The organism is Bacteroides timonensis, from assembly GCF_000513195.1.
Lineage (GTDB): Bacteria > Bacteroidota > Bacteroidia > Bacteroidales > Bacteroidaceae > Bacteroides > Bacteroides timonensis.
This window is the reverse complement of sequence record NZ_CBVI010000108.1, coordinates 1-57,671: the sequence shown is the minus strand read 5'-3', so window position 1 is coordinate 57,671 and position 57,671 is coordinate 1. Positions and strand designations below refer to the sequence as shown.

34 protein-coding genes and 1 pseudogene (1 of these 35 running past the window's edge) are annotated in these 57,671 nt (G+C 45.0%); 29 read left to right on the top strand and 6 right to left on the bottom strand.

Annotated elements, in window-relative coordinates:
* The 14 genes from BN161_RS20305 to BN161_RS28220 form a co-directional block, all read left to right on the top strand.
* Window positions 1–1,090, top strand: the final stretch of a protein-coding gene (locus BN161_RS20305; RefSeq protein WP_044269735.1) for a thiol protease/hemagglutinin PrtT. The gene continues 1,436 nt to the left of window position 1, outside the view; the window shows 1,090 of its 2,526 coding nt (coding positions 1,437–2,526); its start codon lies off the left edge, out of view; the stop codon is at window positions 1,088–1,090.
* A 186-nt stretch (window positions 1,091–1,276) separates the two neighbouring features.
* Entirely contained in the window at window positions 1,277–3,124 is a 1,848-nt protein-coding gene (locus BN161_RS20300; RefSeq protein ID WP_044269711.1) for a thiol protease/hemagglutinin PrtT, read from the top strand.
* Window positions 3,121–3,663: a hypothetical protein gene (locus BN161_RS20295; RefSeq protein WP_044269710.1), complete on the top strand. Its 543-nt coding sequence runs from the start codon at window positions 3,121–3,123 to the stop codon at window positions 3,661–3,663. The genes BN161_RS20300 and BN161_RS20295 overlap by 4 nt, the downstream gene beginning before the upstream one ends.
* 40 nt (window positions 3,664–3,703) lie before the next feature.
* Window positions 3,704–4,966 (top strand): GTPase HflX, encoded by a 1,263-nt coding sequence (hflX, locus tag BN161_RS20290; RefSeq protein ID WP_044269709.1) that lies wholly within the window; start codon window positions 3,704–3,706, stop codon window positions 4,964–4,966.
* 39 nt (window positions 4,967–5,005) lie between these two features.
* Window positions 5,006–7,003, top strand: a complete 1,998-nt coding sequence (locus tag BN161_RS20285) for a DUF4954 family protein (RefSeq protein ID WP_026367601.1) — start codon at window positions 5,006–5,008, stop codon at window positions 7,001–7,003.
* Between the two features lie 69 nt (window positions 7,004–7,072).
* The gene (locus BN161_RS20280; RefSeq protein WP_044269708.1) at window positions 7,073–8,713 is read left to right on the top strand and encodes a fumarate hydratase; all 1,641 of its coding nucleotides are present in this window, start codon (window positions 7,073–7,075) and stop codon (window positions 8,711–8,713) included.
* A 482-nt stretch (window positions 8,714–9,195) separates the two neighbouring features.
* A complete protein-coding gene (locus tag BN161_RS20275; RefSeq protein ID WP_044269707.1) occupies window positions 9,196–11,370 on the top strand; it encodes a glycoside hydrolase family 3 C-terminal domain-containing protein in 2,175 nt (724 codons plus the stop codon).
* Between the two features lie 219 nt (window positions 11,371–11,589).
* Window positions 11,590–13,143: an ADP-ribosylglycohydrolase family protein gene (locus BN161_RS20270; protein WP_044269706.1), complete on the top strand. Its 1,554-nt coding sequence runs from the start codon at window positions 11,590–11,592 to the stop codon at window positions 13,141–13,143.
* Window positions 13,144–13,272: 129 nt separating this feature from the next.
* Window positions 13,273–15,483 (top strand): glycoside hydrolase family 3 N-terminal domain-containing protein, encoded by a 2,211-nt coding sequence (locus tag BN161_RS20265; protein WP_044269705.1) that lies wholly within the window; start codon window positions 13,273–13,275, stop codon window positions 15,481–15,483.
* 10 nt (window positions 15,484–15,493) lie between these two features.
* Entirely contained in the window at window positions 15,494–17,485 is a 1,992-nt protein-coding gene (locus BN161_RS20260; RefSeq protein ID WP_044269704.1) for a glycoside hydrolase family 97 protein, read from the top strand.
* Between the two features lie 20 nt (window positions 17,486–17,505).
* Window positions 17,506–18,759 (top strand): hypothetical protein, encoded by a 1,254-nt coding sequence (locus BN161_RS20255; RefSeq protein ID WP_125910882.1) that lies wholly within the window; start codon window positions 17,506–17,508, stop codon window positions 18,757–18,759.
* Window positions 18,760–19,216: 457 nt separating this feature from the next.
* Entirely contained in the window at window positions 19,217–21,034 is a 1,818-nt protein-coding gene (locus BN161_RS20250; protein WP_081743760.1) for an endo-1,4-beta-xylanase, read from the top strand.
* A 357-nt stretch (window positions 21,035–21,391) separates the two neighbouring features.
* Window positions 21,392–22,339 (top strand): RraA family protein, encoded by a 948-nt coding sequence (locus BN161_RS20245; RefSeq protein WP_044269702.1) that lies wholly within the window; start codon window positions 21,392–21,394, stop codon window positions 22,337–22,339.
* A 12-nt stretch (window positions 22,340–22,351) separates the two neighbouring features.
* Window positions 22,352–24,349: a DUF4861 family protein gene (locus tag BN161_RS28220; protein WP_081743759.1), complete on the top strand. Its 1,998-nt coding sequence runs from the start codon at window positions 22,352–22,354 to the stop codon at window positions 24,347–24,349.
* Window positions 24,350–24,757: 408 nt separating this feature from the next.
* Here the strand turns inward: BN161_RS28220 and BN161_RS20230 are convergent, their stop codons facing one another.
* Complete coding sequence (locus BN161_RS20230; protein ID WP_044269701.1) at window positions 24,758–25,504, bottom strand: IclR family transcriptional regulator; 747 nt, start codon at window positions 25,502–25,504, stop codon at window positions 24,758–24,760.
* Window positions 25,505–25,826: 322 nt separating this feature from the next.
* Here BN161_RS20230 and BN161_RS20225 point away from each other — a divergent pair, with 322 nt between their 5' ends.
* The 15 genes and pseudogenes from BN161_RS20225 to BN161_RS20160 all read left to right on the top strand — a co-directional run bounded on the left by BN161_RS20225 (window position 25,827) and on the right by BN161_RS20160 (window position 50,434).
* Window positions 25,827–29,006 carry a SusC/RagA family TonB-linked outer membrane protein gene (locus BN161_RS20225; RefSeq protein ID WP_052356352.1) on the top strand — a complete coding sequence of 1,060 codons (3,180 nt, stop codon included), beginning with the start codon at window positions 25,827–25,829 and terminating at the stop codon, window positions 29,004–29,006.
* 21 nt (window positions 29,007–29,027) lie between these two features.
* Window positions 29,028–30,020: pseudogene (locus BN161_RS31090) on the top strand (RagB/SusD family nutrient uptake outer membrane protein); the annotation flags it as partial.
* A 113-nt stretch (window positions 30,021–30,133) separates the two neighbouring features.
* Window positions 30,134–30,895: a RagB/SusD family nutrient uptake outer membrane protein gene (locus BN161_RS31085; RefSeq protein ID WP_052356350.1), complete on the top strand. Its 762-nt coding sequence runs from the start codon at window positions 30,134–30,136 to the stop codon at window positions 30,893–30,895.
* A 46-nt stretch (window positions 30,896–30,941) separates the two neighbouring features.
* On the top strand, window positions 30,942–32,375 hold the full coding sequence (locus BN161_RS20215; RefSeq protein ID WP_052356349.1) for a GH39 family glycosyl hydrolase: 1,434 nt from the start codon (window positions 30,942–30,944) through the stop codon (window positions 32,373–32,375).
* Complete coding sequence (locus tag BN161_RS20210) at window positions 32,375–34,042, top strand: sodium:solute symporter family transporter (RefSeq protein WP_044269700.1); 1,668 nt, start codon at window positions 32,375–32,377, stop codon at window positions 34,040–34,042. The genes BN161_RS20215 and BN161_RS20210 overlap by 1 nt, the downstream gene beginning before the upstream one ends.
* Window positions 34,039–34,992: a mannonate dehydratase gene (locus tag BN161_RS20205; protein ID WP_044269699.1), complete on the top strand. Its 954-nt coding sequence runs from the start codon at window positions 34,039–34,041 to the stop codon at window positions 34,990–34,992. The genes BN161_RS20210 and BN161_RS20205 overlap by 4 nt, the downstream gene beginning before the upstream one ends.
* Window positions 34,993–35,034: 42 nt before the next feature.
* Window positions 35,035–35,760, top strand: a complete 726-nt coding sequence (locus tag BN161_RS20200; RefSeq protein WP_044269698.1) for an RraA family protein — start codon at window positions 35,035–35,037, stop codon at window positions 35,758–35,760.
* A 3-nt stretch (window positions 35,761–35,763) separates the two neighbouring features.
* Window positions 35,764–37,173 (top strand): glucuronate isomerase, encoded by a 1,410-nt coding sequence (gene uxaC, locus BN161_RS20195; RefSeq protein WP_044269697.1) that lies wholly within the window; start codon window positions 35,764–35,766, stop codon window positions 37,171–37,173.
* A gap of 10 nt (window positions 37,174–37,183) precedes the next feature.
* Window positions 37,184–38,023: an SDR family NAD(P)-dependent oxidoreductase gene (locus BN161_RS20190; RefSeq protein ID WP_044269696.1), complete on the top strand. Its 840-nt coding sequence runs from the start codon at window positions 37,184–37,186 to the stop codon at window positions 38,021–38,023.
* Between the two features lie 24 nt (window positions 38,024–38,047).
* Window positions 38,048–40,009 carry a LamG domain-containing protein gene (locus tag BN161_RS20185; RefSeq protein WP_167332559.1) on the top strand — a complete coding sequence of 654 codons (1,962 nt, stop codon included), beginning with the start codon at window positions 38,048–38,050 and terminating at the stop codon, window positions 40,007–40,009.
* A gap of 43 nt (window positions 40,010–40,052) precedes the next feature.
* Entirely contained in the window at window positions 40,053–42,638 is a 2,586-nt protein-coding gene (locus BN161_RS20180) for a glycoside hydrolase family 3 C-terminal domain-containing protein (RefSeq protein WP_044269693.1), read from the top strand.
* A 17-nt stretch (window positions 42,639–42,655) separates the two neighbouring features.
* Entirely contained in the window at window positions 42,656–44,863 is a 2,208-nt protein-coding gene (locus tag BN161_RS20175; RefSeq protein ID WP_052356348.1) for a GH92 family glycosyl hydrolase, read from the top strand.
* A 7-nt stretch (window positions 44,864–44,870) separates the two neighbouring features.
* On the top strand, window positions 44,871–46,883 hold the full coding sequence (locus tag BN161_RS20170) for a type 1 glutamine amidotransferase family protein (RefSeq protein WP_052356347.1): 2,013 nt from the start codon (window positions 44,871–44,873) through the stop codon (window positions 46,881–46,883).
* Between the two features lie 37 nt (window positions 46,884–46,920).
* Window positions 46,921–49,185 (top strand): hypothetical protein, encoded by a 2,265-nt coding sequence (locus BN161_RS20165; RefSeq protein ID WP_044269692.1) that lies wholly within the window; start codon window positions 46,921–46,923, stop codon window positions 49,183–49,185.
* Window positions 49,186–49,276: 91 nt separating this feature from the next.
* Complete coding sequence (locus tag BN161_RS20160; RefSeq protein ID WP_044269691.1) at window positions 49,277–50,434, top strand: acyltransferase; 1,158 nt, start codon at window positions 49,277–49,279, stop codon at window positions 50,432–50,434.
* Window positions 50,435–50,472: 38 nt separating this feature from the next.
* On the opposite strand, the gene pelA is transcribed toward BN161_RS20160, so the two are convergent.
* The 5 genes from pelA to rsgA form a co-directional block, all read right to left on the bottom strand.
* A complete protein-coding gene (gene pelA, locus BN161_RS20155) occupies window positions 50,473–51,567 on the bottom strand; it encodes a pectate lyase (RefSeq protein ID WP_044269689.1) in 1,095 nt (364 codons plus the stop codon).
* 72 nt (window positions 51,568–51,639) lie between these two features.
* The gene (locus tag BN161_RS20150; RefSeq protein ID WP_044269688.1) at window positions 51,640–52,965 is read right to left on the bottom strand and encodes a TolC family protein; all 1,326 of its coding nucleotides are present in this window, start codon (window positions 52,963–52,965) and stop codon (window positions 51,640–51,642) included.
* Window positions 52,962–55,994 carry an efflux RND transporter permease subunit gene (locus tag BN161_RS20145; RefSeq protein ID WP_044269686.1) on the bottom strand — a complete coding sequence of 1,011 codons (3,033 nt, stop codon included), beginning with the start codon at window positions 55,992–55,994 and terminating at the stop codon, window positions 52,962–52,964. Before BN161_RS20145 ends, BN161_RS20150 begins: the two co-directional genes overlap by 4 nt.
* Before the next feature lie 12 nt (window positions 55,995–56,006).
* Window positions 56,007–57,089, bottom strand: a complete 1,083-nt coding sequence (locus BN161_RS20140) for an efflux RND transporter periplasmic adaptor subunit (protein ID WP_044269684.1) — start codon at window positions 57,087–57,089, stop codon at window positions 56,007–56,009.
* A gap of 201 nt (window positions 57,090–57,290) precedes the next feature.
* Window positions 57,291–57,671, bottom strand: a 381-nt coding sequence (rsgA, locus tag BN161_RS20135) for a ribosome small subunit-dependent GTPase A (RefSeq protein WP_044269681.1), incomplete at its 5' end; no start/stop codon positions are given.

Genomic DNA, 57,671 nt, shown 5'->3' with positions numbered 1-57,671 from the left:
TGTAGCTACCAAAGATGAGCGCGAAGCAACATGGAGTCGTGTGCGTAGTTACGTGGGTTCTGAAGCACAACTCATTCTTGTTGTAAGCGGTAATAAATGTACTTTGACTCCGTTCAGTGGTAATCTAAGTCTTGAAGAAGACATAGAAGTTAGTGTGAAATTAGCCCATAGCTTATATAGTGGTCTCAAAGGAGATTACAAAATGTTGGTTTCTAACAAAAGCACATCGGACGAGTATTATGGTTTAGTGGGTGTTGCACTTTTTGATAAAAACGCGGACTTTGTAGCGATAGTCGGAAACGTACAGGTCGAAATGAAACCGGGCACGATTAATAGAGAACTGGCTGTATCCGGAAACTTGACTGTTACTAAGAACTCTGTGACTACCAATATTCCTGCTGGAGAGTATTATATTTGCCCCTGTATAGATTGGGGAGGAGGTACGTATGGCATCGGTGAATTAACTCCGGTCACCATAAAGGAGGCGTATGGAACTGCCGATTTAAAGGTCAGCCAACCACGTCTGGAGAAGGTACAACTTCAAGTAGGTGAGAGTCTGAATTTTCTGGCTGATCTGTCATTGTCTGGTGATGGAAATGTATATACTGGAACATTGGCAGCAGCTGTTTATGAGAATGCCCAAGGTTATCCATACAGTGTACACTATCAAAATGTATTTGTGGAGGCAGACCAAACGGAAAACCTTGTAATGGAAATTCCTCTGAGTCTGGGTGAAGGAAGGCATGCTGTTCGTTTGTATAAATCAGGTACTGATGGAGACCTTGTGACAATTAGCACTCTCTATTTTTCTGTAGGACCGGCCACCGGTATTGAGGATGAAATAGCCGATAAGGGCGGATTAGTTATCTATCAGCAACCAGTAGAAGATATTCTTAATATCCGTACTTCTCATGCCGCCCGAGTGATTTCTGTCTATAACTTGTCCGGACAGCAAATAATACAGCAAAAAGAGTCCGGGGATAAGAAAGAGTATTCTATTCCGGTAGGAGGGTTGGATGCAGGCTGCTATATTGTAGTGTTGCAATCAACTGATGGTAAGATATACCGGAGCAAATTTATGAAACGTTAGATTATATATTTATAATATGTGGAACGAGGCTATTCTATTAACTTAGGATGGCCTTGTTTTTAAAAAAGTATTTAAAATCATTTGCCGAACCATATATTTCAGTAATTTTGTCTTTTCTAATGAACAACAAGATAGTGATTTGTGTCATTCGTTGAGGTGCTACTAAAACAACTAACCCCTAACTATATGAGGTGTACACTACTCTTTCTATTTATTCTTCTTGCAAATCGGCTTCTTGCTGATAATGTCACAGCAGAGCAAGCTCATGCTTTAGCTACCGATTTCTTTAAAACGAATGTTCAAACCCGTAGTACTGCCGCGTCACCACAGTTGCAATTAGTTTGGGATGGAGAAGATGCGAATACCCGTAGTGTAGGGAATCTTCCGGCTTTCTATGTCTTTAATAGTACCGATCGAAAAGGTTTTGTTATTATTGCCGGAGATGATGTGGTTATGCCTGTACTAGGTTATTCTTTCACAAACAGCTTTGTGGTAGATGGGATGCCTTCTAATCTGAAAAGTTGGATGAATGGGCTGAAAGAACAGATCAATGAGGTAAGAGAGACGGGACTGAATACTTCTGATGTTGTATCTGAGGCGTGGAGAGGGGTGTCGGATATGACAACCGGAGATGTGGTAAAGCAGTATAAAACAGCGGAGTGGGATCAAGAGAGTCCTTATAATACGCTTTGTCCAAAAATTGAAGGCACCCAGACTGTTACAGGGTGTGTGGCAACGGCTATATCCATATTGATGCGATATCATCAATGGCCGAATGCAGGAACGGGTACTCTTCCAGCTTATAGTTATGATGCGCTGGTTAGTGGAGCTAAAATTCACCAAAATGTATCGGGGAGAACTTTGGGACATACTTATGCTTGGAACGATATGCCACTTCAATATGATCGGAATTCATCCGAGATTTCTAAAAATGAAGTTGCAACTTTGATGTACGACTGTGGTGTTATGGCTCAATCGCAGTTTAATATCGCTTCTGCCGGTGGAACCGGTGCCGCTACATTGACAGCTATTCATGGATTGGCAGAGTATATGAATTACAATAAAAGCATGTTGTGTCTTCGTCGTGAATGGTATTCGGAGGCAGAGTGGATACAAATGCTGGAAAATGAAATAATGGCAGTAGGCCCTGTGCTTTACGGTGGAGCTACTCTTAGTAATGAAGGACATCAATTTATATTGGATGGATATACAACGAAGGATTATTTTAGAGTAAATTGGGGGTGGAGTGGCTATAGTAATGGTTATTTCCTGATTTCAGCTTTGAATCCGAATAATCAGGGAGCAGGTGGTAGTGCTGGCGGTGGCTTTGTCGCGAATCAAGACGCTTTGTTCGGGCTAAAGCCGGCGGAGGGAAATTCAAGCTATCAAACATTATTGGCCATGCTTGCTGGGAAATCTCAGGATGGAACTTATTATTCCGGTTTGGAAACCTCTGAAACTCAATTTAATGTAAACTCTTCCTTTATTGTGAAGTGCGGCTTCCTCTGGAATTTGGGATTAGACTCGTTCTCGGGAAAAGTAGCTTTGGCTATGGTTGATAAGAATTTGAATATAAGGGAATTTATATCAGGAATCTCGGATATTCCAAGTATGCAGACATATTATACAGTGTCCTTTGCTCCTTCCTGTAGAATCTCATTGACTCCACAACCCGGTGATCGTATTGTTGCAGTCTACAAAGGAACAAATGATGCCGAATGGAAAGTGGTTCATGGTGGTCCTGATACCACGAATGAGATTATTGTTAAGGCTGATCCTACTTCAATTATAGAGACGAAGCAAGAAATACGATTTACTGCTTTCTGTGATAAGCAACAGGAAACCGTGGTTGTTCATTTGCCGGAGAATTCCCGCAGGTTGAATCTATATGATGTAAACGGGCGTCTGTTGAAACAAATATTGTCTGAAGGAAAAGAAACTATAACTTTCTCTTGCCGGGAATATCCTACGGGAGTATATATCTTGCAGGCTGTAACGGACAAGGGAATTCATCAATGTAAGTTTTTAAAATGAAAAAGGAAATTAATATTGTAATAGCAACCTTACTTGTACTATTGGCGGGTTGTCGTTCTGCGAAAAAAGAAACAATGGTCATATCTGATATGCAAAAGATAGAAATGAATTCTGGAGCAATTACTCCACAGTTGACAGGTGGTAATCCGGCCTCCACTTCTCCGGTGGTTTATATCTATAAAACCAAGGCTGATTATTCACACCAGGTACCGGTGATAATGGATGAGGCTCGTACCCGCATTTTGTCCTATCCTGCGCCCGGGGATTTGAAAATGGGGGATGGGTTACGTCTGCCTACTCTTTTGAATAAGGGATACTTGCTGGATAATAAGGGAATAGGTCCTAATGTGGCTTTTCTTACCTATACGTATGAAGAGTATAGCCAGTTGCCCACAGCACCTTCCATGACCGATCTGATGTCACATATTCTTGATAAGTATCCTTTACTGGAAATTCGTGCATGCGGTCGCCGTGCTGATTATAAAGATATTGTTATAGAATTAAATGAAAAAATAGCAGAAGGATTTCTGCAAAAATAATTATATTTGTCGCCCAATATATAATAAATAGGTATAGTAAATGAAAGAATTTGTAATCTCCGAAGTACAGGCAGAAACGGCGGTATTGGTTGGTCTCATCACGAAAACACAGGATGAGCGTAAGACAAACGAATATCTCGATGAGCTGGAATTCTTGGCTGAGACAGCCGGGGCGGAAGTAGTGAAACGATTTACCCAGAAGCTGGATCAGGCACATTCTGTGACCTACGTCGGCAAAGGTAAACTGGAAGAAATTAAAGAATATATCCGGAACGAAGAGGAAGCCGAACGGGAAATCGGTATGGTGATTTTTGACGATGAACTCTCCGCGAAACAGATACGTAACATTGAAGCTGAGTTGAAGATCAAGATATTGGATCGCACCTCGCTTATTCTCGATATTTTTGCCATGCGTGCACAGACAGCCAATGCAAAGACGCAGGTGGAATTGGCACAGTATAAATACATGCTTCCCCGTCTGCAACGTTTGTGGACCCACTTGGAACGCCAGGGTGGCGGTTCCGGTGCCGGTGGCGGTAAAGGTTCAGTGGGACTTCGTGGTCCGGGTGAAACGCAGTTGGAAATGGACCGTCGTATCATCCTGAACCGTATGTCATTACTGAAAGAACGCTTGGCAGAGATCGATAAACAGAAGTCAACACAGCGAAAGAACCGTGGACGTATGATACGTGCGGCATTAGTGGGATATACCAATGTGGGCAAATCCACATTGATGAACCTGCTTGCCAAGAGCGAAGTATTTGCAGAAAATAAACTGTTTGCAACATTGGATACTACAGTGCGCAAGGTGATTATTGATAATCTGCCGTTCCTGCTTTCAGATACGGTTGGTTTCATCCGTAAGTTGCCTACTGACCTGGTAGACTCTTTCAAGTCGACACTGGACGAAGTGCGCGAAGCGGATTTGCTGTTGCACATTGTGGATATTTCACATCCGGATTTTGAAGAACAGATAGAAGTAGTCAATAAAACATTGGCGGATATCGGTGCATCCGGTAAGCCAATCATACTTGTATTCAATAAAATAGACGCTTACACCTATGTGGAGAAAGCGGCTGACGACCTTACCCCCAGAACAAAGGAAAACTTGACACTCGAGGAACTGATGAAGACTTGGATGGCAAAGATGGAGGATAATTGCCTCTTTATCTCTGCCCGCGAGAAGATCAATTTGGAGGAACTGAAGAGTGTGGTTTATGCACGCGTGAAAGAACTGCATGTACAGAAATACCCTTATAACGATTTTCTTTATCAGACCTACGAAGAAGAGGAAGAGGTCTAATCGATGAAGAATTAATTCTTCATTCTTAATTTACTTATTATGAATTACAGACATTTAACCGAAGACGAAGTACTCCGGTTGAAAAGCCAGTCGTGTCTGGCGGATGATTGGGGGAAAGTAATGGTAGCAGAAGACTTTGTTACCGAGTTTGTACATCACACCCGTTTCTCGGGAGATGTACGTTTAGGCGTATTTCAATCAGAGTTCACATTGCCGGGTGGAATTAAAAAACATTCCGGTTTGCGTCATGTAACACTCCACAATGTCACGGTGGGGGATAACTGTTGCATTGAGAACATCCAGAACTACATTGCTAATTATGAGATCGGGCATGACACATTCATTGAGAATGTAGACATCATCCTGGTGGACGGATTGAGTAAATTCGGTAATGGGGTAGAAGTATCCGTACTGAATGAAACCGGTGGGCGTGAAGTACTTATCAATGATAAACTTTCTGCGCATCAGGCTTATATCCTGGCGCTTTATCGCCACCGCCCGGAGTTGATTTGCCGGATGAAGTCTATAACAGACTTCTACTCCAATAAGCATGCCTCTTCGGTAGGTACTATCGGCAATCATGTGATGATACTCAATACAGGTTCTATCAAGAATGTACGTATCGGAGACTATTGTCACATCTGCGGAACTTGTCGTCTTTATAATGGTAGCATTAATAGTAATGCGGAAGCACCGGTACACCTTGGTCATGGAGTTATTTGTGATGATTTTATCATCTCTTCCGGTTCACATATAGACGATGGAGCTATGCTGAGCCGTTGCTTTATAGGTCAGGCCTGTCGTTTGGGACATAATTATTCAGCGTCCGAATCGCTTTTCTTCAGCAATTGCCAGGGAGAGAATGGCGAGGCATGCGCTATCTTTGCCGGACCGTTCACTGTGACGCATCATAAGTCCACTTTACTGATTGCCGGTATGTTTTCATTCATGAATGCCGGTTCGGGTTCCAACCAGAGTAATCACATGTATAAGTTAGGCCCTATCCATCAGGGAACATTGGAACGTGGTGCTAAAACTACTTCCGATTCCTATATTCTTTGGCCCGCTCGTGTAGGTGCTTTTTCATTGGTAATGGGCCGCCATGTGAATCATTCTGATACTTCTAACTTGCCTTTCTCCTATCTGATAGAGCAGAACAATACTACTTATCTTGTACCGGGTGTCAACCTGCGAAGTGTAGGAACCATCCGTGATGCGCAGAAGTGGCCGAAGCGTGATGGACGTACGGATTCCAACAAACTGGATTTCATCAATTACAACTTACTCAGTCCCTATACCGTGCAGAAGATGTTCAAGGGACGGGAAACTTTGCAGAACCTGCGCCATGCTTCGGGTGAACTTTCCGACATCTATTCTTTCCATAGTGCGAAAATCCGTAACTCAGCATTGGTGAAAGGTATCAAGTTCTATGAGATCGCCATCCATAAATTCCTTGGGAACTCTGTCATCAAACGTCTGGAAGGTATTGAATTCAAAAGTAATGAAGAAATACGTGCCCGCCTGAAGCCCGACACCACAGTGGGTAGCGGTGAGTGGGTGGACATTTCCGGCCTGATAGCTCCGAAGAGCGAGATAGATGCCCTGATTAATGATATCGAGTGTGGCAAAGTAGACCGTCTGAAGTACATCAATGCTGAATTTGAGAAGATGCATCAGAACTACTACACTTATGAGTGGACCTGGGCTTATGAAAAGTTGGAGGAATACTACGGAATCAAACCGGACAATATTACGGCTACAGACATCATCCGCATTGTAGAGAAGTGGAAGGAAGCGGTAGTTGGGTTGGACCGTATGGTGTATGATGATGCCAAGAAAGAATTCTCGCTGGCTTCTATGACGGGCTTCGGTGCCGACGGCTCGCGCGCAGAGAAAGAAATGGACTTTGAGCAGGTACGTGGTGACTTTGAAAGTAATCCGTTTGTCACTGCCGTGCTGAAACATATTGAAGATAAGACAGCGTTGGGTGACGAATTGATAGGTCGTATGCAGAGGGTGTCATCATTTTCACTCTAATTAAAGAAATATTTCAATAATAGTTCTTACCTTTGTGCTACGATTCATTAATTTAATTTACGAGTAATTATGGCAACAACACCTCCGTTCAAGTATCAACCTATGTTTGAGCATGGGGAAGATAAGACTGAGTATTATCTGCTTACAAAAGACTATGTATCCGTAAGCGAGTTTGAAGGAAATCCCATTCTGAAGATTGAAAAAGAAGGTCTTACAGCAATGGCTAACACGGCTTTCCGCGATGTGTCATTTATGTTGCGCCGTTCGCACAATGAGCAAGTTGCTAAGATTTTGCGCGACCCCGAAGCAAGTGATAATGATAAATATGTAGCACTGACCTTCCTGCGCAATGCAGAAGTTGCTTCAAAAGGCGTGCTTCCTTTCTGTCAGGATACCGGTACGGCTATCGTTCATGGTGAAAAGGGACAGCAGGTATGGACTGGTTATTGTGATGAAGAAGCTCTTTCGTTGGGTGTCTACAAAACATATACTGAAGAAAACCTGCGTTACTCTCAGAATGCTCCGTTGAATATGTACGACGAGGTGAACACGAAGTGTAACCTGCCTGCACAAATAGATATCGAAGCTACCGAAGGTATGGAATATAAGTTCCTTTGCGTGACCAAAGGTGGCGGTTCGGCCAATAAGACTTACCTGTATCAGGAAACAAAAGCAATCCTGAATCCCAGCACTCTGGTTCCTTTCCTCGTTGAGAAAATGAAGACGCTGGGTACAGCTGCTTGTCCTCCTTACCACATCGCTTTCGTCATTGGCGGTACTTCTGCTGAGAAGAACCTGCTGACGGTGAAACTGGCTTCTACTCATTATTATGATGAGTTGCCCACTACGGGTAACGAATACGGACGTGCCTTCCGTGATGTAGAACTTGAGAAAGAAGTGTTGGAAGAAGCTCATAGGATTGGCCTCGGTGCACAGTTCGGCGGTAAATATCTGGCTCATGATATCCGTATCATCCGTCTGCCTCGTCACGGTGCATCTTGTCCGGTAGGTCTGGGCGTTTCTTGCTCTGCCGACCGTAACATCAAGTGTAAGATCAACAAAGAAGGTATCTGGATTGAAAAACTGGACAGTAATCCGGGCGAACTCATCCCGGAAGAAATGCGTCATGCAGGCGAAGGTGCCGTGATTAAGATAAACCTGAACCAGCCGATGGCAGATATCTTGAAGGAACTGACTAAATATCCGGTGGCTACACGTCTGTCATTGAATGGTACGATTATCGTAGGCCGTGACATTGCACATGCTAAGCTGAAAGAACGTCTGGACCGCGGTGAAGATTTGCCACAGTATATCAAGGATCATCCGATTTACTATGCCGGCCCTGCCAAGACTCCGGTTGGTATGGCTTGTGGCTCTATGGGCCCCACTACTGCGGGACGTATGGACTCGTATGTAGAGTTGTTCCAAAGTCATGGTGGCAGCATGGTTATGCTTGCTAAGGGTAACCGTAGCCAGCAGGTGACGGATGCTTGCAAGAAGTACGGTGGTTTCTATCTCGGTTCTATCGGTGGTCCTGCCGCTATCCTGGCACAGAACAACATCAAGAGTATCGAATGTGTAGAATATCCCGAACTTGGTATGGAAGCTATCTGGAAGATTGAAGTGGAAGACTTCCCTGCATTCATCCTGGTAGATGACAAAGGCAACGATTTCTTTAAACAACTGAAACCTTGGAATTGCAGTAAGTAAGAAAAGAGCCTTTTATAAAGCTGATAATATAAAGAAGCCGTAACGGAGAAATTTTGTTACGGCTTTTTTGTTTCTCGGCATGAGGCTTTTATGATTTGTATATAATGTTGGTCATTAATATCTTATACGACTTTTCTCTTGTCACTTATAGGCCTATAATCTAATCCTTTTGTTCTGGAGATTTTATACCTGTTTTTGCAACTCTTTTCTTTATGAATGAGTTGTATTTACTCTCTGAATTATTCTGATTCCTGTGTCTTGTATTTTATAATATGGAATTGATTGGCTACTGTTTGTGTGCACTTTCTGTTTTGTTTTTCATGCATATATTCTTGTGTATTTTCCAATAATTATGTTGTGCAACATGTCTATACATAGTTTTCTCTTAAATGTTTTGTTGTTTTAATCTTGTTTTGTAGTTTTGTAATATAAATGTGTATTTTATAATATAAAATATTATGATAAAACAATTAATTACATTAATGATGTCAACGTACTTGTCCTTATCGTTTGTTCAAGCACAAGATTCGTTTCTTCCTATTTATCTTGATATGAATAAATCAATGGATGAAAGGATAGATGATGCAATGAAACGGATGACTTTAGAAGAGAAGGTTGCTCTGTGTCATGCCCAGTCTAAATTTAGTTCATCAGGGGTGCCCAGATTGGGCATTCCTGGAATATGGATGAGCGATGGTCCGCATGGAATACGTGAAGAATTACTTTGGGACTTGTGGAAACCTGCTGCATGGACTAATGATTCTTGTTTTGCTTTTCCAGCTCTTACTTGTCTGGCTGCCACGTGGAATCCTGAGCTATCCTTGCTCTATGGTTGTAGTGTGGGAGAGGAGGCCCGTTATCGGAATAAGAACGTGCTATTGGGGCCGGGCGTGAATATTTATCGAACTCCACTAAATGGGCGTAATTTTGAATATTTGGGGGAAGATCCTTATCTTGCTTCGGTGATGGTAGTACCTTATATAAAAGGAGTGCAGAGTAATGGAGTAGCGGCTTGCGTGAAACATTTTGCGGTAAATAATCAAGAGAGTAATCGTCATAAGGTAGACGTGCAAGTGAGCGATCGCGCCCTACATGAAATTTATTTGCCTGCTTTTAAAGCCGCTGTGGAAAAGGGTGGCGTGTGGGCGCTTATGGGTGCCTATAATAAGTATAAGGGTGAGCATTGTTGTCACAACCGTATATTACTAAATGAGATTTTGAAGAAAGATTGGCATTTTGATGGTGTGGTAGTATCTGATTGGGGTGGTACGCATGATACTCGTGAAGCTATCTTGAATGGACTGGATATGGAGTATGGCACATGGACTGATGGACTATCATGGGGCGAAAGTGACTCTTATTCAAGATACCATTTGGCTAGTCCTTACTTGGAGTTGCTACGTAGTGGCGAAGTGGGAGAGGATGAATTGAATGACAAAGTTCGTCGTGTACTTCGTTTGATTTATCGTACCTCAATGGGGAGGCATCAAAATTATGGCTCTTTTGTTTCAGAGGCTCACATGGAAGCGGGACGCAAGATTGCCGAAGAAGGCATTGTGTTGCTTCAGAACAGAGGCAATCTATTACCCATTGATTTGAATCAGGTAAAGACCATTGCTGTTATAGGTGAAAATGCGGTACGTCCGTTAACTTGTGGCGGAGGAAGTTCAGCCCTGAAGGTGAAGTATGAGGTGTCTCCTTTGGATGGCATTCGGAATATGGTAGGTTCTAAGGTTGATATAACTTATGCCCGTGGTTATGCAAGTACAGAATATGCCGCTCAACAAAATCTTGATCAATCGGCCGAACAACTGATACGCGAAGCTGTAGAAGTAGCTCGAAAAGCTGATATAGTGCTTTTTGTAGGTGGACTTAACAAAGATGAACATCAGGATTGTGAAGGAGCCGACCGCGACAATATGGACTTACCTTACAGTCAAAATGAACTGATTGAACAGTTGGTGGCTGTCAACCCTTGTCTGGTGGTGAATATAGTTTCGGGTAATGCTGTGGCGATGCCGTGGATTAAGAAGGTACCTGCTGTGTTGGCATCATGGTTTGGAGGTTCTGAAGCAGGTAACGCATTGGCTGCCATTTTGCTGGGCGAGGTTAATCCCTCGGGAAAGTTACCTTTTACTTTCCCGATGAAATTGACAGACAATGCTGCTCATGCATTCAAAGCCTTTCCTGGCAATGAAGAAACGGTAGAGTATAAAGAGGATATTTTTGTGGGCTATCGTTGGCATGATAAAGAGAAGATTTGTCCCTTGTTTGCATTTGGCCATGGATTGAGCTATACGACATTTGAATATAGCGATATTGAAATCAGCAATGGAGAACTGCTTCCGGATGAATGTCTTACCATTAAGGTGCGTGTCAAGAATGTGGGTCAACATAGTGGTAAAGAGATTGTGCAACTGTATATTCACGATAAGAAATGTTCGCTTCCTCGCCCGGAAAAGGAGTTGAAGGGATTTGCTAAGGTGAAATTGGAACCCGGTGAAGAACAAACTGTTGCTTTTAGGGTGGATAAAGAATCTCTTTCGTTCTATGATGACCGTAGGGGGGACTGGATAGCTGAACCGGGTGTTTTTGAGGCACTGGTAGGTGCTTCTTCCGATGATATTCGTCTGTCAGCAAAATTTAAACTGAAATAGCAGGATTATAAATATGAGTAAAATAGCTGTGATCGGTAGTAGCAATATTGACTTGGCAGTAAATACTGATAGGGCACCCGAAGGCGACGAGACTGTATTGGGCAATGGATTCGCTAAATCATGGTGGTAGAGGAGTTAATCAAGCTGCTGCCGTATCCAGAACTCCGTTTCTTTCAGGAATGAATTGGATAATTTTATTAATATAAATCGTGATAAAGAATGAAAAACAATTTCTTGCAAACTATTGCAGTTGCCATGTTTTGTTTGGCAGCAACTGTGGGGTGTTCTTCCCCCCAATCACAACAGAATTTGCTTCCCGAGGAAGTCACTCTTTCAAAGTCGGTCCTGTTGGACAAAATCAAGGGGGCCTGGGCTGGGCAGACTATCGGCTGTACGTATGGAGGTCCTACCGAATTTAAGTTTCGTGGCACAATGATTCAAGATTATAATCCTATCCGTTGGGATGATGGTTGTATTAAAAATTATTGTTTGAATGATCCCGGGCTGTATGACGATATTTATATGGACCTTACGTTTGTTGAAGTATTCGACCGTTTGGGATTGGATGCCCCGGTCGATTCGTTTGCCATGGAGTTTGCTAATGCCGGTTATGTATTGTGGCATGCCAACCAGGCCGCTCGCTACAATATTCTACAAGGCATTATGCCTCCTGCATCGGGCCATTGGATTAACAACCCTCATGCAAACGATCTGGATTATCAGATTGAGGCAGATTATTCTGGCATTATGTCACCTGGTATGCCTAATTCCGCATCGGAAATCTCAGACAAAATAGGGCATATCATGAATTATGGTGATGGCTGGTATGGTGGTGTTTACGTGGGTGCTATGTATTCGTTGGCTTTTGTATCTAATGACATTGAATTTATAGTGACAGAAGCACTGAAAGTCATTCCAGAAGAGAGTCTTTACTATAAATGTATGAAAGATGTGATAGACTGGTATAGGCAATATCCTGATGACTGGAAGCGCACTTGGTTTGAATGCGAACGTAAATATTCCGAAGACATAGGCTGTCCTGACGGCGTGTTTGTACCCTATAACATTGACGCTACCATTAACAGTGCCTATATCTTGATTGGCTTGCTTTACGGAAGGGGTGATTTTTTCAGGACCATAGATATTGCTACCCGCTGCGGGCAGGATTCCGACTGCAATCCGGCCTCTGCAGCCGGTATTTTGGGCACTATGTTGGGGTATAGTGGTATTCCCGAGTACTGGATGAAGAATCTGCGTGAAGCCGAGGATATTGATTTTGCTTTTACTTCCTCTTCTCTGAACAAGGCTTATCAGATGAGCTACAACCATGCTTTGCAGATGGTAGAACGTAACGGAGGCTGTGTGGGTGACAGCACAGTGACCATTATCTGCCAGAAACCGGTGTCAGTTCGGTTGGAGAAAGCTTTTGAAGGCATGTATCCTATAATGCGCAAGAATTTGAATCGCATGGTTGAGAAGTTTGGCAAATTCGAATTTGAGGGTACCGGCTTTGTCATGCGTGGTAGCGTGAAGTCGAAGAATGATGACTATGTGGCACATGTATCGGTATATGTGGATGGTGAGTTGGTGGAAGAAGCTAAGCTGCCTGTTAATTTCACCAAGCGACGTCAGGAACTTTGCTGGAAATATCAACTGTCTAAAGGTAAGCATGAGCTTATTTTAAAATGGAATAATCCCGAGAAAGATGCCATGCTACATTGCGGTGAAGTGATTATCTATTCGGATGTGCCGGTACAATTAAATCACCAATAAATAAGGGGAAATGGCTTGGGACAAGGAGTAGTACTTGTATCGGCTCTGTGGGGCATTTAATTATAGTAAAAAGGCTCTGGCTACTGAAAATGTTCAGTAACGAGCATAACAAATATAAGAAAAATAAATATGAAAAAACAGAATCTACTGACTTTTTGTACAGTCGTATCCTTTTGTATTCCTTTGTTGGCAGATGGAGTAATATCTAAAGACATCCCGCTTTATAGGCAGCCGGGTGCCTCTATAGATATGCGCGTGGAGGATTTATTGTCGCGTATGACTCTTGAGGAAAAGGTACTCCAATTGAGCCAATATATTGTGGGTTTAAACACTAACGTGAATAATACAGGAGAAGTAAATACCGGATTACCCGATGGAGTAGGTTCCTATATCTACTTTAGCGGAGATGCCAAACTGCGTAACGCATTGCAGCGTAAGGCAGTGGAAAATACTCGTCTTGGAATTCCTATTCTCTTTGGTTTTGATGTAATACATGGTTTCCGTACTATCTATCCTATTCCTTTGGCACAAGGATGTGCCTGGAATCCTGAATTAGTGAGTGAACTTGGTGCTGTGGCTGCACGTGAGTCGAGAATGTCGGGCACTGACTGGACCTTCTCGCCTATGATTGATGTAGCCCGCGACGGACGTTGGGGACGTGTCGCAGAAGGTTATGGTGAAGATCCTTATACAAATGCGGTAATGGGCGTGGCTACAGTCAAAGGTTATCAAGGTAACACCCTATCTAGTAAGGTCAATGTGGCAGCTTGTTTGAAGCATTTCGCAGGTTATGGTCGTTCTGAAGGTGGTCGAGACTATACAGCAACAGATGTGTCACGCCAATCTTTATGGGAAACTTATTTGCCACCTTATGAAGCTTGTATTAAGGCTGGAGCAGCAACAGTAATGAGTGCCTTTAACGACATTAGTGGTGTACCGGCCACAGCCAACCACTATCTGCTCACCGAAGTATTGAAAAATCGTTGGAATTATCAAGGTTTTGTGGTGAGTGACTGGAATGCTGTGGAGCAATTAATTCCGCAAGGCGTGGCTGCAAATCGTAAGGAAGCTGCCCATAAAGCGTTTTCCGCTGGATTGGATATGAATATGAAAGATGATTGCTATCGCGAACACATGGGCACTTTGGTAGCCGAAGGTAAGATAGATGAAAGGAAGATTGACGCATCAGTTGTGCGCGTACTACGTTTGAAATTTCAATTGGGACTTTTTGAACAACCTTATACTCCGATTTATGAGGACAACGAGCGTATCCTCCTTGCTGAGCATAAAGAGGTGGCTGCTCGTATGGCTCAGGAAACTATGGTGTTGTTGAAGAACGACAATAATCTGCTCCCCTTGAAAAAAGGAATGACTATGGCTGTTATCGGACCTATGGCTAAAGATAAGGAAAATTTGCTTGGTTCCTGGAAGGCACATGGGCGAGCTGAAGATGCGGAAAGTATTTATGAGGGATTGGAAAAAGAGTTTGGCAGTCAGGCTCGCTTGCTTTATGCCGAGGGGTGCGACTTCGATGGTGAAAACACTTCTTTGTTTACCGAAGCGTTATCTGTAGCTTCACAAGCTGATGTGATAATACTTTGCTTAGGAGAGAAGGCTGCTTGGAGCGGAGAAAATGCCAGTCGTTCGACTATAGCTTTGCCTCGTATTCAGGAACAATTGGCTGTAGAATTGCATAAAACGGGAATCCCCATAGTTTTACTTCTTTCCAATGGCCGTCCTTTGGAGTTGGCAAACTTGACACAGCAGTGTGATGCCATACTGGAGATGTGGCAGCCGGGTATTGCGGGCGGTACTCCTTTGGCACAGATTCTGTCCGGTAAGGTCAATCCCTCAGGCAAGCTTTGCATAACTTTTCCGCTTACTTCCGGCCAGATACCTATATATTATAATGAAAGACAAAGTTCTCGTCCCGATCAGGGAAAATATCAAGATATTCCCACAACTCCGTTGTACGATTTCGCCTATGGATTGAGCTACACTACATTCTCATACGGAACAATGCGTGCGTCATCAGCTACTGTACAGAGAGGTGGTAAGGTGAAAGTTGAAGTCCCGGTGACCAATACCGGAAATATGGATGGTTATGAAACTGTTCACTGGTTTATCTCCGACCCTTATTGCACTATTTCGCGTCCTCGGAAGGAACTGAAACATTTTGAAAAACGTTTCCTCAAGAAAGGGGAAACCACTGTGTTTACTTTCGAGATAGATCCTCAAAAGGATTTTAGCTATATTGACGAAGCGGGCAATCGCTTTTTAGAGGAGGGCGACTACTATGTTATGGTGAAAGATCAAAAAGTAAAGATTGAAATTAAATAAATGAAAGGTTATGAAGAAAATATATCTGTTTTTTGTACTATTAGTGGTAGCTTCTGTTCTTAGGGCTGCCCAACACAACAAAGTGTTAACTTCACCGAATGGACGTATCGCGGTGACAATTACTATAGGTGAAGACTTGACTTATACTGTAACGCATGATGGAAAGACTTTGATTTCGCCATCGACTCTATCCATGAGCTTGTCCGATGGTGAAGTATGGGGGAGAAATGCCCGATTAGTACATAGCAAGACGGTTATGGTTAACCAAATCATTCCTTCGCCACTCTATAAAAAATCGGAAGTCAAGGATGAGTATAATGGATTGCAAATGATTTTCCGCGGTCAATGGGCATTGGAATTTCGTGCCTATGATGATGGGGTGGCTTACCGTTTTATTAATCAGCGAAAGAAGCCTTTCAATGTAGTGAATGAAGAGGTTAACTATTGCTTTACTGATGATGTACCACTCACTATAGCCTATGTCAATGTCAAAGGTGATTTTGAGAGACAATTCTTTAACTCCTTTGAGAATGTCTACACTACAGCTCCTCTGTCGGAGGTGGATGAAAGCAAGCTTATTCTACTTCCAGCGGTTGCTACATTAGATACATCGACAAAAGTTTGTATTATAGAATCGGATTTGGAATCCTACCCTGGTATTTACTTGAATAGTGCTGCTCAACCTGGCTCCTTGAAAGCCATTTTTGCTCCTTATCCCAAAGAAAGCAGGCAAGGTGGACATAACCAACTGCAAGCTATTGTTACGCAACGTGAAGCATACATAGCGAAGGTGGATGGGAAACGTACGTTTCCATGGAGAGGAATGGTGATTTCGGACAATGATATTGACTTGGCCAATTCGGATATGTCTTATTGTTTGGCTGCTCCTTCGCGTCTTGACGACATTGACTGGATTCGTCCGGGAAAAGTCGCTTGGGAATGGTGGAATGATATGAACCTGGAAGGGGTGGATTTCCAAACCGGAATTAACAACGCTACCTATAAATATTACATCGATTTTGCTTCGGCCAATGGTATCGAATATGTTATATTGGATGAAGGGTGGGCCGTTAACTTGAAAGCTGACCTTATGGAGGTAGTACCTGACATTAACCTTAAAGAACTGGTGGAATATGGCAAAGCAAAAAATGTAGGCATTGTACTATGGGCCGGTTATTTAGCTTTCGAACGCGACATGGAGAATGTGTGCCGTCACTATTCGGAGATGGGAGTGAAAGGCTTCAAGGTGGACTTTATGGATCGTGATGACCAACGAATGGTAGAGTTTGTTCATCGTGCTGCCGAAACAGCTGCCCGTTATCACCTCTTCCTTGATTTACATGGAATGTACAAGCCCGCCGGACTGAACCGCACTTGGCCTAATATTCTTAATTTTGAGGGTGTGTTTGGATTGGAGCAGATGAAATTTTGTCGTCCCATGCCCGATATGGTCACTTATGATGTCACTATCCCTTTTATCCGTCAGGTGGCCGGCCCTCTGGATTACACTCAAGGAGCCATGAAGAATGTTTCGAAAGACAATAGCTACATCTGCTTTTCCGAACCGATGAGTCAAGGTACCCGCTGCCATCAGTTGGCTGCCTATATGGTGTTCGATTCGCCACTCAACATGCTATGCGATTCGCCTACTAACTATCAACGCGAGCCAGAGTCACTTGAATTTATTGCAGGTATTCCTACCGTGTGGGATCAGACACTTGTACTTGATGGTCGTATGGGTGAGTATGTCGTTACGGCACGTCGTCATAATAATACCTGGTATGTGGGTGGCCTGACCGGTTGGACAGCCCGTGAGCTTACATTAGATTGTTCTTTTCTCGGTGATGGACAATTTAAAGTAACACTTTTCAAGGATGGTGTTAACGCACACCGCAAGGGGACTGACTATGTCAAAGAAACATTCTTGATGACTAACAACCAGCAGTTGCAATTGCGTATGGCACCCGGTGGTGGATTTGCTTTAAGAATAGATAAAATGTAATTGACTAAAAACGAACAGAAGTGGCAACATTATATAAATTGATAAATAAATGCTTGGTCATATTGTTTGTCGGTATAGGCTTACCGGCTTGTAGTAACCCAGCTGCCGAGGCTGTTAAATTAGTGGCCGAAGGTGGGTGTATTCACCGCTTTTTCGATACATCTCCCATCAGTCCTTCCGGCAAGTATATAGCTCTTTTTCGTTTCCCTTATGAGAATCATTCTCCTCGTCCGGGTGATTTAGGAGAAGTGTTTGTACAGGATATGGAGAGCGGTGAAGTGCTGTTTTCCACTAAATCTTGTGGTTGGGAAATGCAACTCGGTGCCAATGTGCAGTGGGGCAAGAATGATGAGGAACTTTTTTATAACGATGTGGATACCGCCACTTGGGAAGCCTATGCAGTCCGTCTTAATTTCAAAACCGGGGAGAAGAAGCGCTGTGCGGGTACCGTCTTTATGGTGTCTCCCGATGGAGACAGACTTCTCTCTTATGATTTGTATAAATCACGCTTTGCACAAGTGGGTTATGGAGTTATAGTGCCCGATAGTGTTGCCAGGCGTAATATTGGCCCGGTGGCTAATGATGGGGTGTATGTCACGGATTTGAATACCAATGAATGCCGTATGATAGCTTCGCTGGCTGATATTTATGAGAAATCAGTTCCCTCTATAGCCATTTCTAATCCTAATGATTATGAATATTACTGCTTTCAGGTGAAGTGGAATCTGCAAGGAACACGAGTATTGACTACTGTGCAGTGGACTCCAATTTCGGGTGGCGACCGCCGCAGAGCCGTAATAACCATGAATCCGGATGGAAGTGATATTCGTACGGTTATCACTCCTGAACAATGGGCGCATGGCGGACATCATATAAATTGGATGCCTGACGGTGACCACCTGTCAATGAACCTCAATATTGATGGTAAGGAGGGGGTAGAGATTGTTAGTGTAAAGTATGACGGCGCCGACTTGAAAGAGGTTTATCCCATAGGCTCCGGCCATCCTTCGTATAATGTGGTGGGGTTGCCATACATCGTTACTGACGCCTATTCGGGTGAAGTGACTTCGGGTAAAGGTATGACACCCATTCGTCTGATAAACTATGAACAGCAAACAGAGTGCAACTTGGCTGAAGTGTATCTGCCGCCTATCCGTAATTTTGAGTTCCGTGTGGATGCCCATCCAGCTTGGGACAGGACTGGACGCTATGTCGTGTTCAATGGTGTGAAAGATGAACGTCGTTGTGTGTATGTGGCCAAAATAAATCATTAATAATATAACGTACCATGAGAAAAATCTTATTTTTTTATATCTTTTTTGTTTTTAGTGGGCAACGTTTATCCACATGAATATATATCGCCTATCTCATCACTTGAAGGAGAGGTATGGTGCATATATCCACCAGTGGGACGGACACCTGATATGTTGATGTTCAAGATGCCCCAGTGTAACACTTGGATAGAACTGGGATACAATCAGAACTAGAAAGCTGTAAAATTCCCTAATCCAAAAGCTATGGGAGGGTTGATAGGAGTTTTCAATCAAGGTTCTCAAGAAAAGACAAGAACCGTATTTATCCCTTATTTGGCATCTGATAGAATTTACCAAGTGAGACAAGGATATAAAGGGAACATCGTGATGTCTTTTACTATCTTTAGTATCATAAAATTATCTTATTTTGAATCAGAGTATTTTAAAAGAATCATTGTTAATACAACACGTTTATATTATGAAAAACTTAACAAAACATCTTTTTGTCATGTTGCTAATCGGCGCTACTATGCCGTTGGCTGCGCAACAGCGTGAAACATTGACGCAATCCATTCAGGAGAAAGTGATAACTACAGTCTTTTCTTCGGATGTAAATCCTAAAAGTTACAGTAAGAATGATGGACAGTCAAAAGAGGTGTCCTCTCGCTTTGTTTTAAAGCAGGGTGAGGCTGGCATGCCCGTCTATGAAGTTGAGGTGCCCCGTGCCGCCAAGTCGCAATACGGTGTATCTATGCACTGGAAGACTACTGACGCTGTGCATAAGGGGGATGTGTTACTTGCCCGTATCACCATGCGTACATTATCGGCTCGCCAGGAATCAAGCGAATCGGTCGTATATTACTACTTCCAAGAGGCACAAGGTTCTTTCAACAAGAGCTTCATTACCCAAATAGGTTCTGTAGAAGAGTGGAAAACCTTCAATATCCCTTTTGTAGCTCATAAAAGCATGGCGGCCGGTGAAGCCCAAATAGCCTTGGCTTTCGGTGCGTTGGCACAACATGTGGAGGTGACGGGCATTGAGGTGCTGAACTTCGGCAATTCGATACGTGTAGAGGAATTGCCTGAAACGCGTTTCTCCTATGCCGGTCGTGAAGACGGTGCGGCATGGCGTAAGAAGGCCTTGCAACGCATTGAGGAAATCCGTACATCGCCTCTTCGTGTAAAGGTGGTCGATGCCGGGGGAAAGCCGGTGAAGGGGGCCAAGTTGGAGGTTACTTTGCAGCAGTCGGACTTCATCTGGGGGACTTCTGTGAAGGAGGCACTGCTGGCTAAGGACGATGTGGAGTCGCAAACCTATAAGACCTATCTCAAGGAATTCTTCAATACAGCTGTTATAGAAAACGGATTTAAAACCGGTGGATGGGCGTGGAATGAAGACCGCAAGATGAACACCTTGCTCTCTTTTGACTGGCTCCGCGACAACGGTTTTCGCCAGCGTGGACACAATCTGGTATGGCCGGCTTGGAAGTTCAATTCTCCGCTTACCAAACACATTGCCATGCGTGACAGTGCTTCTTTCGACCGTTACATCAAGGCACAGTTTTACGAACGTATGGCTTATACCAAGGGGCAGGTCATTGCTTGGGATGTGGTAAACGAATATATGCACGAGAAAGAATTTTTCCGTTATTTGCCCCATAGTGCTATGGTAGATTGGTTTAAGTTGGCACACGAACTTGATCCTGATGCGCAGCTGTTCATCAATGAGTATGGCATGCTGAATTGTGTTCAAAGTCCGCAAAACATTCGCGAATATATGGATACCATTCAATCTCTGCGTTCAAAGGGCGCTCCTATTCATGCTATTGGCATTCAGGGGCACGTCGGTCGCCAACCTCGCAATCCAGTCCAAGTAATCACCGACTTAGACCTTTTCACTTCTATGGGATTGCCGGTGCAGATTACCGAGTTTGACATCAATACGCCTGACGAAGAGCTTCAGGCCGACTATATGCGTGATTTTCTGATAGCAGTTTATAGCCATCCTATAGTGACGGGAGTAGTTTTGTGGGGCTTTTGGGAAGAAGCTCATTGGAAACCGGATGCAGGAATGTTTCGCAAGAACTGGACACTCAAAAAGAGTGCTGATGTTTGGCGTGAGTGGGTAGTAGGAAAATGGAAAACGCATGTATTAGGTGAAACAGATAAAAATGGAATGCTAAATATTCGAGGCCATTTGGGACGATATACTATTAACGTAGAATATCATGGCACGCAAAAGGTCGAGTTGTGCCAACTGTCTAAAGATACAGAGGTAATCGAAATAAGATTATAATCAAGTTTTTATATAAAAAAAATTCATCTATATTTCTTGTTTTCCTTCTTCTTTCTTCTACCCCTTCACAGATGCCTTCTGGATGGGGGTACAATGAGTCAGGGACTGAATGGCATTCAGTCAGGGAGTCAAAGGCATTCAGTCCCTGACTGAATCCCGTTCACTCAACGAGTCAGAAAAAAAGGTACGGGAAAGGAGGGGCTTTAATTTTTTTTTTGTAAGTATTGTTTTAAGATTCGTGGAATGTATAAATAAAATGAATCCACTTTACTTGCGTATATAATAACAAAATATTCTAAAGACAGTATAGGGGATTGAAGTGCGTATAAATGAAAAATCTTTAATGAAATAATTGTTATGAATAAAAAAATAATCATCACAAATTTAATGTCAGCATTGTTTACTTTTACTACACTGTCAGCACAGGGGATAGCGGGAACTCCGGAATATATCAAAACTATCACTGCCGAGTGGACGGGAGAAAGGTTCTCTGACGGACGTCCTAAGGTTTCGGATAATCTTTTGGAAAGGCTCAAAAGAATAACTATAGAAGAGGCTTGGGCTGAACTGATGAAGTTGGGTTACCAGAATCAATATGAAGGTGACTGGATGTTACTGCACGAAAGAGAAGATGCGGTTATGACTGGAAGGGCAGTAACCGCCCAATTTATGCCAATGCGACCCGATTTGGAGAACGGAATTATTGAGCAAGGTAAGAGAGAAGGTCGTATGTGGGAACAAAAAAGAACAGTCTCTTGGGTAATTAATTCGCTGGTGAAGGGAGATGTGTATGTAGCTGATACCTATAATAAGGAGTTTCTGGGCACAGTTGTTGGTTCCAACCTTGGAAACGGTGTATTTAATGCCACTGGTAATGGTATTATCACTTATGGCCATATCCGTGATATTGAACGATTACGGAAAATTCCCGGATTTAATGCATGGATTAAGGGCTACGACCCTTCATATATGCGTCAGACAATTCTGACCAACTACAATGTACCGATTCGCATAGGGAAGGCGATAGTCCTCCCGGGTGATGCCGTTTTAGCCAAACCAGGAGCTGTGCTTTTCATTCCTCCTCATCTTGTGGAGCATATCGTGCTTACTTCTGAGTTTACCAAATTGACTGATGAATTTGGGGAGGAAATGATTAGAACAGGGGTATATACCGCAGGGCAGATAGATAGTGCTTGGAGCAAGGAAATGAACGGACGCTTTAAAATGTGGATTAATAGCTATAAAGGTAAGCTTCCTATGACAAGGGAAGAACTTGCAAAATATCTTGAGGAACGGAACTTCTAATAACGTATAAATATGAAAAGGGCATTTAATCTATCAATAGCCTTGATGTTTGCTGTACTCACATACAGTCAGAACACACTTGTCAACATTCACGATGTCGCAGTAAAGGTAGCGGATAAAGGACTCTCTGAGGTTGATTGGGGAGACTATAAGGGAAGTTGTCTGCTTCATTCCTTGGCAGATTTGGCTCTTGCCTCGGGTGACAGTGCTGACATGGCACGGATTGAAAGTATTCTTCTTGGATTCTCTGACGGACGTGTAAAGCCATACTCGGGAAATAGTTTTTATAGTTACAATGTCGGTGGGAGTGGTGCTGCTTGGTTGGCATTCAAAGGTGTGAAGTCTCTTCTACCACAAGTTTGTGAGGGAGCTAAGCATACTTGGAGTAATCAGCTTAGGAACCTTGATAATGTGATGCTTCCCTTCTATTATAGCCTTGATAAAAATCCGGTATTTGTAGATGTAGCTTTTGCAGTTACGCCTTTCTTTCTTTATGCCGGACTTTGTGAAGAGAATGATGATTATATTGATTATTCTGTATATCAGATAATGCAGGTTTATAACGACCTTAAAGATGATGAATCAGGACTGCTACAACAAGCTCGTGGTGTTGCCCAACTGAAAAAGGAAGAGAAATCTACTGATAACTGGAGCCGTGGAAATGGTTGGGGGTCAATGGCTTTTACATCTCTTATGAGGGATCTTCCTAAAAATCATCCGCAACGTAAGGCTGTGCTTGAGGCCGCTAAAGGGTTCTATCTTTCTTGCTTGAAATATCAGGATGAGAATGGGCTTTGGCATCAGGAAATGACAGATTTTACTTCTTATATTGAAACTTCAGGCAGTGCTCTTGTGCTTGCAGGAATCGGAGCTGCCATAGAGAACAAAGTTCTCAGTAAGAAATATCTTCCCCTGTTTGAAAAAGGACTCAAAGCTCTTTTGTCCTACATTGATGTAGATGGTTCGGTTGGACATACCTGCATGAGTAATCTTGCTCCTGGCAATGGGTCTAAGGAAGCATATAAATTACGCCATTATTATTTTAATGAGCCGCACGCATTCGGTCCAGTTGTATTTGCCCTTGCTCAGGCAATCCGGTTGGGTTTTAAGGAAGTCATTCTTGATTTTCCACTCGGTAGCGCCAATGAAGTTGATAGGCCAAAGACCTATGTGCGTTTCGTAAAAGAGCGTAAGGAAGATATAGCTTGGGAGAATGACAGAGTGGCATTTCGTGTATACTCTCGGCTCATTGGTGATAAAAGTATGAGTGGTGTAGATTATTGGGCAAAGTCTGTTGATTATTCCATCATTGACAGTTGGTATGGAAATGATTCCGAAGGTCGTTCATACCATCGTGACTATGGTGAAGGATGTGATTTTTATACCGTTGGCAAGAATTGTGGCTTGGGCGGAAGTGCCATTTATGCTGATGGCAGGCTTATTCCATCTCAAACATATGCAAACTATCGCATTAATCGTAACGATAATGATCGCATAGACTTCGTGTTGCAATATCAACCATTTGAAGCTGGTGGTGTGACTGTTTACGACACTAAACGCATAGAAATGGTATTAGGGACAAATTACTACAAAGTTACACAAACCGTTGAAAGTAGCAATGGAGAGGATTTGGTGCTTGCTGTCGGTCTGTCGACTTTTGGAAATGAAGAAGCCAAAGTGCAGAAAGATAAGGGACTTGTCAGTGTGGTTGAGGAAATTGCTGTACCCGAAGGTTCTGTGGCTTATAATCTGGATAACGAAAAAATGACTTCTCTTACGCTTCATTCTGCTATAGTAGCCAATCCGTCGGCGGTTATGGATATTAGAAAGATTGGCTCTAATGAGGTTGTGCTTCTTAAGGTTCGTAGTAATGAATCGGTGGTTTATTATGTTGGAGCAGGCTGGTCCGGACAGATGTATGACAGTCGTTTTAGAGGCACTACGGCTTATTGGAACAGTGTCGTTACAAATACGTCATGGGCTGAGTTGAATAAATTATATGCAAGATAGACTATTTGGTGGCTTGCTGGAAAAGACAAGTGAATTTCTTTACAGAAAGCAAGCGACCCATCCTCGGTCCTATAGTTAGGGTATTTCAGTCGTATACTGAATGCATTTCACTATACGACTGAAATGCATTCAGTATACGACTGAAACGCCCTAATCTATATCTATTGATAATTAGGCAGTTACCTCTCGTTGACCAATTGGTATGAAATTTAAACAAATCTCTGAGCCATGCCCGCTCCACTATTTCCCTGTTTACAGTCCCCCTTCCCCAAGCATGAAACGGAGTAGTAGCGGAGCGGGTATAGTTCAGACTGCCCTTGACTGAATCCGGCTCACTTAATGAGTCAGAAGAAAAGGTACGTGGAAGGAAGAGTTCTGTGAATCTGCAAGGTATAATGTCGTTGGTACTTAGGGTTGATTGCTATTTATTTTATTATTAATTAGTTCAGTTGTTTGAAGCATTTCTTTTACTATAAAATTACGCTCTGCTTTGGAGAAACGGATATCCGGTAAATAGACCCCTAAGCTGGCTATAATTTTATTCTTTTTGAATATGGGTGTGGCTAAGCCTACTACATGATTACTGTTCCAGGTAATCTCGATATTCTTTTTTCGGGTCTCATTGAGAGACTGTATCAATTCTGCTTCGTTCGTTATTTCCGGCCAATCTTCTTTAGCCGGTAATCCGACCAGACTGATGAAATCTTTTAGTTCTTTTGGAGAATAGTGAGCCAGAATCATTCTTCCTGTAGTAGCCCGGTAAGCAGTTGATTCGGATGTCGTACGTATTTGAATTTCCTGGTTACATAATGCTTCGTACACAATGATTCGTTTCCCGTTTTTGATGTGTGAGAGAATAACCGTTTCGTTGAGTCTGTTTGCCAGGCTATCAATAAGTATCTTGGTGGCATTGATTAATTGCACGTTGTATTCATTGGAAGCTGTGAGTTGATAGGCCATGTAGCCCAGCTTGTATCCTTTCTTCAACCCCATCTGTTCTACATAGCCCCGTTGCACAAGTGTCTTGAGAATGTTGGCACAGGTACCGTGGTTCAGCTCTAATTCGTCAGCTATCTCGGATAATCCCCACTCTTTGTTGTGATCATGGGCTATGACTTCTAAAATGTTAAAGGCTCTGTTTATTACTTGTATCATATTGATAAATTATATTTTTATATTTGGTATATACGAATGAAACACATGACTTGTTAAGCCTGAATTTTATAATGCAAAATTAGTGTATAAAATCTAATTTTCCAATTTTTGGAATGAAAAGAATACAGGAATTGGATAAAAAACTTTTTTAGACTCCTTTATAGCTCTATTTTATGTTTTAGAACATAATAGATATAATCTTTTGAAAAATAGTTTTGTTGTTAATAATATCTTATTTATTTTTGCAATGTAAAATTATGGCGCTATAATGTAAAATTGAAATTTGCTAATTAATTTAATTACTATGTTGAAACATGTTTGTATGACATTTCTGATTCTGTTTTTGTTGCCGGTGGTAATAAGTGCGCAGAATGTTTTGACGGGGCATGTAAAAGATGCCCGGACAAATGAACCTTTAATTGGTGTAAGCGTGGTTTTGAAAGGAAATACTACGGTGGGAACTATTTCCGACATCGATGGAAACTTCAAGTTGGATATTCCCGCTTCTTCTACATTAATCTTTTCTTATATAGGCTATGCTACTCAAGAGGTAGCTGTTGGGGAACGTAAAACTCTGCAAATAGCTTTGTCCGAAGACTCCAAAACACTTGATGAAGTGGTGGTTGTGGGGTATGGTACCCAGAAAAAGGTGAATCTAACCGGTTCTGTCAGCCAAGTAAAGATGGATGACATAGCTGCTAACCGTCCGGTAAATTCTATTGCCGATGCTTTGATGGGTAACGTGCCGGGATTGACACTTTCGGGTAATTCGGGTGAACCGGGTTCGGGTTATGATTTTCAGATTCGTGGTACTTCCAGTATTAATGGTGGTGAGCCTCTGATTCTGGTGGATGGTATTGCCATTGATATTTCTTCGTTAAACCCTAATGACATTGAGTCTGTATCCGTACTGAAAGACGCTTCGTCTGCTGCTATTTATGGTGCGCGTGCCGCATTCGGTGTTGTTTTGATTACGACTAAGAAATCAACCAAGGAAAAGAAACCCAGTATCACTTTCTCTGCAAAGCTGTCTTTGTCCAATCCACAGAGTATGGCCAAGCGTGCCACTCCTTTGCAGACAGTGCAGGCTTTGTTGGCTGCCAACTACACGACATTTGTCGGTGGTCAGTCTTTTGCCGAATGGGAGAAGCTATTGAAGCAGTATGAAGCCAATCCGTCACAGTATCCTGACGGTTATATAGATATAGATGATGTTCGTTATCAGTTGGCTGCTACTGATCCAACTGATGATTTGATGTCTACCGGTTTCCAGCAAATTTATGATGTGGCTGTTTCCGGTGGCTCAAAAAAAACGAAGTACCGTCTTTCTGCCAGTTACCTTGATCAGGATGGTGTACTTGTTACCAGCAAAGACAGCTATAAACGCTATAACATCACTTCCTTCATCAGTTCCGATATCACTTCGTGGTTGACTACAGAATTGACGACTCTTTACACGCACAGTGATAAGCAGGACCCTTACCGGCTACAGTTTAACAGCCGTGATGTGTGGGCACAAGCTGTACATCTGCCTTCGTTCTATCCCACGGGCGGAGTTACTATTGACGACAAGTATTACCGTTATGCTACGGCGGCTCATATGATGGATAGCGCAGTTCCTACGGAATCGAATTATAACCGTCTCAACATGTTGGGCCGTTTGATTCTAAAACCATTGAAAGGATTGACGGTGACTGGTGAATATTCCATTAACAAGACATTTTATTCTCAAAAGGAATTCAACAAACGCATAGATGACTTTGCTGATGGGCGTAACAATACAGTGTTGCCAGCTAATGAGCCCTATTCTACTTACCGCTTTCAGAAGTCCAATACGGACTATGATGCTTTGAATTTATTTGCTACATACAATAAGAAGATTAGCGACCACGAATTTACGGTAATGGCTGGTATGAATATGGAGAGATATAATAATGAGAATCTTACAGCCTCGCGTGGAAATATGATCAATGATGAAATACCTGCTTTGGGCTTAGCCACCAATGTGCCCAGTGTCAGTGACGGTTATAACGAGAATGCCATCTTCGGCACTTTCTATCGTGTGAATTACTCTTTCAGGGATCGCTACTTGTTTGAGGCTTCGGGGCGTTATGACGGCTCTTCCAAGTTTCCCGAAGAGAACCGTTTCGGCTTCTTCCCCTCTTTTTCAGCCGGTTGGCGTATTAACCAAGAGGCATTCCTTAGAGATGTGAAATTCCTTTCCAACCTGAAGCTGAGAGCCTCTTGGGGTAGCATCGGCAATCAGAACATTAAAGACTATCAGTTCCTTCCTACCATGACATCGGTGAAAGCCGAATGGGGGATTGATGAAGACAAACCTCTTACTCTCAACACGCCTTCATTAGTTCGTGCTAACTTCACTTGGGAAGAAGTGCGTACCACCAACATCGGCCTTGATTGGGGATTTTTCAACGATCGTTTAACTGGTAGTTTCGATCTTTTCCGCCGTGAGACCTTGGATATGCTGGGACCGGGTGCCGACTATCCGTTGACATTGGGTGCTGCTTCTCCCTTACAAAACGCTGCTAATATGCGCACTGACGGTTGGGAACTCCAGTTGAACTGGCGTGACAAGATAGGGGAGGTTTCTTACGGCATCGGTTTTAATCTCAGTGATGCCAAGTCTAAAATTACGAAGTATAACAATCCGACCAAGAGCTTGGATGCTATAGACCGCATAGATAATAGGGGTTATTACGAAGGCCAAGAATTGGGTGAAATCTGGGGCTATGTGAGTGACCGCCTCTACACGGTGGATGACTTTGTAGAAGGTACCCTAAAGACCACTGCCGATGGTGAGCTGTCCGGTGGTACGCTGAAAGACGGTATACCGCGTTTTGACGGTTGTAATCCTAATCCGGGTGACATGCTTTTCAAGTATGCTGATGAGAACGGTCTGATTTGGAAGTCGGATAACACGGCTGACAATCCGGGATCTCGCCGTATTATTGGTAATTCCACTCCTCGCTATACGTATGGTATTAGTGGTAATGTTTCCTGGAAAGGTTTTGACCTCTCGTTCCTATTGCAGGGTGTTGGCAAACGTGACCTTTGGCTTTGGAATAACTTTACGGCTCCTTTTGCCAGTGGTGGCACAGAATATTCATTCTATACAAATCTGCTGAATTATTGGACTCCGGAACATCAGAATGCTTATTTTGCCCGCAGATATGAAGGCAACTATGGTGCCAATTCTGATGCCAACTCTCAGGTACAAACCCGTTATTTGTTTGATGCCTCTTATCTGGACCTTAAGAGTGTGGTTCTTTCTTACAGTATTCCCAGAACGTTGCTGCAGAAGGCAGGCATTGGTTCTATGTCGGTATTTGTCAGTGGCGAGAACCTCCTTTCGTTTAATCATATGCCCGATGGTATTCACCCCGACAGTAAGTCTCGTGGATATGCAGAAGGGGTGTCCCAGGGTGGTATGACTTATCCGATGATGCGTAAGTTTACGTTTGGAGTCAATGTATCATTTTAATCCATTTAATTCATTAAGAACATGAAAAAGAATACTTATATATTACTCTTGTTGTGGAGTGTCATGCTGATTTCTTGTGATGACCTTTTGAATATAGAGCCGAAGGATAAGTTGACCACCACCACCTCCTTTAAGACCTACTCTAATTTCAAGACTTACAGTTGGGGGCTTTATAATATTTTTAATGCAGATGCGATGAGTGCTTGGGACAAAGACAAGGAGTCTCATCTGATGGTGAACAACAACTCTTCCAATAATAACGTGTGGGCCTATCAGAATGTGACCGAGGCCACCGGAAACTCAGAGTGGAATTTTGAGTATATTCGCCGTGTCAATACCATGCTCGACAATATTGACGGTTCTGAGATGAGCGAGAGCGACAAAGCGCATTGGCGCAGTGTAGGACTCTTCTTTCGTTCTTTCCGCTACTTCCAGTTGCTGTCAAAATATGGTGGTGTACCTTGGATAGAACATGTGATTGGTGAGGATGATACGGAAGTGCTCTATGGCCCACGTGCTACTCGCGACGAAGTGGCTGCCAATATTTTGCGCGATCTGAAAGATGCCGAGAAAAATATTAAACCTGCCGGTGACGGTAACAATACTATTAATCAGAAAGTGGTGCAAGCACTGATTTCCCGTTTCGCCATCTTTGAAGGAACTTGGCGTAAATATCACGGTTTGGGCGATGCTGAGAAATACCTGCAGGTTTGTGCTGATTATTCCAGAAAGCTGATTGATGCAGTTCCCAACGTGGCAGATAGCTATGAACTGCTCTTTACTTCTGAAAGTCTGGCTGGAATGCCCGGTGTGTTACTCTATTTTGAGTATTCTGACAAAGCCGGACTGACCCATCAGGGCGGACGCCAGTCAGGTTCTTCTGGTAACGTGTATGAAGGGACAAAAGAGTTGGTGAACCTCTACTTGTGCAGCGACGGCAAGCCAATTGGCAGCAGCGAACTGTATAAAGGAGATGTTACGGCATTTGATGAGTTCCGTAACAGAGACTATCGCTTGTATTTCACTATTGTGCCTCCTTTCCGTGTGAAAGTAAACGGGAATAATGATACGAACTGGAAACGCTCCAACCGGGCGAAGCCGTAACTTTTGGTACTAATACGTATGTCTTGACAGAAGAAGACTGCCAGAAGTTTACCGAAAACATTGACCTGCTGGAAAGAATTTCTGACCCCGGTCATAAACGTTTGCCCAGTCATGCTTGGAACAATTCGACTACTAATGGCTCTGCACCGCGTTTCAGATCTTATTCCCAAGGAGGGGGTACTCCGTTTACTGGACGTTTTGGCTATTGGTTCTGGAAATATTATAATGAAACAGACTGCATCACCAAACATGCACAGAACACTACTGATATGGCTCGCTTCCGCATTGAGGAGACTATGTTGAACTATGCCGAAGCCATGTGCGAACTGGGCCGATTTGACCAGGAGGTAGCCGATTTAACCATCAATAAGTTGCGCCCACGTGCCAACGTCGCTTCCATGAAGGTGGCTGAAATCAATGACAGCTTTGACCCCAACAGAGACCAGACAGTTCCGGCTTTGCTGTGGGAAATCCGTCGCGAACGTTCTGTGGAGCTATTGGGCGAGAACTTTGCCTTTGATGACATCCGACGCTGGAAGAAGGGCAATTATTTAGATAAGGAGTTGACGGGATGTCGCGTGAAGAACGCCGACTATGACAACACTTTGGAAATTCAAGGTTGCGGTGGTGTGGCAGGCAGTGCCAATAAGGAGGGATACGTTGTTTTCCGCCAGCAACCGAAGGGCTTCTTGGATCACTATTATCTCTATCCTGTACCTATTAAGGAATTGGTACTAAATCCACAGTTGAAACAAAATCCCGGCTATAAAGAGACAGCAGATTAATGAAAAATGTATATTTGAGGTAAAAACTTGATGGGATAACAGAATTATGAAAAGTAAATTTTTACTTGTTGTTGGAACACTTTGCCTTGCAGCCTCGCAGCTGCAAGGGCAAGTTTCCTATCTTCCACTAAAGATGGAAGGCAACTACTGCCCTATGGGGCAATTAATTCCGAAAACAGTAAAGGAAATCAAGGCCGATAACCTTACTGTGGGATGTGAAGTCTTAGACAGAGACTATACTGACTATGACGAATATAAAACTTATCTTCCGGCATTGGGCATGAAGAAAATACGCCTGCAAGCCGGATGGGCAAAAACTGAAAAACAAAAGGGGGTGTATGACTTTGCCTGGTTGGACCACATCATAGATGATGCTTTGTCACGCGGGTTGCAGATATGGTTGCAAACCTCTTATGGTAATCCTATTTATCAAGGTGGTGGTACCACAAACTTGGGCGGTGGTATGCCTAAGTCCGAGGAAGCCAAGCAGGCTTGGAACAAATGGGTGGAGGCCATGGCTACACGTTATCTGGGCAAAGTGCACGAATGGGAGATATGGAATGAACCGGATTTGAGTGAGAAAATTCCTGCTGAAGATATTGTGGATATGAATGTTCGCACAGCTGAGATTATCAAAAAGGTAGATCCGAAAGCGCGTATTGCCGGATTTGCATTCTGTACGCTGAATGGTAAATTGCTGGAAGATTGTCTCAAACTGGTGAAAAGAGAAGGAAAACAGAACTTGTTCCATTGGATTTCTTACCATGGTTACGAATATCGTCCGGAGAATTCCTACAAGGCAGTCATGAATTTCCGTCAAATAATCGACAAATATGCTCCCGGTATCCAATTACGGCAGGGTGAAAACGGCGCTCCCTCGAAAGGACACATGGGCGGTGCGCTCGACAACTATGACTGGACTGAAATTTCACAGGCCAAATGGAATTTGCGCCGGTTATTGGGCGATCATGCTCATGGGGTAGAAACAAGCATTTTCTCTATTATTGATATGGCCTATCCTACGGGAGTGAACAAATATGTAGCTAAACTCAATGTAAAGGGCTTGATTCAGTCCAATGGAGAGAAAAAAGCTCTCCGCACGAAACTTGCTTATAAGGCCGTGCAGCATTTTGCTACGTTGTTCGATAACTTTTCCAATCCAATCACTTCATATCAGATGAGTTGTGGCGGTGGCGAAGAAGCTTTTACCCATAATCTCTATCAGAATGCAGAGGGGGCTTATAGTTTCCTGATATGGAATCAGAGCGAAGCTCCGCGTAACGATAATGAGTTGCAATATAAAGATATGATACTCACTGGGTGTAATTTCGCACAACCGGTGTGGGTTGATTTGCTCACTGGATGGATTTTTGAGATACCGGTTTCCGCCTATTCCAAGCAAGGAGATAATTTTATTTTGCGCGGTGTGCCGGTATATGATTCTCCGATAGTAATCATTGAAAAAAGTGCTTTGAACTGATGGACACTCTGATGCATCTTCAACAACTGGATTACATCGCTGTGGGCATTTACATTTTGCTCATGGGGGTGATAGGACTTTCCTTCGGATGGCTTGTCAAGGATGTTGGCTCCTACTTTAAGGGTGGGGGAACTATTCCTTGGTTAATGGCCACCATTACAAACTTTATGGGATTGTTCAGTACCTTCGTGTTTGTGGCATATGCCGGTATAGCCTATGAATATGGATTGGTTTCCATCACTGTGTTTTGGACAACCGTACCTGCTTGTATAATAGCTGGAGTGTGCTTTGGCAAGCGGTGGAGACGGACGGGACATACTACTCCGGTAGAGTATCTGGAACAGCGCTACGGCTATTCCGTACGTAAGTTGGTGACGTGGATGGGACTGGTGATGCGTTTTCTGGACAATATGGTGAGACTCTATGCTATCGGTGTGTTTATCACTGTAGTCACACCCTTGTCGCTGGAATGGGCTATCGTAATTTCAGGTATTATCGTAACAGCTTTCAATATCATTGGCGGTATTTGGACGGTAACCATTATGAGCACTGTGCAATTTGTTATCTTGATATTGGTAACTGGCATTCTCTTGCCTCTTTCTATGGGGCATATAGGGGGAATAGACGTTCTGCAAGATAAGTTGCCTGCAAATATGACCTGGTTTAACGGGCCGAAAGGTGCTCCGCTGTGGCTGATTGTATATGCTATTATGACGGTTATAAAATACAATGAGAATTGGACGTTTATCCAGAAGTTCTATTGTGTACGCGATGAATCGGCGGCAAAAAAAGTGGGGCTGGTTAGCGGTCTGCTGTTTCTGGTATTCACTCCTATATTTTTGTTACCGGCTGTTGCCTCGCCACTTATAGTACCTGCCATTCCTGATCCGGAAATGTCTTATGTAGCCGTTTCTTCCATGCTGCTTCCGGTGGGAATTATGGGTATCATGTTTTCTTCCATGTTTGCCGCTACCATGTCATCGCTTAACGCTGAGTATAACGTGATGGCAGGTGTGCTGACCAACGATGTGTATTTTCGCATGATGAATCCCAAGGCGACTCCCAAACAATTACTTTCTGTAGCTCGCATTTCAACTTTGGGTGTGGGTGTCATTATGATTTTAGGAGCTATCGGCATCCGTAATTTTGGAGGAGCTTTTGAGGCCAATAAACTATTTACGGGTATTCTGGCTATTCCGGTAGGGATTCCTTTAGTGCTGGGCATTGTGTCACGCTATCCCAATAAGGCTTCGGCCATTAACACTATTCTGGTAGGTATCATTGCCGGTATTGTACTCAACATGTTGCCTTCGGTGTCTTGGGAAATGGCTACATTGATAGAGACGGCTCTGTGTTTACTCATTTATTATTATCCTTCACTGGCGCGTAAAAAAAGAATAATATCGGATAATGAAAAGGCTTTCTTCAAATTAGTGGAAACACCTATTCGTGAAGAAGAAAAGCCTGTTATTTCACCGCAGTATACTCGGGTTTTATTCTATCTCTTCGTATTTTCCATGGTGGTGTCGGGAATATTGTTCAGTGCTATCAGTATTCCTTCGATAAGTACAACGGGTGGACGTTACGGTTTCTTAGCAGGGATTCTTTGCTTGTTGGCAGCGGTAGTGATATTCATAATATATAAACTAAAAAGAAATAAGAAATGAAGATAGCATGGTATTTACCTACACTTCCCAGCGTGAAATGGCAGGTTGCCAAACAATTGGGAGTGGATTATGCGGTAGCGGCATTGCCTCCCGAACGTTACTATATGAAACCTTGGGATTTCAAGGCATTGCTTTATGCTAAGCAGAGTCTGGCTGATGCAGGCTTGAAATTGGAAGTCATTGAGCCGGCGCCTCCCCATTATCACATCAAGCTCGGTTTGCCGGGGCGTGATCAGGAGATAGAAGTTTTTAAGAATGTACTGCGCAATATGGCAGCTTTGGATATTCCTATTCTTTGTTACAATTTCATGCCGCAGTCCGGTTGGTATCGCACCAGCTTTTCCAAGAAAGGGCGTGGAGGCGCCTTGGTAACTTGTTTCGATAATTCTTTGGTAGAGAAAGCGCCGTTGCTCACCGAAGCAGGACATTTGGGCGACGAGCGAATTTGGGATAATTATAAATATTTTATGGAGCAAATACTGCCTGTGGCCGAGGAATGCAAGGTAAAGTTAGCCCTCCATCCGGATGACCCTCCCGTACCTTCGCTGCAAGGGGTAGCCCGTATTTTCCGCAGTGCAGAAAACATGGACAAAGCAATGCGGCTTTTTCCGAGCGACTACAACGGCATAACCCTTTGTCAGGGAACCTTTGCCGCCATGGGTGAGAATATACCGCAAGTCATAGAGCACTTTGGCAGTCGTGGCAAAATTTTCTTTGTCCATTTCCGTGATATCCGTGGTACGGCTTCTTGTTTTGAGGAGACTTTTCATGACGAAGGCATGACGGATATGAAGGCTTGCATTGAGGCTTATCGAAAAGTGGGTTTCGATGGAGTGGTACGTACTGACCATGCACCTATTATGGCTGGTGAAGGAGGGGATAATCCTGCTTATGAGATGTTGGGGCATATTTTTGCAACCGGCTATTTAAAGGGATTATTGGAAGAATAATACAGATAAAAAAAACAATTATATAAATAAATATTTTAGTTTATGGCTGAAAAACAATTGATGAAGCTTGATAAGCTTCGCGAAAAATTGGACAAGATAGAGACCGCTGAGTTTCCCATTTCCGAGGCTGAACTTTGTGATCGTTATGAGAAACTGTATACTGGAGCAGTGAATGATGTGCTGCGTGAGGCTACCTTTATGGACCAGGCTTTACCTGTAAATATTCTACCGCTTAAGTTCGAGATGGTATCTTGCGGCATTGCATTCACTGTACGCAGTAATCCCGACCCGACAGTGGGAGGAGAGATGGAAATTCGTGCCAAGATGCTCGACGATATGCCTCGCGATTGTTGTGTGGTGTGGGATGCTGGTGAAGAAACCGAAGCAGCTCATTGGGGCGAGGTGATGACAGCATCGGCTATTGCCCGTGGTGCACGTTGTGCGGTGGTAAATGGTGGTTTACGCGACACCCGTAAAGTTTTGGTGCAGAATTTCCCTGTCTTCTACCGTTACCGAAGTTCTAACGGTTCGCTGGGGCGTACCAAGATTACGGGCTATAACACTCCCGTGCGTATAGGAAAGGTTTATATCAAGCCGGGTGATGTTATCTTTGGCGATATTGACGGCGTTGTTGTTATTCCTCGTGCCATTGCTTACGATGTGTTGGTACGTGCAGAGGAAATCAATACGAATGAGAGAGAGATGCGTGGTTGGGTACATCCGGGATTCTCGGCTGTAGAGATGGTTAATAACGGAGGATATTTCTAAACAATGAAGGCTACATTCTTGACAAAAGATTTCTTGTTGCATACGGATGCTGCCCGTGAACTGTATCATGTGTATGCTGAGAATCTTCCCATAATAGACTATCACAACCATTTGGACCCTAAAGCATTGGCCACTGACCAATGCTACGGTGATTTGGCCGAGTTGTGGGTGGCACACGACCCTTACAAGCACCGTGCTATGCGCATCGACGGTGTTCCCGAAAATCGCATCACGGGCAAGGTTTCATCCAAGGAGAAGTACGAAGCATGGGCTCGTACTTGTCCTGATGTGATAGGAAATCCGCTTTACCATTGGACAGCTTTGGAATTGAAACGTATTTTCCATGTGGACGACCTGCTGGCGCCCGATACGGCAGAGAGGATTTATCAGCATTGCAATTCGTTATTGCAGCAGAAAGAGTACAGCACTGTGGGCATTCTTCGCAAATGGAATACAGAAATTGTTTGTACCTCTGACGATTTGCTGGATGATGTGTCGCTGCATCGCACGGCTTCTGAATGTGCTACATACTTAAAAGTGTTGCCTTCGTTGCGTGCCGATTCCATGCTGGCTTTTGGAACTCCGAACTTCAAATCATGGATGGAGCGCCTGGAGCAGGTGGCTCCCATCAACTCGTTGGAAGATTATTTGTATGCTCTGCATCTGCGCCTTGATGCGTTTGAGGAAGCTGGTTGCCGACTGTCCGACCATGCTCTCGACAGCGGATTTGCTTTTCTCTTGCCCGATGTTGATGAAGCTTCACGTATTTTCGCTGTTTATTTGCAGAGCGGTCATATGACGGCTGCCGATAAGGTAAAGCTGAGCTCTTTTGTACTGCTAAAGTTGGCGCAAGAGTATGCTGCCCGTGGTTGGGTGATGCAACTGCATATAGGTGCCGAACGTTTTACGACCAGCCGTTTGCGCCGTTTGTGTGGTCCGGCCGGTGGATATGCTACGATAGGCAATGTGTGCGACATTCGTAGTTTATGCGACTTTTTGGATAGTGCCGAGTCAGCCGAGGGCATGCCTAAAACCATACTCTATACGCTCAATCCGGCAGATAATGCCGCTTTTGCCACCCTTACAGGCTCTTTTACGGGTGATGGAGTGGTAGGAAAACTGCAATTTGGTCCGGCTTGGTGGTATAACGACCACAAAGAAGGCATTGAAAATCATTTTCGTGCTTTGTCCAGTTATGGCTTATTGAGCCGCTTTATCGGCATGACTACAGACTCACGTAGCATCCTCTCCTTCTCGCGTCACGAATATTTCCGTCGTATACTTTGCGGATATATTGGCGAACAGGTGGAAAAGGGCGAACTCCCCAATGAGATGGAATTGTTGGGGGAGATGGTGAAGAACATTTCGTATAATAACGTTTATAATTGGTGTTTTAGTCGGAAATCAAACTAAAAATGAAAGAATGATGGAAATAAAAAATAAAGTGGCAGTCGTTACGGGTGCCGGTGGAACACTTGGCTCGGCTATGGCTGTTGACCTTGCTACGCAGGGATATAAAGTGGTGCTCGTGGGGCGCAGTGTGGATAAGCTGAAGGTGATAGAAGAACAAATCAAGGCGAAAGGTGGTGTTTGCGTATGCCTGGCGGCTGATGTGAGAAACTTGGAGCAAGTCAAGGCGTTGCGCCGGGAAGTGCTGCGCATTTATGGTCGTTGCACGGTGTTGATTAATGCGGCAGGAGGCAACCAGCCCGATGCTGTGACCACCATTAACCGCTACGATCCGGTAGAGCTAACGGCAGAAAATACCGAACGCGGTTTCTTCAATCTCGACATGAACCGTTTCCTCGATGTGGTGAATGTAAATATAATGGGGACGGTGATTCCTTGCCAAGAGTTTGCCCGCGACATGGTAGAAGAGGGTGGAGGTGCCATCATTAATTTTGCTTCGATGAATACCTATCGTCCTTTGTCCCGCATTCCGGCTTATGCCTTAAGCAAGGCAGGCATCTCCAATTTCACTCAATGGCTGGCTGCTTATTTAGCTCCTGCCCACATCCGCGTGAACGCCATTGCGCCCGGCTTCTTTTTGAACGATCGTAGTCGCAAGCTGCTGCTCACTCCTGAGGGCGGCTATTCGGAACGTGGCGGCAACATTATCCGTCAAACTCCTATGGGTAAATTCGGTGAAGCCGAAGAACTGCTGGGGTGTATGAATTGGTTGATTGATGATGAAAAAGCAGGCTTTGTAACCGGTATTACCATACCGGTTGACGGTGGCTTCCTTTCCGATTCCGGCTTATAGGAATGCGATGAAACAATGATGCCTATGAAACTTTGGTTACTATTATTTTTATTGGGCGTACAGCCTGTGGCGGGCACGATACTTGCTCAACAGGCTGTCTTGATAGAAGGGATGGATAGGAACCCTGCCCATTTCGATGGCTATACAGATGAAAAAGAGGTTACTATTCCATTTCAAATAGAGAAAAGCTTTAGCATAGAAGGTTGGATTGCTCCTTTGGAATATTCGTATAATATTTCTGCCATCGTAAATCGTCAGTATAAGTTTCAGCGTGGCTTTTTATTGGGCATCAATCATGTCGGGAAGCTTGTGGGAGCCTTGTCGGCAGGTGGGGAATGGCATTCTTGCATATCATCGGAGGCTATACCTTTGCTGAAGTGGACACATATTGCATGGGTATATACCGAAGGCAAAGGAATTGAATTGTATATAAATGGTAAGGTTGCGGCGAAACTCCCTGTTCGGGGCAAGTCGGATTCATATCCGGAAGGCAATATCCTTATAGGAAGAACCTGGGAAAAGATGTCGCCGGCTTATACTGAACGTAAGACCAGCACGATGGAGAAGACATGGATGCGATATAACGGGCTGATAGGGAAACTGGAAATCATTGGGAGGGCTTTGTCGGCAGAGGAGGTACGGTACTCCTCGGCTCACGAGATGAGCGCCGTGGAAGCGATGGATTATCCTCGATTTCCGGGGCTGGATATACCGGCAGGGCCTTTTGGAGCATTCTATACAAGATTGAAATATACTTCAGGCTGGGAAAAACTGTGGCGTGTGGGTGATTATCCTGATGTTGTGGTTCGTTTTCCAGATAGTCCCATTAAGTATGTTTTCTGGCGTGGCACGGGCTATATTCCTGCTATCGTGACCGAAAATAATAGTTGGATGACAGACCAGAGTGTAGAAAACTTCTCAACCGGAGAATGTTATGAAGCAATGGGAGATAAGCAGTGCCGGTATTCACATGTGCGCATCTTGGAATCTACGCCGGCTCGCTGCATCATTCATTGGCGCTATGCTTTGGCAAATATAAATCATCAGATTTATGCAGAAGATGAAACCGGGTGGGGAAACTGGGTGGACGAATATTGGACAATATATCCTGATGGCGTGGCAGCGCGTAAACAAGTATTGTATTCTCCGGAATATATAAAGAGTCCGAGCGGTTTCCAATTTCAGGAAACGATCTTCTTCAATCAGTCAGGAACCCGCCCTCAGGATAATATTGAGATGGATGCGATTTCCTTTTGCGATATGGAAGGAAACACGGTTACTTATAACTGGGAGCAGGGGCCGCCGAAGAAGTTTGATAAAAGCATGTTTGAACCCATACAGCTTGTGAATCTGAAATCGGCATTCAAGCCTTTTTCAGTGTTTCATCCTGAACGTATAGCCAAACCTTTTTCATTTGGTTGGGTAGAAAACTATTCAACCTTTCCATGTTGGAATCATTGGCCGGTTTCACAGATAAAAAGTGACGGAAGAAATGCGCCTGCACCGGATAGACCTTCCCATTCGTCGCTAACAGAAACAATCGGTAAGTCGCAGATTGTGGAGTACGGACCGGGCAATACAGTTATAGCCCGGCAGTTGATTGGGATGACGGAAGCTCCTATCAAATCATTGCTTCCATTGGCAAAATCGTGGAATTATGCGCCGAAGCTGGGCGTGCAAACAGCTGGCTATCAATATGCAGGTTACGATATTTATTCGCGCGCCTATTGCATAGAGCAGACTGATGCCTGCAACCGGCCTCTTGTATTCGATGTTTACGCAACCCCGGATTCTCCAATCTGCAACATTGCTTTTGAAATAAAGCAGTGGGATTCTCCCGGCGCCACCATAAAGCTGAATGGCAGATGCCTGAAAGAGGGCGAGGATTATTTCCTGGGGCATATTCCAGTGTTGGAAGGAGATAAACTGGTGGTTTGGATACGCTATTCGGGTAATGATAAAGTTGAGATATGTATTGAGCAATAAAGGAAAGATAGTAGGGTAACAGAACTTCTTTAGCACAGAATTTATGAGAAAGATTGTATTCATACTGACAATAATGCTGGGGCTCGCCCATAATTCGATGGCACAATATAAATATTTGTTTCAAGACCCATCGAAGAGTGTGCAGCAGCGTGCGGCCAACATCGTTTCCCTGTTGACATTGGATGAGAAGATAAACCAAATGATGAACGATGCGCCAGCCATTGAGCGGTTAGGCATACCGGCTTACAACTGGTGGAACGAGTGCCTGCACGGGGTAGCCCGTTCGCCCTACCGTGTCACTTCCTTTCCGCAAGCCATCGGTATGGCGGCCACGTGGAATGCGGATGCCCTGTTCCGTATGGCTCAATATGCCTCGGATGAAGGACGTGCCATCTACAACGATGCTTCTTCTAAAGGAAGAACGGGCATTTATTTAGGGCTGACCTTTTGGAGCCCTAATGTGAACATCTTTCGTGACCCCCGCTGGGGAAGGGGACAAGAGACTTACGGCGAAGACCCGTATCTGACCTCCCAACTGGGAATGGCTTTTGTACATGGTTTGCAGGGCGACGACCCACGTTATCTTAAAACCTCGGCTTGCGCTAAGCACTACGCCGTGCACAGCGGTCCCGAGTGGAACAGAAGCTTCTTCAATGCGAAAGTTTCCAACCAAGACTTGTGGGACACCTATCTGCCCGCTTTCCAAAAACTGATAGTGGATGCCAAAGTCAGCGGGGTGATGTGCGCCTATAACGCTTTCTACGGACAGCCTTGTTGCGGCAACGACCTGCTGATGATGGACATCCTGCGCAACAAATGGGCTTTTACGGGTTATGTCACTTCGGACTGTGGAGGAATCAACCACTTTCACATGCGCCACAAAACCCACCCCGACAAACAGAGTGCCGCTGCCGATGCCGTGCTGCACGGCACGGACTGCGAATGTTCCAGCAACGGCGCCTATCATGCACTGAACTTAGCGGTGGCCGAGGGCTTGATTAAAGAGGAGCAGATAGACAGTTCGTTGCAACGTCTGTTCGAGATTCGACTGCGCTTGGGCATGTTCGACCCTAAAGAGATGGTGCCTTATAGTCATATAACCACTGATGTGTTGGAATGTGATACCCATCAGGCTCATGCTTTGAAGATGGCGCAGGAGTCGGTGGTGCTGTTGAAGAACGAAGGCGGTTTGCTGCCATTGGACAAGAAACGCATTAAGAGAATAGCCGTGGTAGGTCCCAATGCCCTGTCGGAAAACGTAATGCTGGGCAACTACTTCGGACTGCCCACTGACACCTGGTCGGTGATGGAGGGGCTGAAGAACAAATTGGGCAATGACGTGGAGATAGTTTACGAACCGGGATGCGGCTATGTGGACGATCGTGTGTTCCGTTCGGCCTGGGATGCAAGCTGTTTCTCCTACGAGGGCAAACCGGGGCTGCGTGCCGAGTATTTCACCAATCCTTTGTTGAAGGGAACCCCGCAGCTCACGAAAATGGAACAGCACATCCACTTTCAACATGGTGATGGTGAATACATTGCCGATGGCATTGCCGCCAGCCAGATGTCGGTACGCTACTCGGCAGACTATGTTCCCCGACAAGATGGCGAGGTCAGCTTCTCGCTCTCGGGGGATGATGGCTATCGGCTGTATGTTGACGGTGAACTCTGCTTAGATTCCCAAAAGGGCAATCCCTATTATACCTTTAAGGTGGAGAAGGGGAAGCCGCATAAGGTCGTTATAGAATATTGGCAGTATGCAGATGTGTGTGAGTTGCACTTCGATATGGGGCACGTGTGGCACGCTGATGCACGCGAAACGGCGCAGGCGGTGCAGGACGCCGATGTCATTCTCTTTGCCGGGGGAATTTCGGCTTCACTGGAAGGCGAAGCTATGACCGTGCATGCCGAGGGTTTCAAGGGAGGAGACCGTGTGACGATAGCTTTGCCCGCCGTGCAAACAGCCTTGCTCAAAGAATTGCAGGCTACCGGCAAGCCGGTGGTGTTCCTTATGCTGACCGGCAGTGCTATTGCGGCCGAATGGGAAGCGGAGAACTTACCCGCCATCGTGAATGCCTGGTATCCCGGTCAGGCGGGGGGATTGGCCATTGGCGATGTACTGTTCGGTGATTATAATCCGGCCGGACGTCTGCCGGTGACTTTCTACAAGAGCGAGAAAGATTTGCCCGATTTTGAAGACTACAGTATGGACAACCGTACTTATCGCTATTTCAAGGGCGATGTGCGCTACCCGTTCGGTTATGGGTTGAGCTATACCTCGTTTGCCTATGACAAAATGCATATAGCCAAGCAGGGCAGCAATTATAGTGTAGAGGTGGATGTGAAGAACATTGGCCCCCGGGCGGGAGATGAAGTGGTGCAGCTTTATGTGTCGAATAAAAACGATCATTTCAGAACACCTGTTCGTTCTCTGAAAGGTTTTAAGCGCATCAGCCTCGCTGCAAACGAGAGCCGCCGAGTACGTTTTGAACTTACTCCCGCTGATTTGACGTTGATTGATTACAGCGGCTATTGCGTTCCTATGAAAGGCGAAGTCCTCGTTTCTGTAGGAGGTGGGCAGCCCCTGAACGGAGTGGCTCATTGCACGAAGAATATGAAGTTGAAATAATATAAATTGTCTGAATTATGAAAAGCATCCTTTTCCTTATTTGTACAGCCATATTGGGCTTATGCGGTTGCCAGTCCGGAGATGTAGAATATAAATGGGCAGACTATGCCGATACGCGAATCGGTGTGATAGATACGCGTGCCAATAATTGCGTGATAGGTCCCCGCTTGCCTTATGGCAGCATTTATCCTTCGCCTCAGACTCCTAACGGGGGAATGGACGGTTACCATCCTGACCAGCCGATTCGTGGATTCGGCCAGCTCCATGTAAGCGGAACGGGATGGGGAGCCTATGGTCACTTTCTGGTTTCCCCGCAAGTGGGAACGCTGGTTGCTGATACTGCAGGACATGATTCGCCTCATAGCGAGGATATAACCCGTGCTTATTATTATAGCACTTTCTTAGACCGCTATCAGACGCGGGTGGAGATTGCCCCGGCACATTACAGTGCCATGTACCGGTTTACTTTTCCGCAGTCGGAAGAAGCCGGTCTGCTACTTGATGCTTCGCAGGCCATTCCGACGGATATTGAACGCTATATGAACGGAAAAGTGCTGGAAAGTTCGGCGCAAATTGATGCGGAAACCGGGAAAGTACGCATGAAGATTACTTACCAAGGCGGATGGGTGGATGGCCCGTACAGTTTATATCTGGCAGGACAATACGATAAGAAAGCCACCGAGGTGGGTGTCTGGCGTGGCGATTCGTTGCATGCAGGCCGGACTGCCATTCAAAATGACTCTTCTGCCCAAGGTGAGCATGTAGGTGTTTATTGTAAGTTCAATACCGGTAAGGAGGAGAAAGTGCTGCTTAAACTGGCAATCTCGTTTACCGGTTATGACAGGGCGGAAGCTTTGCTGGAGCAAGAAATACCCGAGTGGAACTTTGAAAGCGTGGTGCAGCAAGGCAAGCGGAAATGGGAAGAAAAATTTCGCAGTATCGAGATTGAAGGAGCCACCCGGGAACAAAATGTGATATTCTATTCCGCTATGTTCCGGTTTTATACATTAGCCAGTAATCGTACTCTTGACCGTGCTGATGGGCAAGAGGGTAAACCCTATTGGGACGACAATTATGCTTTCTGGGACACATTCCGCAGTGCTTATCCTTTATTGACGCTGGTTGATGAGCCTGCGTTGCGCGATAACTTACTGGCCTTGATAGAACGTTATAAACAAAACGGCGTGGTATGTGACGGCTTTATAGGCGGACGCGACCGAAAGGCTGAGCAAGGTGGCAATGATGTGGATCATATCATTGCAGACGCTTGTCTGAAGGAGGTGATAGGCGTAGACTGGAAAGAGGCCTACCGCATCGTGAAGCACAATGCTGATTGCAGGCGGATAGGGCATCACAATAAGAAAACGGCGGATGACAATTATACCAGATACAAGGAACTGGGTTGGATACCCGAAGGAGTTATGAGCACTTCGCAAACCCTGGAGTTTGCTTACAATGATTACAGCGTTGCCCTGATGGCTCAGAAATTAGGCCTGGAAGCCGATTACGAAAAGTATTTGCAGCGTAGCCATCAGTGGAGGCAGTTGTGGAACCCCGGACTTGAGAGTCATGGATTCAAGGGCTTCATTGATGCCCGCCGACCCAATGGAGATTTTGCTTTCATCGAGCCTACGCGTTACGGTGGCTCATGGGTATCTCCTTTTTATGAAGCCACTTCATGGACTTACAGCTATTATGCTCCGCACGATATGGACACACTTATTTCCTTGATGGGAGGTGCGGAGATGTTTGTGGAGAGGTTGAATTACGGATTCCAGAAGGGATTGGTAAGCTACGTTAACGAGCCGGGTTTCCTTACTACGCGTGCTTTTACTCATACAGGCCGCCCCGATTTGTCTTCTTACTGGGTGCACAATGTAATGCAACGGGGGTACGACCTCACGGGCTATCCCGAGAACGATGATACCGGTTCTATGGCCTCTTGGTTCATCTTTTGCTCTGTAGGACTTTTCCCAAATGCCGGTCAGGATTATTATTACCTCAATGCACCGCTTTATCGTAAGGCCATCCTTCGTCTGTCTGGAGGAAAAACGTTGGTGGTTACTGCCAATGCTTCGGAGAAAAACATCTACATAAAATCATGCAAGGTGAATGGCATACCCTGGAATAAGGCGGTGATAAAGCACAGTGATATTGCCGGTGGCGGAACCATAGAAATGGAGTTGAGTGATGTGCCTACTGAATGGGGGAAGGATTTTAAATAATGGGAATATGATGAATGCGAAATGGCAGGCTGTGTGCCTGATGCTGTTGCTGTCTTTGACACAGCTGACAGATGCGTTTGCCCAGCGATTGGCAAAAGATGCAGTGCCGTTTGTAGGGGCGCAAGTGTTTATTGAACCGGGACAGACCTCTTCACAAATAGACGGCTGGTTCAAGACTTTGGCAGAGAACGGCATGACGATGTGCCGTATTCGGATGTTTGAATCCTATATGAAGCAACCTGACGGCAGCTGGGATTTTTCATTGTTCGATATGGCTTTCCGGTCTGCCGCCCGACATGGAGTGAAGGTGTATGCAACTCTCTTCCCTGCTACTGCAAAAACAGATATTGGTGGATGGAAATTTCCGGCTGATGACGGGCAGAAAGTCTCTTTCGCTTTGTTTATTAAGGCATTGGTGACACACTACAGGGAACATGCTGCCTTGGCCGGATGGGTTATTGTTAACGAGCCGGGAACTGATGGTAACTATCCTCGCACCGATTTCGTGGACAAGGCACGTGAGCAATGGAACAAAGTGCATCCTGAGCGCGACTATAAAGAAAATGGTTTTCCCGTGTTGATGACTGTCCGCAACCAGCAGTTTATCTATGATTTTACCGCAGATTTTCTAAGATGGATTGCATTGGAAATCAAGAAATATGACGATACCCATGATGTGCATGTCAATCCGGCCGGGGTGTTTGGCAACTATGGAGAATATAACTTTCCGGTGTGGCGCGAGTTTCTGAGCAGCTTGGGAGGGTCGGCTCATCCTTCTTGGCATTTTGGCTATTTTTCTCGCAGGCAATATCCATTGGCCATGTTGGCTTTGTCTGAATTATTGCGTTCGGGGGCTGGGCCGTTGCCTTGGTTTATGACCGAAATTCAAGGAGGAAACAATATCTACAGCGGAGTACAAGCCCTGTGTCCCACAGCTGACGAAATTACTCAGTGGCTATGGACGGTCTTGGGTTGTGAAGGCAAAGGAGGTGTTTTTTGGATGCTTAATCCGCGCAGTTCGGGCATTGAGGCAGGAGAGTGGGCTATGATAGATTTTCAGGGAAAACCATCAGACCGATTGCTGGCAGCTAAGCAGGTGGCTGAGGCCATCAACAAGTATGCCGACCTCTTCCGCTCCCCCCGCATTGTGCCTTCCGGCATTGATGTGGTCTATCTCAAGGAGTCTTTATGGGCTGAAAACCTGATGGGGCGCAAGCAGGATAAATATCAGGGACGGATGCACGGCGCAGTTATAAAATCGCCCGTAGCTTGTTTTAAAGCGCTCACTGAGCGTGGGCTGAATGTGGGGCTGAAAGCTATGGATGAGTATGATTTCTCGCAAGCCGACTATGTAGGACATTCCATTGTTCTTTCTAACCAGATTGCGGTTCCTGCTTTTTACAGGCAGCGGATAGAGCAGTTTGTGGCTCGCGGTGGAACGCTCTTTGTCGAAGGACTTACTGCTTTCTTTGATGAGGAACTTCATAATACAATGAATACCGGATTTACCTTTGAGAAACTTTTTGGCGGTAATATCTCCGAGTTCATTCTTCAAGATAATCTTTTCACCACTAGTGTGGGGCAGTATGCGCTACCCACCCACTTATGGCGGGGCAAGATAGCCGGTGAAACTTCGCCGGTGCATACACACCGCTTTGGCAAAGGGCAAGTGGTTTGGTGTCCGTCGAACATTGCTTTGGGGGCTTGGGTGTCGGGTGATTACAAACAATTGTCCGACTATTTATACGAGTTGCTTCCCAAGGCATCCAATGCCGTTTCTTTCAGTAGTCATCAACCTGATGTGCTATTGCGCACGTTAAAATCGGGTAATGCGATGCTGACGGTCTGCATTAATAAGTCTGCCGAAACACGCAAGATAGCACTGGTCGGTTCGATGCCTTTGGCGGCTGCCCATTGTTCATCTATCTATGCCTCGGCGGGTTGCTCTGCAGGGGGCGGGGTGCTCACAATGGCTTCCGAGGGGGTGTTGGTGCTGAAATGGCAAGGCTTCTCTCAATGAAAATAGTTTTGATAATTCGCATTAAATACGTATACAGATGAAACGTTCCTACATTCTATTAATAATCTTTTTGTTCTTTTTGTTTCCTGCCAATGGGCAACAGATAGGGGAGTGGAGCTTCACCTCTCAGGGACTCCCCATGTATCAATATCGGGGAAGTTTACCTTTCCAAGTACTCGACAATGAGGGAAATGATTCCCGCCTGCCCGAAGACCCTTATTTTCTGCTGGGCAATTATCGGTTGGGATTATTCGCCCATGTCAGTGGAGTTTTCCAGTTTATTACGGCTCAGAGAGCGTGGGCACGCATCAACTTTAATGAAGCGCAACCAAACTATGGTAGCAACAAAGCTTATGTGCTGCTGAAACGAGGCGGGAAGAGTGAGCGGACAGAGTTGGTAGGTGTCGGCTCTATGGCATCAGATCCGCAACGGGTGAAACGTTCCTTTGGTATAGGGTTTGCCCGCTATGAATATGACTTGGGTGAGGGCGTGTCTTGTACCCGGCTTATCTCGGTGAAGCCATCGGATAAGATTAATGAAGGAACGCCTTCTTTTCTTATTTCGGTTACTTTGCGCAATGATGGCAGCACACCGTTGACGGCAGAGTATGTCGAGGGTATGCCCGTGAACTATGTGAGCATGAATATGCAGCTCGATTCACCTCTTCGGCGTGCAATGCGTTATCCAGTGCAGATTTCTTCCGGGCAAGATGGACGGAGTGCCGTAGCGCATATAGAAGCTTGCGCCAATCGCTTTTTGGTATTACCCTCCAAGCACCAACGTTACATGTACGATGTGAATCCTCCATCAGTATTTATGTATGCCAATGGTGATGATGGTATCGACTCATCTGTGAAGAAAGATGGGGACAATGGATTGGAGTCGGTATTCCGCTTGTTGTTGGCTCCCGGTGAAAGCCGTACTTTGCAAGTGGTCATAGGCTTGGTTGATGAACAGATTCATGGCTCTGTGTCCCATCAAGTAGAATGTTTCTTGCAGGATGCCGACAAGGCGAATAACACTGGCGTCTTTGCCGCTTTGTGGAAGAAACACCTGCCCAACCTTTCACGCGAAAAGGATGAAATACTTCGCCGGGAGATGCTGTGGAATGCCCATGTGATAGAAGCATCAGCCAAATATAGTGAGTATTATGGTGAAACGTTTATTCCGCAGGGGTCGGTCTATTCCTACCATTTTGGCGATAACATAGCCAATCGCGACCATCTGCAGGCTTCTTTAGGAGCATGCTATTACAATCCGCAACTGGCAAAATCGTGTATTCGCTATGTGATGAAACACTCCGAGAGTGATGGGGAGATTAAGAGGGGAAACTCCGGTTTTGGCTATACACCGGCCTCTATTTACAAGGAAAGTGATGAACAACTTTATATGCTCAACGCTGTGGCGGAGTATCTCCGCATTACGGGCGATTACGCCTTTTTGGACGAGGAGGTGCAGCTTTATCCTGCCGAATGTGGCGTGAAAGAGAAGGTGTTGCCTCTATTGCAAAAGTTCTTTATTTACCTTCGGGATGAAGTGCGTACGGGACCCTCCGGATTGGTGCGTCTGCTCAATTCAGACTGGGCGGATAGCTTCCTGCACCGTTATTCGCCCAATAAATATGAGTGGTCGGCAGAGTCGCATCTCAATACAGCTATGGCTTTGGCTGTATTCCCCAAATTCATGGACTGCCTTCGCAAGTCGGCGAGGAAAGATGTACTGGCCTTTGCCAAGGCTGTGGAGGAATACCGTGTCCAGCTGGAAACTGCTTATATGAAAGATTTGGACTCCCGTTCCTTTTCAGCACGTGCCTATCTTACTCCTAAACTTCGTTTCGGTACGGATAATGTCTGTATAGAACCGCAAGCTTATTTGTTGCAGATTCCGACTTTGCCGACAGAACGTAAGCGGGCTATTTATTCCTATGTGAAGCAACGGATAGCTGATTGCGAAAAAATAGGAGTACGCAATCGCGAGCATCCGCTTTGGGATTCTAAGGGTGGTGAAGATTGCGGCATCTGGTATTCGTTGGAATATCCATTCTTGTTGGGAGTAGCCACTTTTGACAAAGTAGAGGCAAGGAAGTTGCTTTATAAGTTCTCTTTTGATAACTTTGCTAAGCATTACCCTCAATATTGGATAGGACATTGGACGGCCCCCGATGAGATAAACTCTACTACTTACCGTGAAGGACTTTATTCTTTTTGGATTTCTATTCCTAACTACCGATATGGTTTACAAGGTTATTGCTCACATCCACATACTTGGGCTATATACTGTTATTATAAATTAAATGAATAATTATGAAGTTGCAGCGCTTTTGTTATAAGGCTTTTTCCATATCTCGGTTAACTTCTTTATCTTTACCCCTCAAATAATTAATTCTAATAACATGAAACCAGCTCTTACACAACAAAAACCGTGGCAACGCATCGTCTGGCTGGACGTCGTGCGGCTGATAGCTATGTTTACCGTGGTTTGTTGCCACTGCACAGACCCCTTCAATTTCTATCCGGGAACGGCTCCTGACATTGCGGATATAAAATTCTGGGGCGCCGTCTACGGAGCGATGCTGCGCCCGTGCGTGCCGCTCTTTGTGATGATAACAGGCGCCCTGCTGCTCCCGGTGCGTGGCGACGCGTCGGTGTTTTATAAGAAACGCATCCCGCGGGTGCTCTTCCCGTTCCTCATTTGGTCGGTGATTTACAATCTTTTTCCGTGGATAACCGGGCTGCTGGGTGTGGAGCCGAAGGTGATTCTCGACTTCTTTCCCTATTCGGGCGAGGAGGTGATGCGCCAGTCGCTCGCCGTCAGCTTGGGCTATGTGGCGGAGCTGCCCTTCAACTTCTCCCTGCTTGACGTGCATATGTGGTACATCTACCTGCTGATAGGTCTCTACCTCTATCTGCCGATATTCTCCGCCTGGGTGGAGAAGGTGTCGGAACGTGCCAAACTCTGGTTCCTGTTGGCATGGGGAGTGACGCTGCTCATACCTTATTATAGCGAATTCGTGTCAAAATACTTGTGGGGCACTTGCTCCTGGAACTCGTTCGGCATGCTTTACTATTTCGCAGGTTTCAATGGTTATCTGCTTTTGGGACACTACCTGAGAAATCATGACTGGACAGGGCGTCAGTCTGTACTGATAGGTATTCCTATGTTTGCGGTGGGATATGCGGTGACTTTCTTTGGTTTCCGCTACATGACGGCATTGCCGAACTTGACGGATGAGATGCTGGAGCTGTTCTTCACCTACTGTTCGCTGAACGTGGTGATGATGACTATTCCGGTGTTTATGTGGGCCAAGAGAGTAAACGTCCGTTCGGAGTGGGTGATAAAAGCATTGTCCAACTTGACGCTTTGCGGTTTTGGAATCTATATGATACACTACTTCTTCACAGGACCGGCAGTAGTGTTGATGCGGGCAGCAGGCGTTCCGTTGTATTTGCAGATACCTGCCGCCGCAGTGTTGGCATTTGGCGTTTCCTGGCTTCTGGTGGCAATGGCGTACCGTTGCTTCGGAAAGAAGACGAAATGGGTATTGGGATAGGATAAAAAATAGGGGCAGTGTATGCTGCCCCGAAGCTATCATTTATTGTGTTTCTTTTTCCACTGCTCGTACTTCTTCAGCACTTTCAGCCCGTCACTATTATACCAACTGTATCCGTTGCGGCGCTCATATCCGATTTCGGAAATATCGAACTTCTTCACCCCATCACGATCGCTAACGAACGGACGATTGTCTTCTAAAGTATAGAAGCGTGCCCACAGGGGAGGGCAATCCGTACACGGAACCATACGGAAGTCCTTCTTGCCTTCATCATTCGTGAAGAACTCTTTTTTCATCCCTTCAATCTTTGATGCTTTGAACCATTTGATTGCGTTCTCTATACATGCGATGACCTCTTTTGAAGGATTAGGCAGAGACATTAGCAGGATGACGATGTTGTCCGATTCGGCGCCACTCAGTGAGGGAAGTTCGTAGGCACGTGCTTTGGCTGGGGCAAGGGTATGTTCATCATGCTGCGCACACCACACGGTAGGCTTGCCGTTCAGGATAACCTGCGTTTTGAGGATACATTCCACACCCTTATCGAAGGCGGTGCGGGCACGGTCGCAAATGCTGTCGGGAACATATATGTAGGGAGCTTTCTTCTCGTATACCTGACGCAGCAACTCCATAACGTTTACCATTGCATTGTCGTTGTAAGTGATATGAGTATAATAACCCTTGGGACGGGGCCAGAACTGCGGCCAGCCACCGTTGGGATATTGGGCTTTGAGAATATACCGGATACCATCCAGAGCGGCATTTTTGTACTTTTCGGTATTAGTGGCCAGATACAGGCGGGAGAGGTATTCGATTTCCGTACTGGTTGCATCGTTGTCTATCGTACTTTCGTTTACATCATCCTTGGAGGCGAGTACGTCTTCACGTTCTTGCTCTGTCAGTTCGGCAGGCATATAGATGTTTTTGGGCCAACCGCCGGTGGTTTGTTGATAAAGTAATACATTGTCGCCAATGCGGATGGCCTCAGTTGTTTTAAAGAATTCATCGTCCAATTTAGGAGCCATTTTTACCCAGGTTTTATAGGGCTTCTTCTCTTTGTAGTCTACGTTCTCTTGTGCAAATACATTTGTCAGGCATAACAAGGCCAGACAACACAGGCAAATCTTTTTCATGGTCGTTGTTTTTTATAGTTCTATGATGGCAAAAGTAGAGGAAAAAAACTCGCCTGATGGGGAATATTTGTTTTATTCCAGGTATTTTGTTACTTTTCCACTGATTTGCAACAAAGAAATTTCGCATAATTTAGTGTTGTACTCTGCTGAAAGAATTCTTTCTTCTGCATCTAAAAGGCTCTTCTGTGCTTCACGCATTTCGATACCTGAAAGGTTTCCCAGCATATAACGCTCCATGGCAATTTCATGGTTTTCTTTAGCAGCTACAAGGTTCTGGCGTTCCAGGTTCAGCATTTGCAGATTGTTCTGGTAAGCTTGCCATAAGTTGCTCAGGTCTGCACGTAAGGCTTGTTCCAGTTGTTCGCGTTCCAGGCGGGCATTCTGAATGGCAATACGTGCATTGTTGCGTTCCCGGCGACGGTTTCCGTCGAATAGGTTGAAACCGATAGTCAGGCCGAAGTTGGCACCAAGATTACCGCGTTGGATGTTAGTGGCGATATCGTATTTGTTGAAGGTATAGCCATAACCGCCGTTCATCTTCAGATAAGGATAGTCGCGGGAACAAACCTTTTTGTAATCCAGCTGGGCAAGCGTGTTGTTTTGATAGGCTTTCAACAGAGAAGCGTTGGTTTGCAGAGTCATGTTCCAAAGCTCTTCAAAGTTTAGTCCACCGTCTACGTTGATCAGACTGTCCTGAACGATGATGGGCTGGTCTACATCTTCGTTTGCCATCAGTTCGTTCAGTTGGATACGGGAGGTATGCAGCAACTCTTGCTGTTTCATATACTGGGCACTGTCTGCATTGAAGTCTACCTTTGCCTGTTGGTAATCCAGACGGGAGAAGTTACCGATGTGATAACGCTCTTCCACGATACGCAAACGCTCTTTGGACAAAGATACGGCATAGCGGAAATTATTCAGACGGATCTTATGTTGCAGATAGTTGTAATATTCGGCAGCGATATTGGCTATCAGGTCTTCTACGGCAATACGGGTATTGGTTTCACCTTGTCTTTCCAACTCTTTCAGACGTTGGTAGTTGGCGGTGATGTTGAAGCCGTCGAAGATAGTCCAGTTCAGATTAAGCCCCACGTTCATGGTCTGATCGAATACACCATTCTCTTTGACATGCTCTCCGGTAGCCCGCACTTTACTGTCTGTATTGTCTACGGTTCCTTTATAACTTGCAGAGAGGTCAAGTGTCGGCAGATAACCGGCGTTTCCCAGCGTGGCGTTGTTTTTGCTGACTTGTTCCTCGTTGCGGGTAATGCGCAGCGAGTAGTTATTTTGAAGCCCGTATTCCAAGCAGGACTTTAATGTATAAGATTGCGGCATCTGCGCTTGCAATGCAAGCGAGGTGCTACAAATGGCTATGAGGGATAAAATCGTACGTTTCATGATTTCTTTAACTTACTTCTGTTAGTGGATACATAACTATATATGGCAGGTACGATATACATAGTGAGGAATGTGGATACCAACATACCGCCCACTACGGCTGTACCCATGGCAATGCGCTGGTTACAACCTTCACCCGAAGCGAATGCCAACGGTATTAGTCCGAGAATGGTAGAAGCACTCGTCATTAGGATGGGGCGCAGACGTTGCAGGGATGCATCCTTGATGGCTTCCATTTTATCTTCTCCGGCTTCCTGTTTCTGGTTGGCAAACTCTACAATAAGGATACCGTTCTTTGCCACCAGACCAATCAGCATGATGATGCCAATTTGACTGAATATATTCATCGTAATATCGTTGAAGTACATGAATACCAAGGCTCCGGCAATAGCCAAAGGCACGGTAAGCATGATAATCAACGGATCTTTGAAACTCTCGAACTGCGCTGCCAGAATCAGGTAGATCAGCAGAATTGCCAATACAAAGGCAAACATCAGACTGGAAGAACTTTCCCTGTACTCTTTGGAGTCTCCCGTCAGTGCGGTACGGAATGTCTCATCCAATGTTTCTTTGGCAATCTTATCCATCTCGTCCAATCCTTGTCCGATGGTTTTCCCATCAGCAAGTCCGGCAGAAATAGTGGCGGAAACGAAACGGTTGTAACGGTACAATTGCGGAGGGGCGATACCGCCGGTCAGTTCAATCAGGTTGTCTAACTGCACCATTTCACCTTTATCACTACGAATATAGATGCCTTTCAGGTCGGAAGGCTTGTTGCGTTGCTGGCGGTTGATTTCACCCAATATCTCGTATTGCTTTCCGTTCATATAGAAATAACCCATACGCTGACCGCTCAATCCGTATTGAAGCGTTTGCGCGATATTACGTGTGCTTACTCCCATGATACTTGCCTTGTCGCGATTGATATTGATGCGGGCTTCCGGCTTGCTGAATTTCAGGTTCACGTCGGCCATCTGGAAAACCGGATTTTCATAAACCTTCGCCATAAATATCGGCAACACCTCTTGTAATTTCTCAATGTTGGTAGCCTGCAATACATATTGAACCGGCATACCACCGCGTCGTCCACCGAAAGAGGACGATTGCTGTACGAACGAACGCGCCTTGGTCTTTTTCTGTACAGCCTGCGAAATCTTTTCGGCTACTTCCATCTGTGTGTAGTCACGCTCTTTCATGTCTTTCAATGTGATACGCACGTTACCGCTACCACTTGACACGCGTGCCGTTACCGATTCTGCATCCGGCAGAATGGAATCTACCAACTGGTTGATGTCTTCCGTATAATCCCGTATGTATTCGTAAGTCACACCCTCCGCACCACGCACGTTGATACTGATTTGCGAGCGATCTTCCAATGGTGCCATTTCGGCAGGGATGGCATTCCACAGATATACGATAATGATTAATGTTCCTAATACAAGTGGCATGGCCAGCCAGCGTTTACGGAGAAAAATTTCCAATGACCGACTGTAGATGCGGTTCATTCCTTCAAAGAATGGTTCGGTTTTTATATAGAACCAGTTTTTCTTTTCTTGTTTCACTAACAACTTGGTGGCAAGCATCGGAGTGAAGGTCAATGCGGCAAAGGAGGAAATGATCACTGAACCGGATACCACGATGCTGAATTCGCGGAAAAGCCGTCCCGTCATTCCGTCCATAAATACGATAGGGAAGAACACGGCTACCAGCGTGATGGTGGTAGAGATTACAGCAAAGAAAATTTCCTTGGCGCCCTCGATGCCGGCCTCTTTCGGCGGCATTCCGCGTTCAATGCGGACATAGATGTTTTCCGTCATTACAATGGCGTCATCCACCACCAGGCCTACTGCCAGCACTACCGCCAGCATGGAAAGCACATTGATAGAGAATCCTGCCAGATACATCACAAAGAATGCTCCGATAAGCGAAACGGGGATCACGATACAGGGCACCAGCGTTACACGCCAGTCGCGCAGGAAGAGGAAGATGATGATGATGACGAGAATGAATGCCACGTATACCGTTTCCTTTACCTCATTGATAGAGGCGCGGATAAACTTGGTATTGTCGAAACCATAAGAGTATCGCACATCATCCGGAAGGTCTTTCTTCATCTGTTCCATGCGTTCGTAAACGGCATCGGCAATCTTGATGTGGTTGGCGCCCGGTTGAGGTACCACAACAATACCTACCATTGGTACGCCATTCATTTTCATGTAGCTCTTGATGTCCGCAGGACCCAGTTCCGCCCGTCCGATATCACTGAAACGGACAATGCGGTTGTTGTCTTCCCGCAGGATAAGATTATTGAATTCTTCTGCCGTGTGCATCAATCCCAATGTACGGATGGTAAGTTCCACCGTATTACCTTCGATACTTCCGGACGGGAGTTCCACATTTTCTTTATCTACCGCATTCTTTACGTCTATGGGGGTAATGCCGTAACCCGACATCTTGATAGGATCGAGCCAAAGGCGCATGGAATAACGCTTTTCCCCCCAGATACTGACACCACTTACGTCTGCAATGGTCTGCAATTGCTCTTTGACGGTGAGGTCTGCAATCTCGCTCAATTCCAGCAAGGAACGTTTGTCACTTTGCAATGCTACCATCAGTATAGGCATGGCGTCCGCATCTGCTTTTGATACGGTAGGAGGGTCACAGTCGCGAGGCAAATAACGTTGGGCGCGTGAAACTTTATCACGCACGTCGTTTGCAGCCGTTTCCAGGTCTACGGAGAGTTCAAATTCTACCGTAATACGGGATGAACCTTGCTGGCTGACGCTGGACAAGGAACGGATTCCCGGAATACCATTGATGTTTTGCTCCAATGGCTCGGTAATCTGGTTTTCGATAACATCGGCATTTGCACCCGGGTAGGAGCAGGATACCGAAATGATGGGATTGTCCACTGACGGATATTCGCGGACGCCGAGATAGCTGTACCCGATCAGTCCAAAAAGCAGGATGATAAGGGTAAGCACTGTGGAGAGTACCGGGCGCCGTATGCTGAGTTCGGATATGTTCATAAGGCGTCTGGTTTAATAGATATTATCCAATGTTACGGGTAATCCTGTGCGGAGCTGCAATGTTCCGGAAATTATAATTGTATCTCCGGTCTGCAAACCCTGCAATACTTGGGTTTCAGCTTCTGTACGTATGCCAGTTTGTATTTCTACAGGCTGGGCTTTTCCCGATTTATAAAGGAAAATCTTGTCCTTACCCATTTCCGGAACGATAGCTTCGGATGGAACGGCAAGGGCATCATGGATTTCATTTTTACTTAAACGGATATCCGCATAGCGTCCGGGCATTACATTACCGCTGGCATTGGGGTAGAGGGCACGCAATGTCAATGTATGGGTGTTTTGATCCATTCTCGATTCACGTGCGTACACTTTGGCATGGAAGGTTTCAAGTTTACCCTCAAGTCCGAAGTTTACTCCTGCACCGATTTTAACGTCATTGGCATAACGTTCGGGAACGGAAAATTCTACTTTCAGGGGAGATATTTTTGTGAGTTTGGCAACGATAGTAGTGGGGGAAGCATAGGTTCCGACACTGACCTGACGCAGACCGATTACACCGTCGAACGGGGCACGAAGCTCGGTTTGTGCAATGTTAGCTTCTATCAGGTCTATGTCTGCATTCAGGGTTGCCAGTTCAGTTTTTACCTGCTCGTAGGCTTCCTTACTGACTGCATCCCGCTCCAATAATGCATTCTGGCGAAATACGCGGTCTTCTGCCAGTTTCAGTTGGGCAACAAGACGCTGCAACTGTGCCTGTAAAGGCCGGTCGTTCACTTTAGCCAGCAGTTGACCTTTTTTAACCTGGCTGCCTTCCTCAAAATTGATTTCTATGATTTTACCTGAGGTTTCGAAAGAAAGATCCACTTCTTCATCAGGTAACAGGCTACCGCTGATTTTGATTTCATCTTTGAGCAGCTGTGGCTTTATGATCTTTGCGTTTACATTTAATGCTTTTTTGCCATTGCGGTTACTGCTCATAACTTTGTCGGCAGCTGCCAATTCTTTATTCTCTTTAGGAAGCTGGGAATAAATACCCCAACCTATCAGTCCGGCACCTATGAAAATGATAATGCCCCATTTAACTTTTTTATTCATGTATCAGTATTAGTATTATATCAGATATTAAGTTAGATTATGTAGCACTAATTGGACATATTAGGAACAGAAAGGTTTAATGCGAGAAGCGTTAAAAAAGGTGATAAAGTGATATGAAAAAGGGTGATAAGGTGATAAAGTGATAAAATGCTAAAGTGATAAGCAAATGCTTTATCACCTTATCACCCTACCACTCTTTTTTTAATACGCCGCTCTGTATTTACCTTCCTCTTTGTCTTCCAACATGTTAAGGTATGAGGCATAACGTGATTCGCTGATGTAGTGCTCCTCCACGGCTTTTCGTACAGCACACCCCGGTTCGTGGCGATGCGTACAGTTACCGTAACGGCAATCGGCAGAGAGCTTAAATATCTCCGGAAAATAGTGTCCTATTTCCTCCTCTTCCATATCGAATGTTCCGAAACCTTTGATGCCCGGTGTGTCAATGATATATCCGTCTCCCGGAACGGGAAACATCTCAGAGAACGTAGTGGTGTGCATTCCTTTGTTGTGGTAGGTGGAAATCTCACCCGTTTTTACGTCCTGTTCAGGCAATATTGCGTTGATGAGCGTTGATTTTCC

Bases quoted from the DNA above. Each gene is read 5' to 3' on its own strand.
- BN161_RS20265 (WP_044269705.1), top strand. From the start codon at position 13,273: ATGAAAAAACAGAATCTACTGACTTTTTGTACAGTCGTATCCTTTTGT.
- BN161_RS20225 (WP_052356352.1), top strand. From the start codon at position 25,827: ATGACATTTCTGATTCTGTTTTTGTTGCCGGTGGTAATAAGTGCGCAG.
- BN161_RS20160 (WP_044269691.1), top strand. From the start codon at position 49,277: ATGAAACCAGCTCTTACACAACAAAAACCGTGGCAACGCATCGTCTGG.
- BN161_RS20295 (WP_044269710.1), top strand. From the start codon at position 3,121: ATGAAAAAGGAAATTAATATTGTAATAGCAACCTTACTTGTACTATTG.
- pelA (WP_044269689.1), bottom strand. From the start codon at position 51,567: ATGAAAAAGATTTGCCTGTGTTGTCTGGCCTTGTTATGCCTGACAAAT.
- BN161_RS20190 (WP_044269696.1), top strand. From the start codon at position 37,184: ATGATGGAAATAAAAAATAAAGTGGCAGTCGTTACGGGTGCCGGTGGA.
- BN161_RS20175 (WP_052356348.1), top strand. From the start codon at position 42,656: ATGAAAAGCATCCTTTTCCTTATTTGTACAGCCATATTGGGCTTATGC.
- BN161_RS20250 (WP_081743760.1), top strand. From the start codon at position 19,217: ATGAAAAACTTAACAAAACATCTTTTTGTCATGTTGCTAATCGGCGCT.
- BN161_RS20280 (WP_044269708.1), top strand. From the start codon at position 7,073: ATGGCAACAACACCTCCGTTCAAGTATCAACCTATGTTTGAGCATGGG.
- BN161_RS20140 (WP_044269684.1), bottom strand. From the start codon at position 57,089: ATGAATAAAAAAGTTAAATGGGGCATTATCATTTTCATAGGTGCCGGA.
- BN161_RS20180 (WP_044269693.1), top strand. From the start codon at position 40,053: ATGAGAAAGATTGTATTCATACTGACAATAATGCTGGGGCTCGCCCAT.
- BN161_RS20260 (WP_044269704.1), top strand. From the start codon at position 15,494: ATGAAGAAAATATATCTGTTTTTTGTACTATTAGTGGTAGCTTCTGTT.
- BN161_RS20150 (WP_044269688.1), bottom strand. From the start codon at position 52,965: ATGAAACGTACGATTTTATCCCTCATAGCCATTTGTAGCACCTCGCTT.
- BN161_RS20230 (WP_044269701.1), bottom strand. From the start codon at position 25,504: ATGATACAAGTAATAAACAGAGCCTTTAACATTTTAGAAGTCATAGCC.
- BN161_RS20185 (WP_167332559.1), top strand. From the start codon at position 38,048: ATGAAACTTTGGTTACTATTATTTTTATTGGGCGTACAGCCTGTGGCG.
- BN161_RS20215 (WP_052356349.1), top strand. From the start codon at position 30,942: ATGAAAAGTAAATTTTTACTTGTTGTTGGAACACTTTGCCTTGCAGCC.
- BN161_RS20285 (WP_026367601.1), top strand. From the start codon at position 5,006: ATGAATTACAGACATTTAACCGAAGACGAAGTACTCCGGTTGAAAAGC.
- BN161_RS20245 (WP_044269702.1), top strand. From the start codon at position 21,392: ATGAATAAAAAAATAATCATCACAAATTTAATGTCAGCATTGTTTACT.
- BN161_RS20300 (WP_044269711.1), top strand. From the start codon at position 1,277: ATGAGGTGTACACTACTCTTTCTATTTATTCTTCTTGCAAATCGGCTT.
- BN161_RS20165 (WP_044269692.1), top strand. From the start codon at position 46,921: ATGAAACGTTCCTACATTCTATTAATAATCTTTTTGTTCTTTTTGTTT.
- BN161_RS20170 (WP_052356347.1), top strand. From the start codon at position 44,871: ATGATGAATGCGAAATGGCAGGCTGTGTGCCTGATGCTGTTGCTGTCT.
- BN161_RS20205 (WP_044269699.1), top strand. From the start codon at position 34,039: ATGAAGATAGCATGGTATTTACCTACACTTCCCAGCGTGAAATGGCAG.
- BN161_RS20275 (WP_044269707.1), top strand. From the start codon at position 9,196: ATGATGTCAACGTACTTGTCCTTATCGTTTGTTCAAGCACAAGATTCG.
- BN161_RS20210 (WP_044269700.1), top strand. From the start codon at position 32,375: ATGGACACTCTGATGCATCTTCAACAACTGGATTACATCGCTGTGGGC.
- uxaC (WP_044269697.1), top strand. From the start codon at position 35,764: ATGAAGGCTACATTCTTGACAAAAGATTTCTTGTTGCATACGGATGCT.
- BN161_RS20145 (WP_044269686.1), bottom strand. From the start codon at position 55,994: ATGAACATATCCGAACTCAGCATACGGCGCCCGGTACTCTCCACAGTG.
- BN161_RS28220 (WP_081743759.1), top strand. From the start codon at position 22,352: ATGAAAAGGGCATTTAATCTATCAATAGCCTTGATGTTTGCTGTACTC.
- BN161_RS20270 (WP_044269706.1), top strand. From the start codon at position 11,590: ATGAAAAACAATTTCTTGCAAACTATTGCAGTTGCCATGTTTTGTTTG.
- hflX (WP_044269709.1), top strand. From the start codon at position 3,704: ATGAAAGAATTTGTAATCTCCGAAGTACAGGCAGAAACGGCGGTATTG.
- BN161_RS20200 (WP_044269698.1), top strand. From the start codon at position 35,035: ATGGCTGAAAAACAATTGATGAAGCTTGATAAGCTTCGCGAAAAATTG.